Origin of the sequence: Bacillus sp. REN3 (assembly GCF_017912555.1) — a bacterium.
Classification (GTDB): domain Bacteria; phylum Bacillota; class Bacilli; order Bacillales; family Cytobacillaceae; genus Mesobacillus.
Genome location: NZ_JAERSD010000002.1, coordinates 249077 through 306747, shown reverse-complemented (window position 1 = coordinate 306747; position 57671 = coordinate 249077). Strand labels below are relative to the sequence as shown.

50 protein-coding genes and 1 pseudogene (2 of these 51 running past the window's edge) are annotated in these 57671 nt (G+C 46.7%); 39 read left to right on the top strand and 12 right to left on the bottom strand.

What is annotated here, in order from left to right; translation table 11 throughout:
- From JJQ88_RS21645 to JJQ88_RS02915, 3 genes are all read left to right on the top strand, one after another.
- Positions 1-391 carry the 3' portion of an AraC family transcriptional regulator gene (locus JJQ88_RS21645; protein ID WP_210364224.1) on the top strand. 857 nt of this gene lie to the left of the window's left edge, so 391 of the gene's 1248 nt are visible here — the last part of the coding sequence; its start codon lies beyond the left edge, outside the window; it ends in the stop codon at positions 389-391.
- Positions 392-695: 304 nt separating this feature from the next.
- Positions 696-1559: a tyrosine-type recombinase/integrase gene (locus JJQ88_RS02920; protein ID WP_210364223.1), complete on the top strand. Its 864-nt coding sequence runs from the start codon at positions 696-698 to the stop codon at positions 1557-1559.
- Positions 1560-1570: 11 nt separating this feature from the next.
- Positions 1571-2710 (top strand): IS91 family transposase, encoded by a 1140-nt coding sequence (locus tag JJQ88_RS02915; protein WP_210364222.1) that lies wholly within the window; start codon positions 1571-1573, stop codon positions 2708-2710.
- A 367-nt stretch (positions 2711-3077) separates the two neighbouring features.
- Here the strand turns inward: JJQ88_RS02915 and JJQ88_RS02910 are convergent, their stop codons facing one another.
- Complete coding sequence (locus JJQ88_RS02910) at positions 3078-3245, bottom strand: anti-repressor SinI family protein (protein ID WP_210364221.1); 168 nt, start codon at positions 3243-3245, stop codon at positions 3078-3080.
- A gap of 445 nt (positions 3246-3690) precedes the next feature.
- On the opposite strand from JJQ88_RS02910, the gene pxpB reads away from it, so the two are divergent.
- From pxpB to JJQ88_RS02890, 4 genes and pseudogenes are all read left to right on the top strand, one after another.
- Positions 3691-4401: a 5-oxoprolinase subunit PxpB gene (pxpB, locus tag JJQ88_RS02905; protein WP_210364220.1), complete on the top strand. Its 711-nt coding sequence runs from the start codon at positions 3691-3693 to the stop codon at positions 4399-4401.
- On the top strand, positions 4398-5414 hold the full coding sequence (locus JJQ88_RS02900) for a 5-oxoprolinase subunit C family protein (protein ID WP_246860890.1): 1017 nt from the start codon (positions 4398-4400) through the stop codon (positions 5412-5414). Before pxpB ends, JJQ88_RS02900 begins: the two co-directional genes overlap by 4 nt.
- A gap of 2 nt (positions 5415-5416) precedes the next feature.
- Positions 5417-6187 (top strand): LamB/YcsF family protein, encoded by a 771-nt coding sequence (locus tag JJQ88_RS02895; protein ID WP_210364219.1) that lies wholly within the window; start codon positions 5417-5419, stop codon positions 6185-6187.
- 27 nt (positions 6188-6214) lie between these two features.
- Positions 6215-6469 (top strand): annotated as a pseudogene (locus JJQ88_RS02890) (hypothetical protein); the annotation flags it as partial.
- Positions 6470-6728: 259 nt separating this feature from the next.
- On the opposite strand, the gene JJQ88_RS02885 reads toward JJQ88_RS02890, so the two are convergent.
- Genes JJQ88_RS02885 through JJQ88_RS02875 form a run of 3 tightly spaced genes read right to left on the bottom strand, consistent with a single transcriptional unit; the run spans position 6729 to position 10417 of the window.
- Positions 6729-8072, bottom strand: a complete 1344-nt coding sequence (locus tag JJQ88_RS02885; RefSeq protein WP_210364218.1) for a UDP-glucose dehydrogenase family protein — start codon at positions 8070-8072, stop codon at positions 6729-6731.
- A 46-nt stretch (positions 8073-8118) separates the two neighbouring features.
- Positions 8119-9015, bottom strand: a complete 897-nt coding sequence (gene galU / locus JJQ88_RS02880; RefSeq protein WP_210364217.1) for a UTP--glucose-1-phosphate uridylyltransferase GalU — start codon at positions 9013-9015, stop codon at positions 8119-8121.
- A gap of 40 nt (positions 9016-9055) precedes the next feature.
- Positions 9056-10417 carry a glycosyltransferase gene (locus JJQ88_RS02875; RefSeq protein ID WP_282597649.1) on the bottom strand — a complete coding sequence of 454 codons (1362 nt, stop codon included), beginning with the start codon at positions 10415-10417 and terminating at the stop codon, positions 9056-9058.
- A gap of 676 nt (positions 10418-11093) precedes the next feature.
- Between JJQ88_RS02875 and JJQ88_RS02870 the strand changes: the two genes are divergently transcribed.
- From JJQ88_RS02870 to JJQ88_RS02835, 8 genes are all read left to right on the top strand, one after another.
- Entirely contained in the window at positions 11094-11759 is a 666-nt protein-coding gene (locus tag JJQ88_RS02870; protein WP_210364216.1) for an ABC transporter ATP-binding protein, read from the top strand.
- A gap of 15 nt (positions 11760-11774) precedes the next feature.
- Complete coding sequence (locus JJQ88_RS21640; RefSeq protein WP_210364215.1) at positions 11775-14105, top strand: ABC transporter permease; 2331 nt, start codon at positions 11775-11777, stop codon at positions 14103-14105.
- A 23-nt stretch (positions 14106-14128) separates the two neighbouring features.
- Positions 14129-15295, top strand: coding sequence for an MGDG synthase family glycosyltransferase (locus tag JJQ88_RS02860; RefSeq protein ID WP_349237089.1), 1167 nt, complete (start codon positions 14129-14131; stop codon positions 15293-15295).
- A gap of 471 nt (positions 15296-15766) precedes the next feature.
- Positions 15767-16867, top strand: a complete 1101-nt coding sequence (locus tag JJQ88_RS02855; RefSeq protein ID WP_210364213.1) for an acyltransferase — start codon at positions 15767-15769, stop codon at positions 16865-16867.
- Positions 16868-17059: 192 nt separating this feature from the next.
- Positions 17060-19156, top strand: a complete 2097-nt coding sequence (locus JJQ88_RS02850; protein WP_210364212.1) for a polysaccharide lyase family 8 super-sandwich domain-containing protein — start codon at positions 17060-17062, stop codon at positions 19154-19156.
- Between the two features lie 554 nt (positions 19157-19710).
- Positions 19711-20151 carry a hypothetical protein gene (locus tag JJQ88_RS02845; protein WP_210364211.1) on the top strand — a complete coding sequence of 147 codons (441 nt, stop codon included), beginning with the start codon at positions 19711-19713 and terminating at the stop codon, positions 20149-20151.
- A gap of 306 nt (positions 20152-20457) precedes the next feature.
- The gene (locus tag JJQ88_RS02840; protein WP_210364210.1) at positions 20458-20916 is read left to right on the top strand and encodes a DUF305 domain-containing protein; all 459 of its coding nucleotides are present in this window, start codon (positions 20458-20460) and stop codon (positions 20914-20916) included.
- 105 nt (positions 20917-21021) lie between these two features.
- Entirely contained in the window at positions 21022-21819 is a 798-nt protein-coding gene (locus JJQ88_RS02835; protein WP_210364249.1) for an EcsC family protein, read from the top strand.
- Between the two features lie 40 nt (positions 21820-21859).
- On the opposite strand, the gene JJQ88_RS02830 is transcribed toward JJQ88_RS02835, so the two are convergent.
- Both JJQ88_RS02830 and JJQ88_RS02825 read right to left on the bottom strand, forming a co-directional pair.
- The gene (locus tag JJQ88_RS02830; RefSeq protein ID WP_210364209.1) at positions 21860-22042 is read right to left on the bottom strand and encodes a DUF3896 family protein; all 183 of its coding nucleotides are present in this window, start codon (positions 22040-22042) and stop codon (positions 21860-21862) included.
- A gap of 167 nt (positions 22043-22209) precedes the next feature.
- Positions 22210-22944: a tryptophan-rich sensory protein gene (locus JJQ88_RS02825; protein ID WP_210364208.1), complete on the bottom strand. Its 735-nt coding sequence runs from the start codon at positions 22942-22944 to the stop codon at positions 22210-22212.
- Between the two features lie 596 nt (positions 22945-23540).
- On the opposite strand from JJQ88_RS02825, the gene JJQ88_RS02820 reads away from it, so the two are divergent.
- The 4 genes from JJQ88_RS02820 (at position 23541) to JJQ88_RS02805 (ending at position 28804) form a co-directional block, all read left to right on the top strand.
- Entirely contained in the window at positions 23541-24527 is a 987-nt protein-coding gene (locus JJQ88_RS02820) for a LacI family DNA-binding transcriptional regulator (protein ID WP_210364207.1), read from the top strand.
- A gap of 302 nt (positions 24528-24829) precedes the next feature.
- Positions 24830-26248 carry a sucrose-specific PTS transporter subunit IIBC gene (locus tag JJQ88_RS02815; RefSeq protein ID WP_210364206.1) on the top strand — a complete coding sequence of 473 codons (1419 nt, stop codon included), beginning with the start codon at positions 24830-24832 and terminating at the stop codon, positions 26246-26248.
- Positions 26249-26331: 83 nt separating this feature from the next.
- The gene (locus JJQ88_RS02810; RefSeq protein WP_210364205.1) at positions 26332-27825 is read left to right on the top strand and encodes a glycoside hydrolase family 32 protein; all 1494 of its coding nucleotides are present in this window, start codon (positions 26332-26334) and stop codon (positions 27823-27825) included.
- A 4-nt stretch (positions 27826-27829) separates the two neighbouring features.
- Positions 27830-28804, top strand: a complete 975-nt coding sequence (locus JJQ88_RS02805; protein WP_210364204.1) for a carbohydrate kinase family protein — start codon at positions 27830-27832, stop codon at positions 28802-28804.
- A 1055-nt stretch (positions 28805-29859) separates the two neighbouring features.
- On the opposite strand, the gene JJQ88_RS02800 is transcribed toward JJQ88_RS02805, so the two are convergent.
- Positions 29860-30816, bottom strand: a complete 957-nt coding sequence (locus tag JJQ88_RS02800) for a calcium/sodium antiporter (protein ID WP_210364203.1) — start codon at positions 30814-30816, stop codon at positions 29860-29862.
- Between the two features lie 164 nt (positions 30817-30980).
- Here JJQ88_RS02800 and JJQ88_RS02795 point away from each other — a divergent pair, with 164 nt between their 5' ends.
- Positions 30981-32000, top strand: coding sequence for a GNAT family N-acetyltransferase (locus tag JJQ88_RS02795; RefSeq protein ID WP_210364202.1), 1020 nt, complete (start codon positions 30981-30983; stop codon positions 31998-32000).
- A gap of 86 nt (positions 32001-32086) precedes the next feature.
- Entirely contained in the window at positions 32087-32677 is a 591-nt protein-coding gene (locus tag JJQ88_RS02790; protein WP_210364201.1) for a carboxymuconolactone decarboxylase family protein, read from the top strand.
- A gap of 51 nt (positions 32678-32728) precedes the next feature.
- Here JJQ88_RS02790 and JJQ88_RS02785 read toward each other — a convergent pair whose 3' ends face one another.
- Both JJQ88_RS02785 and JJQ88_RS02780 read right to left on the bottom strand, forming a co-directional pair.
- Complete coding sequence (locus JJQ88_RS02785) at positions 32729-33151, bottom strand: anti-sigma regulatory factor (protein WP_210364200.1); 423 nt, start codon at positions 33149-33151, stop codon at positions 32729-32731.
- 593 nt (positions 33152-33744) lie between these two features.
- Positions 33745-35601 (bottom strand): LTA synthase family protein, encoded by a 1857-nt coding sequence (locus JJQ88_RS02780; protein ID WP_210364199.1) that lies wholly within the window; start codon positions 35599-35601, stop codon positions 33745-33747.
- A 287-nt stretch (positions 35602-35888) separates the two neighbouring features.
- On the opposite strand from JJQ88_RS02780, the gene JJQ88_RS02775 reads away from it, so the two are divergent.
- A complete protein-coding gene (locus JJQ88_RS02775; protein ID WP_210364198.1) occupies positions 35889-36761 on the top strand; it encodes a cation diffusion facilitator family transporter in 873 nt (290 codons plus the stop codon).
- Between the two features lie 775 nt (positions 36762-37536).
- Here JJQ88_RS02775 and JJQ88_RS02770 read toward each other — a convergent pair.
- Complete coding sequence (locus JJQ88_RS02770) at positions 37537-38028, bottom strand: hypothetical protein (protein WP_210364197.1); 492 nt, start codon at positions 38026-38028, stop codon at positions 37537-37539.
- Positions 38029-38122: 94 nt separating this feature from the next.
- Here JJQ88_RS02770 and JJQ88_RS02765 point away from each other — a divergent pair, with 94 nt between their 5' ends.
- The 11 genes from JJQ88_RS02765 (at position 38123) to JJQ88_RS02715 (ending at position 48010) form a co-directional block, all read left to right on the top strand.
- Positions 38123-38710: a vWA domain-containing protein gene (locus tag JJQ88_RS02765; RefSeq protein ID WP_210364196.1), complete on the top strand. Its 588-nt coding sequence runs from the start codon at positions 38123-38125 to the stop codon at positions 38708-38710.
- Between the two features lie 13 nt (positions 38711-38723).
- Entirely contained in the window at positions 38724-39290 is a 567-nt protein-coding gene (locus JJQ88_RS02760; protein ID WP_246860889.1) for a DUF4352 domain-containing protein, read from the top strand.
- Positions 39291-39826: 536 nt separating this feature from the next.
- The gene (proC, locus tag JJQ88_RS02755; protein ID WP_210364195.1) at positions 39827-40666 is read left to right on the top strand and encodes a pyrroline-5-carboxylate reductase; all 840 of its coding nucleotides are present in this window, start codon (positions 39827-39829) and stop codon (positions 40664-40666) included.
- 79 nt (positions 40667-40745) lie between these two features.
- A complete protein-coding gene (locus JJQ88_RS02750; protein ID WP_246860888.1) occupies positions 40746-40964 on the top strand; it encodes a hypothetical protein in 219 nt (72 codons plus the stop codon).
- Between the two features lie 254 nt (positions 40965-41218).
- On the top strand, positions 41219-41605 hold the full coding sequence (locus JJQ88_RS02745; protein WP_210364194.1) for a GntR family transcriptional regulator: 387 nt from the start codon (positions 41219-41221) through the stop codon (positions 41603-41605).
- Positions 41602-42498, top strand: coding sequence for an ATP-binding cassette domain-containing protein (locus JJQ88_RS02740; RefSeq protein ID WP_210364193.1), 897 nt, complete (start codon positions 41602-41604; stop codon positions 42496-42498). The genes JJQ88_RS02745 and JJQ88_RS02740 overlap by 4 nt, the downstream gene beginning before the upstream one ends.
- Positions 42482-43231 (top strand): hypothetical protein, encoded by a 750-nt coding sequence (locus tag JJQ88_RS02735; RefSeq protein ID WP_210364192.1) that lies wholly within the window; start codon positions 42482-42484, stop codon positions 43229-43231. Before JJQ88_RS02740 ends, JJQ88_RS02735 begins: the two co-directional genes overlap by 17 nt.
- Entirely contained in the window at positions 43231-43926 is a 696-nt protein-coding gene (locus tag JJQ88_RS02730; protein ID WP_210364191.1) for a hypothetical protein, read from the top strand. The genes JJQ88_RS02735 and JJQ88_RS02730 overlap by 1 nt, the downstream gene beginning before the upstream one ends.
- Before the next feature lie 306 nt (positions 43927-44232).
- The gene (locus JJQ88_RS02725; protein ID WP_210364190.1) at positions 44233-45294 is read left to right on the top strand and encodes an aromatic acid exporter family protein; all 1062 of its coding nucleotides are present in this window, start codon (positions 44233-44235) and stop codon (positions 45292-45294) included.
- 369 nt (positions 45295-45663) lie between these two features.
- Positions 45664-47262: an aspartate:alanine exchanger family transporter gene (locus tag JJQ88_RS02720; RefSeq protein WP_349237088.1), complete on the top strand. Its 1599-nt coding sequence runs from the start codon at positions 45664-45666 to the stop codon at positions 47260-47262.
- Positions 47263-47611: 349 nt separating this feature from the next.
- A complete protein-coding gene (locus JJQ88_RS02715; RefSeq protein ID WP_210364188.1) occupies positions 47612-48010 on the top strand; it encodes a DoxX family protein in 399 nt (132 codons plus the stop codon).
- A gap of 49 nt (positions 48011-48059) precedes the next feature.
- On the opposite strand, the gene JJQ88_RS02710 is transcribed toward JJQ88_RS02715, so the two are convergent.
- Both JJQ88_RS02710 and JJQ88_RS02705 read right to left on the bottom strand, forming a co-directional pair.
- Entirely contained in the window at positions 48060-48911 is an 852-nt protein-coding gene (locus JJQ88_RS02710) for an amidohydrolase family protein (protein WP_210364187.1), read from the bottom strand.
- Positions 48908-51994, bottom strand: coding sequence for a GNAT family N-acetyltransferase (locus JJQ88_RS02705; protein ID WP_210364186.1), 3087 nt, complete (start codon positions 51992-51994; stop codon positions 48908-48910). The genes JJQ88_RS02710 and JJQ88_RS02705 overlap by 4 nt, the downstream gene beginning before the upstream one ends.
- A gap of 570 nt (positions 51995-52564) precedes the next feature.
- Between JJQ88_RS02705 and JJQ88_RS02700 the strand changes: the two genes are divergently transcribed.
- From JJQ88_RS02700 to JJQ88_RS02675, 6 genes are all read left to right on the top strand, one after another.
- Positions 52565-52912, top strand: a complete 348-nt coding sequence (locus JJQ88_RS02700; RefSeq protein ID WP_210364185.1) for a hypothetical protein — start codon at positions 52565-52567, stop codon at positions 52910-52912.
- The gene (locus JJQ88_RS02695; protein WP_210364184.1) at positions 52843-53376 is read left to right on the top strand and encodes a methylated-DNA--[protein]-cysteine S-methyltransferase; all 534 of its coding nucleotides are present in this window, start codon (positions 52843-52845) and stop codon (positions 53374-53376) included. Before JJQ88_RS02700 ends, JJQ88_RS02695 begins: the two co-directional genes overlap by 70 nt.
- Before the next feature lie 126 nt (positions 53377-53502).
- The gene (locus JJQ88_RS02690) at positions 53503-54003 is read left to right on the top strand and encodes a flavodoxin domain-containing protein (protein ID WP_210364183.1); all 501 of its coding nucleotides are present in this window, start codon (positions 53503-53505) and stop codon (positions 54001-54003) included.
- Between the two features lie 268 nt (positions 54004-54271).
- Positions 54272-55537 (top strand): hemolysin family protein, encoded by a 1266-nt coding sequence (locus JJQ88_RS02685; RefSeq protein WP_246860887.1) that lies wholly within the window; start codon positions 54272-54274, stop codon positions 55535-55537.
- 1004 nt (positions 55538-56541) lie between these two features.
- A complete protein-coding gene (locus tag JJQ88_RS02680) occupies positions 56542-56889 on the top strand; it encodes an ArsR/SmtB family transcription factor (protein ID WP_210364182.1) in 348 nt (115 codons plus the stop codon).
- 15 nt (positions 56890-56904) lie between these two features.
- Positions 56905-57671 carry the 5' portion of an arsenic transporter gene (locus JJQ88_RS02675; protein WP_210364181.1) on the top strand. The gene runs 529 nt beyond the window's last position, so the window shows 767 of its 1296 coding nt (coding positions 1-767); it begins with the start codon at positions 56905-56907; the stop codon falls past the right edge of the window.

The window sequence follows — 57671 nt, the reverse complement described above, 5'->3', positions numbered from 1 at the left end:
AGCCCGGCGGACTTCTCCATACGAACGGCTATGCCTCCGTTATTTCGAGGAAATCACAACAGATGAAGGGATCCAGAAGTGTACGGACTATATTGCCCAGTATTGTACAGAGGATCTATCGGTCAAACAGGCCGCGGACCAAATCAATCTTAGCGTCCCCTATTTCAGCAGGATCTTCAAACAGGAAACAGGGCGCAGCTTCGTCGAGTACGTTACCTTTGTGAGGATGCAAAGGGCAGTCTGGCTGTTGCGGCACACAAACCATACAATCGAATGGATCGCCGAAGAACTAGGCTACAACACCCCCAACTACTTCAGCGGCACCTTCAAAAAATACGTCGGCCTCTCACCAAGAGACTACAGAGCCACAGAAGAAATCCTATTTGTCTGAAGCACGGGGACGGTTCTCGTGCTTCAATTTCGTGAAGCATGAGAAGAACGAAATCGCTACGCGATGGCCCAAAAACAGCCCACCCGAACAAAAAATAGTGCATAAACGAAGAAAAAGTATGTTTCATATGGTATTGTTTAATCGCCAAAGAAAACAAATCCCATAGAAACATACTTTTATTTTATGATTATAACACATCCAATCTTAAGCAGATATCCATTAATATCCCCTTTTCCATGCAGGCCACCTCCTGACTCCTGATTCAGCCGCCATCAAATTGATTACTGAATCAGGAGGTTTCATCATGGAACTATATGAAGACTTTGAAGACACAATCAATCTCTACTTCGAACTCAAAGGAATCCCGGAATCCTCAAGGGAATCGTACGGAAGAAGAATCCTTGCTTTCCTTTCCTATATGAAAGAGCGGAACCACTCCATCACTGAGATGAGTGAAAGGGAGATCCAGCAATATATCCTATACCTAAAAAATGAACGAGGCCTTTCGGCTGGTACGATCAATAACTACATTTCAGGGATCCGTGTGTTCTACACGTTCGCCATGGACAAGGAATGGAACCCCAGGAAGGTCCCAAGGATGAAACGGACTCCCCATTTTCCGGTCATCCTTCCAAAGGAAGAGGTTGTCGCTTTTATAGACGGCATCGAAAATGTAAAGCATAAGGCCATTTTCGCCCTGATTTATGGCGGAGGCTTAAGGGTGAGCGAAGTGGCACGCCTGAAGATCCGTGACATCTGCAGTAAGACCATGACCATCCGGGTAGACAAGGCCAAGCATCATACAGTCAGATACACCATCCTGTCCGAGAAAGCCCTGCTTATCCTCCGTGAGTATTTCAAGGCTTATTTCCGGAATGAACCCTATTCGCCTGATGACTGGCTCTTCCAGGGACAAAAAGAGGGACAGCCTTACACGATTAAGTCCGTCAAGAATGCTTTCCTCAAGCTTCGTGAGAAGCACAACCTGGATCCAAGGGTTTCTGCGCATACGCTCAGGCACTGTTTTGCGACCCATTCCCTCGAAAGAGGAGTGAAAATCATCCATATCCAAGAGATGCTTGGACATAGGAACCTGAAGACGACACAGAGATACCTTCACTTGACATCCAAAAGCCTCATGGGGATCAAGAGTCCCCTGGACTCTTAGGGGACCGGGCCATGACGACTGTCCAAAAGATCTTTCGGGATTCCTATCACGATTATGTGGAAACGCACGTGCCGTCCCGTATCCAGGCCAAAGCTGCCGACTCCCTGATGAACTGCAAGACCCCAGGGATGGGGGCGCGTTCCTTCGAATGCGGGAACTGTGGCCATTGCCGTGTCTGTTACAACTCATGCCGGAATCGCCACTGTCCCCAATGCCAGGGGGTGAACAAGGATATCTGGGTCGACAGGAGGAAGAAGGATATCCTGGATGCCCCGTACTTCCATGTCGTCTTCACGATGCCGAAACAGCTCCACATGGTCATCTATCAAAATCAGAAGCTTCTCTATGACTTGATGTACAGGGCTGTGGCGGAGACCCTGATGGAACTTTCCGGGGACCGGAAGTACCTTGGTGCACGGATTGGCTTCTTCTCCGTGCTGCACACCTGGGGGCAGAACCTTCATTACCATCCCCATATCCATACCGTCGTGCTGGCCGGAGGCCTGACGGAACACAATCAGTGGAAAATGGTTGATGGAAAGTTCTTTCTCCCTATCAAGGTGCTTTCCAAGAAGTTTCGCGGGAAGTACCTCTACTACCTGAAGAAATTTTATGAAAAGGGCGAGCTTCAGTTCTATGGGCACATGAAACGGCTTAGGCAGCCTCGGCATTTCCATCGGCTAGTCGATTCGTGCTATTCCATCGACTGGTACAGTTACACGAAAAGGACATTCTCAGGTCCCCAGGCCGTAATGGAATACCTCGGTCGCTATACCCATCGCATTGCGATTTCGAATAACCGGATCGTTTCCGATGATGCCAGCACGGTCACCTTCCGTGTCAGGGATTATAAGGAAAATAACCGGATCAGGACCGTCACGTTGACGAAAGTGGAATTCATCCGCCGATTCCTTATGCATGTCCTCCCGAAGGGATTCGTCAAGATCCGGTATTATGGGATCCTTGCCAATAGGGTGAAGAAGGAAAAGCTGACCCGATGCAGGAAACTGACCAAAAGCAAGACCTATCAGCCATTATTCGAAGGATTGCCCATCCATGAGGTGGTCTCCATCCTCTTGAATAAGGATATCACCCTCTGCCCCGGCTGTAAGAAGGACCGCCTGAAGCCAGCTTCCGAGGAGGTCCCTTGAATGCGGCAAATTGAATGCTTCTAAAAAAGCCCCTTCAGTGGGGAGGGGGAAATTGTATCTTGAAACATCGAATTCCTTTGCATTTGACAGGATTTCTTCCATTCTGGCCGCACAAAAACCACAAACAGATGGCACTGGGAAGTTTGAAATCCCATAAGCCGAGACCGCGACTTCATTCTTCTCGGGCAATCAAAAATTTTGCGCTGTCTGACCTAAATATGAGAAAGCAGAAGGCACAACCGGAGATAAAAACCGCTGGTTGTGCCTTCTTTTCGCGCAAAACTTCCGATTGAACCCTTTTAAGAACCGTCCCCGTGCTTCCCCGTGTTTCCCGCCTCCAAAAAAAGAAGCGTCCTCGTCATCAAGGCTAGCTTCTTTTGTCTTCGTCATTATTTATTTTCCGAACCGTTGCAGCGGTCTCTTGTATGAATGTGCCAACCTCAGTTTTGGAGATTCCCATTTTTCGCGCGGTATCGATCAGCTGATACCATTCTTGGTCGAGGTGTTCAATTGAGCTTCCGTGTACGGGATTCATTTGCATACCTCTTTTCTTTATTCATTTTAATTCCGATAATGGAAGAACTTCATTCAGACATCCTTACCTCAATGGGATAAACTGCGACAGGTGGCATTGAAAATAGGGAAAGAAAAAACGGAGAGGTATATAGGTCTATTTTCCTACATTTGAAATTCTGTGTCAATTTCAAGGGTGTAAATTTAAATGGAATTTTTTTGAAAACATCAGGGTGTTATAGTGGATTTGCCTTATGAAGGGTTCGATTGCTTCGGGGGAACATGAGCAGCAAGCCTTACAATTCAAATTGCGTACTGATGTAAGAGTATTTGGCAGGATTTTCAGCTCCAGGGAACTGCACGTTAAAGACAGAAAGGGTAATTTTTCATTATTCAAAATATATCGTGAATTATGTTATCCTATAAGCAATTGTTTTTGGCAAGTAAATTTTTTTGGGGGTGTAGGAATGGAGTATCGTCTGCTCCCGCTTGGAGATCAAGCGATTGTCGTTGAGTTTGGGACGGAGATTGCTACTTCGGTCCAGCAGAGGGTACAGGCAGTGGCTGCCTTATTGGATGGGGACCAGCCGGAGTGGATGGTGGAATATGTTCCGGCTTTCACGACCATCACCATTTTCTATGATCCAGCGGCGATTCCAAATGTATACAGCTCGCAAACTCTTCCCTACCATTACGTAAGCCGTGAGATGGAGCAATTATTGACTTCACTTCCGGATAGAAACCCAGAGGAGGCACGTGCTGTCGAGATTCCCGTTTGCTATGGAGGAGAATTCGGGCCCGACCTGGAGGAGGTCGCCAAACGGAATGGATTGTCTGCCGAAGAGGTCATCGACATCCATTCAAGCGGTGATTACCTTGTGTATATGATTGGATTCGCTCCGGGGTTTCCCTTTATTGGCGGCATGTCGGATAAAATCGCGGCGCCGCGGAAAGAAACCCCCCGCCTGAAGATTCCGGCAGGCTCCGTTGGAATAGCCGGCAAGCAAACCGGGGTTTACCCGATCGAAACGCCTGGCGGCTGGCAGCTGATCGGGCGGACGCCGCTCAAGCTCTTCCGGCCGGAAGCGGAACGCCCAAGCCTTTTGAAAGCCGGGGACAAAATAAAATTCACGCCGATCAGCCTCGAAGAATACAGAGAGTGGGAGAAATGCCGATGATCACGATCATCAAGCCCGGACTCCTTACTAGCGTTCAGGATTTAGGGCGGTATGGGTATCAGAAATATGGTGTCATAGCGAGTGGCGCGATGGATACAATTGCCCATCGGGTTGCCAATTTGCTCGTAGGGAATGAGGAAAACACCCCGACATTGGAAATCACCTTGCTGGGCCCGACTATACATTTTGATGAGGATGCATTGATAGCGATTTGCGGAGCGGATCTATCCCCAGCGATTAATGGGAAAAGGGTCAGGACCTGGCGGACAATCCTTGTGAAAAAAGGAAGTGAACTGCAGTTTGGGCAGTGCCTTTCCGGTGCCCGTGCCTATCTCGCAATAGCCGGCGGTTTATGTGTTCCTCCGGTCATGGGGAGTAAATCCACCTACTTAAGAGCCGGAATCGGGGGATTCGCAGGTCGTGCGTTAACGGAGGGCGACCAGCTTCCGATTGGTATGGCAAATGGTCTCTCCCGAAAAATGAAAAGGTATTTCACCAGGTTTTTAGAGGGGGATTTTACAGATGCCGGCTGGTCTGTCGCTGCCCGTCTCATCCCTTGTTACCAAAAGGGCTATACCATCCGGATCATCAAGGGAAGACAGTACGGATCATTCACGGACGATAGCGTCGAAAAGCTTGTTACCGAGACTTTTACCGTTACTTCCCAATCAGACCGGATGGGCTATCGGCTGGAGGGACCGGCATTGGCGCTAAAGGATCGAAGGGAAATGATTTCAGAGGCAGTGAGTTTTGGGACGATCCAGGTGCCTCCGGATGGACAAGCAATCATCCTGCTAGCGGATCGGCAAACAACTGGCGGATACCCGAAAATCGGGCAAACCGCGGCAGCAGACCTCCCGCTCGTGGCACAGGCAAAACCGGGAGACACGCTTAGGTTCAAACAGATATCCCTCGAAGAAGCCCAGAAGTCGTATTTGGAAAGGGAGCTGGACATCCAGCAGCTAAAACATGGAATCTGCCTGAAAATCACCCAGAAGGACAGGAGGGAATGAAGATGCATATAGTTGATTTGAATTGTGATATGGGAGAAAGCTTTGGGGCTTATAAAATGGGGAGGGATGAAGAAATCCTCGATTATGTGACGAGTGCCAACATCGCTTGCGGCTTCCATGCGGGCGACCCATCCACGATGCGAAAAACGATCCGGATGTGCCTTGATAAGGATGTGGCGATTGGAGCGCACCCGGGCTTCCAGGACCTCGCTGGCTTTGGCAGGAGGGAAATGAGCATCACGCCAGAGGAGGCATACGACCTTGTCGTTTACCAGATTGGAGCGATTTCTGCATTCGCTATGGCCGAAGGGGGCAGGGTCCAGCATGTCAAGCCGCACGGTGCCCTTTATAACATGGCGATCAAAGATCTGGCTCTTGCTGAAGCGATCGCTGAGGCTGTTTACAATGTCGACCCTGAAATGATCCTGTTTGGCCTTGCCGGAGGAGAACTGGTAGCCGCAGGTGAAAAAATTGGCCTTCGCACTGCCAGTGAAGTTTTTTCCGACAGGACTTACCAGCAGGACGGTTCACTGACTTCCAGGCGGGAAAAGGATGCGCTGATTAAGAATCATGAGGTGGCAATCAGCCAGGTCATCCGCATGGTCAAGGAGGGGAAGGTCCTCTCCCGGCAGGGTGTCGATGTCCCGATCAAAGCAGATACGGTCTGTATCCATGGAGATGGGGAGAGGGCTCTCGATTTCGCCAGGTACATTTCTGCTGCGCTTAGGGAATCGGGGGTACTGGTTGGAAGGATAGGTGACTATTTAAAATAACGGAACATAGGGACAAGGGAGGAACAAATGGGAACTAAATCGAATAGAAGCTTATTGCTGGGTGCTGCCTTCCTAATGGCGACATCCGCTATCGGACCAGGCTTCCTGACACAGACAACGGTTTTTACTGACAAGCTTTTGGCGAGCTTCGGATTCGTCATCTTCGTGTCGATCATCATTGACATCGGCGCGCAGATGAACATCTGGCGAATCATCGCTGTCTCTGAAAAGAGGGCACAGGATATCGCGAACGATGTCCTTCCGGGATTGGGGTATTTTGTATTTTTTTGCGCAAAAAATGAATTTAGAAACCTGAGTTGATTGGAGTGGAAGGCGCGAAGACTCCTGCGGAATCAGCTGGTCAGATGAGACCCCGCAAGAGCGAAGCGATGATGTGGCTCAGCGCCAGCCTCGCGGAAAGCGAAGCGCCTGGAACGGAAATCAACGGACATTTTTACAAGCAGCCTCAAAAATAAAGAGGATGCCCAAAAGTTTATCCTTTTGGGACACCCTCTTTTGAATGCTTGTTTCTGTTTCCACATTAGCCAATGGCTGCAATTTGATGTTCATCTTGCTTACTTGCTTTATTTGGCTCTCTTCCAACAGAGACATATTCCCCATTGAAATTTTTGATGTCTTCATCATAATAGCAATTCCGGCCATCGAAAATGACGGGTTTTTCCATGAACAGGTTAGATAGGAACAAGGTTTTTTCCACTATCTCCTCCCATTCCGTAACAATAAATACAAGGTCGGCCTGCTTGATTGCTTCTTCAATCTGGTCGGCATAAATGACTTCCTCGGGCAGGACCTTCTTTGCATTCCCTGCAGCAATTGGGTCATAGCCGATGACTTCGGCCCCCAACTCGACAAGTTCCGCTGCGATTGGAATAGACGCGGCTTCTCTCATATCATCCGTTTCCGGCTTGAAGGCAAGTCCCAGCAATGCGACTTTTTTTCCGGAGAGTGAGCCAAAACGCTCCAGGGCTTTTTTGACGAGCAATGTTTTTTGTTTTTCATTGATTGAAATGACCGATTTCAAAAGGTGGAAATCATGGTTGAATTCTTCGGATATTTTTACAAGTGCATGCGTGTCCTTAGGGAAGCAGGAACCCCCGTAGCCAATCCCGGCATTCAGGAATCGGTCCCCGATTCTTCTGTCCATCCCCATGCCTTTTGCGACTTCTTCAATATCTGCGTTTGTTTTTTCGGATAAATTGGCAATTTCATTTATAAAAGAAATCTTGGTCGCAAGGAATGCGTTCGAGGCGTACTTGATCATTTCGGCACTATGGATACTTGTTCTTAAAATTGGCAGCCCAAATGGTTTGTTGATTTTTTCCACGATATTCCCCGCTTCCGCGTTGTCTGCCCCTATGACGATCCTGTCGCCTTTGAATGAATCATGGATGGCTGAACCTTCACGCAGGAATTCAGGGTTGGATACGACCTCCGCGCAATGGTTTCCCTGGAGGTTGGCAAGGATCAACTGGCGGATTTTCACGTTAGTGCCGATTGGGACAGTACTTTTAGTGACGACGACAACATCCTGAGTAATATTTTGCCCGATCGAACGCGCGGCATTGAAGACATAGGAAAGGTCTGCTGTTCCATCCGCGCTTTCCGGGGTGCCGACAGCGATATAGATGACTTCTTTTTCTTTTAGGCCGGTTATATCATTTGTTGTGAAATCGAGCCTTCCCTCTGCGCGATTTTTTTCCATCAATTCTTCAAGTCCTGGTTCATATATAGGAGAAATCCCCCGTTTTAACTGGTCAATTTTATGAGGGTTGATATCAATGCATGTCACTTCGTGGCCGATCTCCGCAAGGCATACACCTGTTACAAGCCCGACATAACCTGTTCCGATAATGGCGATTTTCATTGCTTTTCCTCCTTCAGATGATGAATCTTTTATGAATGGAAACACATCAAGAGTTTATGGAAAGCTGATTGTCCACCAGCAATTCCTGTAAATAGGTCTTAACATTTTCCTGCAGATCAGGACGCTGGAGTGAAAAATCAATCGTGGCTTTGATGAATCCGAACTTGTCCCCGACATCGTACCTTTGCCCGGAGAAGTTATAGGCAAGGACATTTTGTTTTTCATTCAGGAGCTTGATGGCGTCCGTTAATTGGATTTCGTTTCCTGAGCCTGGCGGAAGATTCTCCAGGATCGGGAAGATATCAGCAGTAAGAATATAACGTCCCATAATCGCGAAATTCGAGGGCGCGTCTTGCGGGCTTGGCTTTTCCACTACGGAGGATAGAGCTAAAAGATGCTCATCCAGCGTGTTGTTTTCAAGAGGGGAGATGATCCCGTATTTCGATACATCTTCAGGCGGAACTTCCTGGACACCCAGGACGGATGAATTGTACTTATCAAAAACGTCGATAAGCTGCTTCAGGCAAGGGGTTTTCGATTTGACGATGTCATCCCCGAGCAGGACGGCAAAGGGTTCATTCCCGATGAAGCGGCTGGCGCAATGGATGGCGTGGCCCAGGCCGAGAGGTTCCTTCTGGCGGACATAATGGATGTTGGCGAGATTGGAGATGTCCTGGATTTCTTCCAATCTGTTGATTTTTTCTTTCTTAATGAGTGTTTCTTCCAATTCATAGGACTTGTCGAAATGGTCTTCGATCGCCCTCTTGCCTCTGCCGCTGACAATTAGGATATCTTCAATGCCAGATTTAACTGCTTCTTCAACAATGTATTGGATTGTAGGCTTGTCGACGATTGGCAGCATTTCTTTTGGCTGTGCTTTTGTAGCGGGCAAAAATCTTGTTCCTAAACCGGCTGCTGGAATGATCGCTTTTCGGACTCTCATTTAAAACACTCCTTTGATGCTGAATTTTGATTTTGGCTGCTTATCCCCGCGTTCCCCATGAAGTGGAACGGAGTGTGATCAACGCCCAGAAGCGCATAGGGCAAAGAAGGACAAGGAACAGGATCCCGTAAATCGGGGCAAGCAGGAAAGTGAACGGGCGCTTGTAAGCGTAGAAAACATTCCTGGCGTAAGCAGAAATCACTACATATGCCAGGTAATAGACCAGCATGATCAATCCCATCGTCGTCGAGGTGTAGTAAATAGCGAAAATGAGTGAAACCCCAAATGCAAGCCATAAAAACATCTCAAGCATGACCCAAACGAAAACATTCGGCTTTTTCATCCCAATCTTCAATGCAATCAGGCTCTCGCGGAAAAAGGATTTATTCCATCTGTTTTGCTGCTTGATTAGTGTCCTGAGGGAGGTTGGCGCATCCGTGATACAGCGAGCGGTTGACTGATACAAGGTTTTCCCTTCACGGATCGCATAATTCGTCAAACAGCGGTCATCCCCAAGCTGCACCTGCTGGCCAAGAAATGTCTGGGTCCCATAATGATCGAGGTTCTTCATGACTATTTCCCGCCGATAGGCGCTTAGCGGCCCGCTGCAAACCAGAACATTGTTCGTCACAGAATGGGCAGCCCGCTCTACTCTGAAAGCATTGTCATAGCGCATATCAATCAATCGGGTAAGGACATTATCGGCGCGGTTCCTGATATTGACGTGGCCCGTAGTAGCGGTCACTTCTTCATCATTGAAGGGCTTCAATAATTCCCTGACAGCGTTAGGGAATACTGTGCAATCTGAATCGACTGTTATGAAGATATCGCCGGTTGCCCGCTCGAAAGCCCAGATTTGCGCATGGCGCTTTCCCATGTTTTTTGGGAGACGGTGTACGATCAGGTTTGGCATTTTAAAAGAAGGATTTGCCTTTTTCAGGTCAAATAATGCTGCTCCCTTCCCGGCTTTTAAATTTTGATTCAGCCTCTGGACAGCCTTGAATGCGGAAATATCTTTGCTGCCATCGTCGATGACAAAGATTTCGTGGACAGGATAATCCTGTTTCAAAATACTTTCGACTGTGCCCAATACTGCTTCAGGCGCTTCATTATAGGATGGGATGACCACGGAAACCTTCAAATCGGGCGGGTCTGCCATCACCTCTTGATACTTAAAGGATAAAAGCATTTTTCCAAGTAAATAACTGATCATGACCGCCCCATAAATCCCTATGGTCAAATTCAACTTGTCTGACGCAGTCAAATTCACATAGAAAAGAGCGGAAACGGTAAGAAGGAATAAGGTGACGACAAAGACCTTCTCTTTCATAGAAAATTTCTTCTGGGTCTGAAGGTTTGTCGCGGCTACTCCTCCTGGAAGCTCTGTTTCCATTTTGGCCATTTACATTCTCCTTTCAAAATAATCTTGATTTTGATGTCGGGCTGGATCGGCTAAGGTTTTCGTCCATTGCTGACCCGACCAGCTTCACACAGAGTTTATGAAAGACCTGGAAGACTTGCAATCAATCATTTTTCATAGAGACTTTCCTACCCCTTTTTTTAACAATCCTTCCCAGGCATTGATATGACAGGATTGGGAGCGGTTGCAAACTTTGGTTTATATTTCCTTGAAATTGTCATGACCTTGAAACATTGCAGTAAAAAGATCGGTTTACAGAAGGAATTATTTTTGGATAATAACTCTGCCTATTGGAGTGCAAGAGGGCTTGTAATCATTTCGAAATAATTGTTAAAAACATTTATGGAATTTTTTTAGTTTTTTGCTATTTTTATATATTTTTACAAATCAACCAGTTTCATTTCCGAATTTGTTGAAAAATGAGACAACCTGTCTAATGAAAAATCGGGATATCATCTGAATTTACAATTATTTTCAAGAAATGTAAGCTGGAAATCCCCTTTTCATTGTGAAGAAGATGAAAACAGGACCGGATTGGGACCTTACTTTGTGAGAATAGTTACATTTGTTGGAAGATTTGAGCTTGTTGCTTCTGTTGCGGCTCGGAAATGGTCGTGCTATATATGGGATGAGTTATTCCCCGAAAGGAGTTCTTTCCGTGATCAAGGTAGATCATCTTTCAAAAATGTTCCTGAATGGGGAACAGTATGAGCATGTATTAAGGGAAGTCAGCTTTGAAGTGAAGAAAGGAGACCTGGTTGGCATCTTCGGGAAATCCGGCAGCGGCAAATCGACTCTGCTGAATATCCTGTCAGGGATTGAGACTCCTTCATCCGGGACAGTCACGATTGAGGGAAGGAAGGTTTCTGCGTTGTCCCCAAAAGCACTTACAAAATGGAGAGGTTCCAATGTCGGGATTGTGTTCCAATCGTTCCATCTGATCCCGACCTTGACGTTAGCAGAGAATGTCATGCTTCCAATGGCATTTTCAAGGAACCGGAAAGGGAAAAGGCAGCGGGCGCTTCAGCTGCTGGAGAAAACAGGATTATTGATGAAAGCGGATTTGTATCCCGATTCGGTTTCCGGCGGGCAGCGGCAGCGTACTGCCATTGCCAGGGCTCTAGCGAATGACCCTCCGCTGATCGTTGCGGATGAGCCGACGGGAAACCTTGACTCCCAGACCTCTACAGAGATTTTCCGTCTTTTCAAAATCCTGTCTGAAGCTGGGAAGACAGTGGTGATCGTGACGCATGATCTCGATTTTTACGATAAGGTTTCGAGAAGATTCCATGTCGAGGATGGGACCGTGTATGAAGCGCCTTAAGGTGGGGTGATCCGGGTGCCCGTGTATTTAAGACTAGCTTTAAGAAGCTTTTTAAAGCAAAAAACGAAAGCGTTGCTAATCCTGTTTTCTCTATTGTTCTGCCTGGTTACGATTGGGACGCTCCTGAATTCGAAATTCCTGTTCAATGAGCTTTTGCAAAAAAATAAGGAAGAGTCCTCTGCTGCAGATATTACCTTTTACACCGGGAATTTCAATAAGAGTGTTGAATTTCTGTCTTCCATAGATGGAATCCGGCATTTTGAAGCAAAAAGGCAAATAAGGAGCCGGGCCAAGATCGATGGGAAATACAGCAACTTGCTGTTGACCGTGAATCCGGTACATTCTTCTAAAATAAATACGGTCCAGCTTATGGAAGGGAAAGATTCCTTAAGCAGCAGGGGAATATGGATTGAAAGAACGACTGGCGAGTCAATGGGGATCAACAAGGGAGATGAAGTGCAAATATCCCTGCCTAATAAAAAGGGCAAGACGAACTTTTCCATGGAGGGGATGGTCAGCGACCCTTCAAGGATTCCAGCGAAATACAGCGGGTTGGCTTATGGCTTTATAAATGAAGCTGCTGCGGAACGATTGGGAATCCCTCCATTTCATAACCTTGTCCAAATTAAACTGGATGGATCGGTTCCAGAGGGGAAGAAAGCAAGAATGGCCGGGGAAATCCGCCGCATGCTAGAGGATAATGGCATCACAGTATATAGGAACGAGACATCTTCTGAAACATTTTTCATCAGGGATTCCGTTATCAACTCATTATTGAATGTATTTATTCTTTTAGGAGCCTTTTCTATTGTGCTTGGTTTTGTGCTGATCGTTCATTTATTCCACAGGATCATTGTGGAGGACCGCTTTTCCTTAAGTGTCCAGAAAGCGGTCGGAGCATCCAGCCTCCAGCTTTGGCAGCAATATATCGTTCTGATCGGGGTACTCGGCTTATTGCTGAGCGCTCTATCCATTCCGGCCAGTATGATGGCCTCTCGCTATTTAGTCTTTTTCCTTGGCAGAGAATTGAACCTTGGTTTGGACCATCCAGAAGGAATTTCTTCATGGGTTGCGGGCATATTGCTGTTTTTATCCTTCAGCCTTCCTTTGGCTGGGGCATCAGGCCCGATCCGGAAGCTGGTTGAATCGCCAATCATTGAAGGATTCAAAAGCACCCTATCAGCACCGGGAAGAAAAGGGAAATACCATTCCCGCTTTTTCCATTTAAGCCTGCTGTCATGGCGGAATGCATTCTTGAAAAAAGTACAGGTCCTGATGAATATCATTATGCTTTCCTTTGGCGGGGGAATCATCATTGCTTGTCTTACGCTGAATCAATCTCTCCAATTTTTGCTGGAGGATCTGAACCACTTTTGGAAGCATGACGTTGAATGGTCAATCAACAGTCCCCAGCCAAAAGGAGAACTCATCTCCTTGGCAATGGGGATGGATGGCGTCAAAGGTGTGGAAGGATGGACGAAAAGGAACGCAGAGGTCATCCGCTCTGCCTCGGGAAAAATGAATGCATTGTTTTACTCAATGCCGGCAGACTCACGCTTCATCAATCCGTACCTGATCGAGGGAAGCTGGCTCGATGGCGGCCATCCAAATGATATCGTCATCAATTCCGAATTAAGTGAAAGCCTTGGTTCTGTCAATCCAGGAGACAAGCTTGAACTGCAAATTGGAAAAAGCAACAAGGAGTGGAGGGTAGCAGGCATCATCGCTAGCACTCTCTCAGGCCCTTCCGTCTATATGGTCCAGGGCGCTTACGGCGAATGGCTCGATCAGTATACAGTCAATCGGCTTATGGTGGATGGACGGCGTGGCCATCAGGATTCTTCTCTTCTCCAAGAAGGCGAGGAATACCTTGGGGAAAAAGGAGTACAGGTAGTTGGATCTGATACTGTATCCGACATGAATGCCCGTCAAAAGGAGATTCTCTCCCTGGTCATCGTCACCATCCTGCTGGTCGGCATCCTGTTCGCGCTGGCTGGGATGGTCAACCTGATGATTGCTGTCAGTATCAATGTTTTTGAGAGAATGGGAGAGATCGGCATCCTCAGGAGCCTGGGCTGCTCGAATTGGAAGATCTATCAATTATTCATTTGGGAAAGCACCCTCATCGCCCTGCTGAGCTGGGGGCTGGCTACAGCGATGTCCTATCCTTTGAATTGGCTTCTAGGCTGGAAAATCGGGGAATCCCTCCTGCATTCTTCAATGGAACCGGGCATATCGGCTGAAGGAAGCGTGTATTGGCTCTGTGCAAGTATTTTCATAGGTTTGATCGCAACCATTCTTCCGGTAAAAAAAGCCCTGGGAGTGAACGTCAAAGAGCTGCTCTAACTAAAATGCCAGCGGAGGAATGAATGATGAAAAAAGTGCTATTTTTACCTTTATTCCAAATGGAATCGGGTCACCATCGGACGTCTGATGCGTTAATGGAAGCCTTTCGGCAGGGCTGCCCCGATGTGCGGTGCGAGAAAATGGATTTTCTCAGTTACGCGCATCCCTTCCTGGAAAAAAGCATCTCCACCCTTTATTTAAAGTGGATCTCTGTATGGCCCGCCTCGTATAGCTGGCTTTATTCTTCCTGTTTTCAGAAAGATCGCTCATTCCTTCATTCATTGTATGAAACGCTTTTCCTGGAAAAAATGGAGCAATTGCTGCTGGAGGAGAAACCGGATTTGATTATTTGCACGCACAGCTTTTCCTCTTTCCTGATCGATAAGCTAAAAAGCTTCGGTATAAGTACTGCTCCGGTTGTAAATGTATATACGGATTTTTTCATGAATGGTGTTTGGGGGAAGATGGAGATTGACTTGCATCTTGTACCCACTATCGAGATGAAGGAGAAACTGGAACGGGATGGTGTCGACGGGAAGCGGATCAAAATATCGGGCATCCTGACAAGCGATCGATATCAAAAGCTGAAGACTGCCAAGAAGAATGATGGGCTTCATGTCCTGGTGACGGGAGGAAGCCTCGGCCTGGGCAGGAATCTGGATAAATTGTTTCATGCCTCCGGCCACAAAGATGTGAAATACAAAGTATTGTGCGGATTCAATAAAGAATTGTTCGAGAGGGTTGCTGCTTTGAATGCCCCAAATGTGGTACCGCTGTCTTATATTCCTGAGGCTGAGCAGATGAACCATCTTTATCACTGGGCAGATGCCATCATTACGAAGCCAGGAGGGATCACGGTCGGGGAAGCAATCAGGAAAATGCTGCCGGTCTTCATCCATTCCGTCCTTCCCGGACAGGAAGAAAGGAACATGGAATATCTGGTGGAAAAAGGGTTGGCCAGCAGCTTGGATGCCAGCGGCCCGATTGAGGAACAGCTGATTGCTGTTCTTAAGGATGATAGCGCGATGTTCACCATGAAAAAAGCCAGATTCCAATACACGAAGAACATAGAGATCCCCTCCTGCAGCCAGATAGCTGCATTCTTAAGCGAAAGGTATTTGCCCGATAGCGGAAATGAACAAATGAAGTTCATTGATGATGTATTTTCAAAATTGTTCAGAAGTCTTTAGGATTCTTGCGATTTTTTATCAAGTGATAAGAGAAGAAGCAACAGCCTGTCGCAAGGACGCCGATGTGCACCCATGTGAAAATATCATGGAAGAGTCCGAAGAGATGGGACATGTCAATCACTCGCCTTCTTTGCTTGTATTTAACCTGCCGCGGGCAGGGTTAAACAATTAGATGATCGATTTATCTTCTATTATTGACCCGGATACATCATACCGGGACGAAAGACATTCCGATCCGTACTGCTGATCATATCGGTGTAAAAGGAACGATGTTTATAGCCTTGGAGGCCGTAAATGGAAAATTTCCATACTGTCACGGTTTTATTTTTCCGGAAGCGTTCGATCTGGAAATTCGGGAAACAATTCCCTGCTTAAAATGTATTATGTCATAAGAAAGTTTCCATACATACTGGAAAAATATCCATTCGCAGATTCATGAATGGCAGCAGCAAAGCTAAGGAGGAAAACATCATGGATGAAACTGCTAAACCATCAAAAAAATATATCTTCGAGATCCACTTTTTGCGTGCTTTTGCGTGCCTGGCAGTCGTTGGCGTACACGTATCGGCCACACATTATGGGATGAACGGGGAAACCTGGAACGGATTCACTTATTTCATCAATCAAATCGGGAGATTCGGGACACCCATCTTTGCTGTCATAAGCGGCTTCCTTCTCTTCTATCAAGTGAAAAGAAGAGGGTTCCAGCTTGGCTCCTTCATCCGATCACGGTTTTCAAAAATTCTCCTTCCTTTTTTAATCTGGAGCCTGGCATACCGATTCCTGCTCTATCATTATGATCATCAAGAGCTTGGCGCCCCTTCTACGGAATTGGCAAAAATCCTGACAGGTGAATCCTTCTATCATTTGTATTTTGTAGCGATTGTCGTCCAGTTCTATCTTGTGTTTCCCATCTTGCAGAAAATATTCAACACCCAGACCCTTCTTCTAATCTTCACGGTCGTTTCCCTTGTCATCAGTTATAACTTGTATGGATTCGACCCTGGATTGGAAGGGAAATGGGGAGAATGGCTTGCGGGAAAATCCTTCATGCCAATCTGGTTGTTTTATTTTGCATTTGGCGGCTTCATGGCCTATTTTTGGGATGGAATCGTGTCGTTCGCCAGCAAGAGGCCGTGGAAAATGCTTGTCCTATCCCTTCTCGTAACAGCTGGGGCGGTAGTGGAATACAAGGTCAATGGATATGTTTCCAACAGGCGTCTGACTAATTTAATCAACATCCCGCTCCTTTGTATCGCTGTGGTGGGGATATATCCGCTGCTTTCCAGGCTTGGCCTGGTGAAAAAGACGTTGACAATCATCGGCCAATATTCAATGGGAATCTACTTGATCCATCCGATGATTCTCTATTTAATGGCTCGGCATCTGCCCCAGGAATCCTGGGAGACAGGATACGTCCCAGTCCTTTTCATCGCTGTGCTGATTTCTGCGGCGCTGTTTATCAGAATCCTGCAGTTCGTTCCGCTTAGCGGATTCATTATTCCTGTACCTCGAATCAAAAAGGAAAAAGCGCGGCCTGAAGAAGCTTCCGCAAAAAAATTGTCCGCTTAGCGGCACTGCCAGGACCCTAGTATTCTTTACACCTACGGAATCCCAAAATATTTTTTTAAGAACAGTGGACGCCAACAGCCTTACACAGAGAATAGCTATGCGGGACATTGCACAGCTATTCTTTATTTATTTTCTAAACTTATATTTGAATGGTGAACTGTTGGAACAAGAAAAGAATCGCAGGAGGGAAGCATGTCCATAACACGAAAGCGTATCGTCATAGCCCTGCTCGCGGCTGCTGCAATCACGCTGCCTGTTTGGCTGGCAAGCCACCTACAACCCGAGGATGGAAAGGAGCGGTCTGAAGATCCGATGCACATTCTTCAAGAACGGTATGAGAGATCTTTGATCGGTTCAGCGGGAGGAGCGAAAGTAACAGTTTTTCAAGAAAGGATGGATGGCAGCGGGAAATTCACGGATCTTCCCTATCGAAAAAAAGAAGAAAACCCAAGAGCAACAGTGGGCCATTTACAGCGCCTGGAAACGATGGCCCGGGCGTACCAATCGAGAGACCACGCGGAGTTCAAAGATGAAAATTTGAAGGCTGATATCCTGCGAGGTTTGGAATTCTGGAATTCGAACACGGTCAAGGCGGAAAATTGGTGGTGGAACAGGCTCAGGATCCCGATGATCATGGGCAATATTCTTTTTCTGATGAGGGGTGAATTGCCTGACGAGCTAAAAAATGAGTCATGGCGGGTACTGGATGAATATGTTCAATCCAAGGCGCCTCCATTGGAAGGGCTGAACCTTGTTGAAGCTGAAAAAATAAATTTTATCAGAGGGTTGGCAACGGAAAACAAGGGGATGATCAAACAAGCAGTGCTTTCAATCCAGCAGTCTTTGAAGGTCAGCGACATTGGCATTCAGCCGGATATGACTTTCCATCAGCATGAGCAGTCTGTACAAACCGGGACTTATGGAATCAGGTATGCTCTCGAGACCGCTTCCATGTTCAATCTGACCCATGGAACACCTTACTCTTTTGCGGAGCATGATTACAAACTGCTATCACACTACATATTGGATGGCATTCAATGGTTCATATCGGGAAATACAATCGATTACACTACGCTTGGCAGGGGGATTGCAAGAAAAAACAACGAGGCCGAAGAGGTGGCTGCACTTGCTGAATTGATGGAAAAATTGCCTACGGGCCGACAGGACGATTATAAGAGATTTATTGAAAGGCTGGAGGGGAGAAGGCCGGCTTTCACCGGGAACAGAGCCTATGGAAGATCGGGATTAATGGTCCATCACCAAAAGGACTTTTACAGTTCTGTCCGTATCCTTCCGGCGGATATGAAATCCAGCGAGCCTTATTATAATGGAGAGGGCATAAATAACCGGCATATGGCCAATGGAGCGAATCTTTTCTATTTAAAGGGGAACGGGTATGCGGGTATTTTTCCTGTATGGGACTGGAGGAAAATCCCCGGAACGACGGCCGTCCACAATGATCGGAAAAAGGAACCCCTGTCAGGAAAGAACAATTCGACCTTCACCATCAGTGACGGGAAAAACGGGCTGGCCTCCATGCATATGAACTATAAGGATTTGGCTGGCCTGAAGTCATGGTTCTTTTTTGAAGACAAGATTGTTGCGCTCGGGGCCGGCATCCGGTCGAACAGCCTTGATCCCATTGTCACGGCAATAGATCAGCGGATCTGGAGCGGGCAGGTCGAAACTTCTGAAAAACCCGTCCTGAATCACGACGCGCATGAGAGAATCAAGAAACCGAGCTGGATCTTCCATAATGGAATCGGCTATATTTTTCCGGGGAAAAATGATAGAATCCATCTTTTGCTGAATAAAAGAGAAGCGAGCTGGAGCAAGATCAATAAACGCTACAGGGAGAATTCGCCGGTCAGGAAAAAAGTATTTGAACTATGGATCAATCATGGCAAGAAGCCGAAACACGCAAGCTATCAATACATCGTTGTTCCAGGAAAGACCAAAGAGGAGTTCAGGAAAATGAGAGAGTCTTTCCCGATTGATATTTTGGAAAACAGCAGCAAAATCCAGGCAGTCCAAAACAAGGAGCTTGATAATGTCCAGGCTGTATTCTGGGAAAAAGGCAAGCTGACGATTCCAGGCGGACTGGAAGTCACTATGAACCAGCCAGGCGTACTATTAATTGAAGAAAAAGGAAGCAACCTAAGGATCAAAGCAAGCGCAGGGAAAACCTCGGCAAAACCGCTGAAACTGAAAGTCTCACAAAAAGACGCAAACAAAAGCATTACCCTGGAAGGAACAAAAGGGAAGATCGAAGGCAAATATGGAATGTAGGCGCCTTTTCTAATCGGGAGGAGAAAGAGCAAGCATTCGATCCGCTTTGATTTGTGAAAATTCCTGGTTCATGGAATTCTGTCAATAGTGGTGTGGTAAGTTAGACAGGAAGATACCATTATTGACTCCGTATGGGATTCAGTTTCTTTGTCCCCGGATGGACGTCCGGCATGAGAATCAGCTTCGATGATCTTGTGGTGAACAATTAAAGCAATTATTAAGCCTGTTCCCGGCAGCTAATCCAAAAAGCTGCTGGCAGCAGGCTTTTTTGTACTTCAAAAAAACATGGAGAGAAGACGGCGCAATGATGCTTCCAGAATGGGGGCAGGGCCAGCGATTGGAAAGCCAATCGGAATCAGCATAGCCGTGTTGCTGCCTTTGTGAAAACAGCCATACAGCTTGCCAATTTGGCGTTTTTTTAAATGATAGAACAAACATAAAGATAACATCACTGATAAAAAGACACATTCTTTCTTTGTTTGGACAGGTATCTTATACACTTTCGTGTCTGTTTGCATTGTATATAGCAGAAATGGACAGGGGGGTGAGAAAAGATGGATTTAAAAAGTTTTTTCAAGTCAAAAGAAGGAGGAGAAAAGATGAGTAAAAATGAAAAAATGAAAAAAAATGAGAAAAGCGAAAAGATGAAACAAAATGACAAAAGCGAAAAGATGAAACAGTTGGAAGACAAGTTAAAGGGAGTCATGAAACGGGAAGCAGCCCAGCAAGCCGAAAATGGCTCATGTGAAGATTACTGGTGGACGCCTGTTTGCCTTAGGCTTTGTGCCCCGCTGTCAGGTTTGCCTTTCGACCTTAACTTCACCCTGGATTCTGTAACCTGCAACTATGATGGTCACTGTAATACGCCGATCGTCGAATTTGAGGGTGGCAACATTTGCATCACTGTTCCAGGTTATGTTGAATATACCGTCACCATCAATGATGATCTTTCGATTGACTGTCAATACCAAGCTTTCTATCCTCTAAACTACTAATGAGAGGGTGGGTTTGTTTGAGGCAGCCGGAAGTTTTCCGGCTGCTTCTTTACTATTAGGAACAAGTGGACAGCAATAAGATGATTTGCTCCCAATCGGTGGATTTTCTTTACATACATTTGTCCTTGGGTTCCGTTTCCTCTTTTTGATTACGTCTATCCGGTATCAAGCCTGACGGGATAGTTGCCTGGGTTCCATGGCCGAATCGAGCAAACCCCCTAAGCCTTTCATGAATAATCAATAGATAGCAGGGTATGGTGTTATGTGGAAGGTTACGGATCGGGATTATAGAAAGGAGATGGAAGCATGAAAAACAATTATGGAAGGTTTGCACTGATGGTCGGAACGGCAACCGTGATCATGTTTGGTCTTATGTACTTGAATACGTACAGCATCGATCACGTGTTTTTCAGCGGGACGAGACTGTATATGACCATGATCATGGGAGGGGTAATGGCAATTGTCATGCTCGCTTTCATGCGCAGGATGTACACGAACAAGAAACTGAACCTCGGCATATACGCCGGCAGCGCGATTATCATCGCCCTGTCGTTGTTTTTGGTCAGGAGCCAAACGACGGTTGATGACACGTCGTGGATGAAAGCGATGATTCCCCATCATTCCATAGCCATCCTGACGAGCGAACGTGCTGAAATCAAGGATTCTCGTGTAAAGGAGCTTGCGGACAATATTATCAATGCCCAGCGCAAGGAGATTGCCGAGATGAAAGCATTGATCAAAGAGCTGGAAGAAAGGGAAGATTGATTGTTTTCACCTGAATAAGCGTTTTCTTTTTGAAGGTGGTTGAAACCTTCCTATGGAGATAAACGTTAATATAGGTATGAATCTGGACAGGTGGATGTGATCATGATGGAAACAAGGGAAACTTTATTGAATGAATTAGGATTAATCGAAAAATGGGAGAAGGAACAGAAGGGATTATGGTTTTGGGAGCGGCTTACCCGTCTTCCTTTCAAGATGCTTGACCGTTTCACGCCAAATTTCATCCAGGAAAAGATAGGGAGCTTGCTCGATGAACTTGGGAGCTTTATTCAAACTGGCGGGCAATACCTGGCAAGTGAGAAGACAGCCTTCCAATTGGTTGGGAAAAAGGCGGGGAGGACCATCGGCCAGTTTTCAGACCTTGAAGCAGTACATGTTGCCTCCATGAAACAGGCATCGTTCGAGCTTGGAGAGCAGCGGAAAAAAGCTGCGGCAATCCAGGGGGCAAGCACAGGCATTGGCGGCATCTTCACGCTGGCAATCGATATTCCTGCAATTTTGGCTATTTCATTGAAAACTATCCAGGAAATCGCGATCATCCACGGGTATGACCCGAATGACAAGCGTGAAAGAGTGTTTATATTGAAATGCCTGCAATTCACATCTGCTGATGTCGTTGGCAAACAGGCGATATTAAGTGAACTGGCTGAATACAATAGTGAAGAAAAATCCCGCGAGGTCATCTCGCAAATCCAGGGATGGCGTGAAGTAACGGCCACCTACACAGAACAATTCGGCTGGAAAAAACTCCTGCAGATGGTCCCGGTTGCCGGGATCCTCTTCGGCGCATACACTAACCGGTCGATGGTCAGCGATCTTGTCGAGACAGCGACGATGCTTTACCAGAAACGAAGGATTTCGGAACGGCTGGAAGCACAGAGTTAGCATGTATATGAAAAAGGAGCGAATTTTTGATTCGCTCCTTTTAATGGACGATCTTTCCACGCCCAAAATGGTTCATATCAGTCAATTCAATAATATATTCGTAGTTTGCGATGATTCTCATGAGGCGGTCTCTTTCTTCTTCGGACAAATCATGATTTTCGATGCGACTGGCCAATTCCAGCTTCAGCGCCTCCAGTTTTCCTTTTACTTCTTCGTATTGCATAGTCGGACACCCTTTCGTTTTTGATATTGAATACATATTCTGCGGAAAAATGAAAAGGCTTTCTTTCTTATATTCATTATACCTCACGAACCCATTGGGGTATCTGTAAGAATGTTGTGAATTTGTGACATATTAAAAAAGAACACTCGCCGTGCTGGCGCAAGTGTTCAATGCACTTCACTGCGGGTGTTGTTCAAGTAATGGAGGATGGCAAGCACCAAAATGAAGGCTGCCAAAATGATGGCTGTATAGCTTATTGATGGGTAGGAATCGGCATTCCGAGCTCCAATCCCGATGAAAGCCCAGATGAATACGAAGGAGAAAATTGGATCCCGATTTTTATAAGCAAAGACTGCAGCCAGCAGGGTTGCGGCAATGAGCATGATGAAGGTCCATGACACATCGGATAAGCCGAATCCTTTCCAATTTACAAAAGTAAGATAATAACTGATATTGGCGATGGTTGCGACGCAAATCCAGCCAAGGTAAATGGAAAAAGGCATGGTATCCCAAAGGGAATGTTCATCCTTGATTCTCTGATAAAGAGCGATGAGCGTAAGCAGCAGCGCAGCCATTACGATCACACTTAGCAGGAAATATTCATAGTGCCACGAAAAAATCCAGCCGATGTTTAGGAGCGAACTGAGTAAATGCAAAGGAGTTGCCTTTCGATAAACTGGTGCATTTCTTCTCGCAGCGGGAAATTGCCTAATGCTCCAGAGGAAGAGAAGAAAATAAATCAGTCCCCAAATGCTGAATACATACCCTGCCGGAGTAAAGAGAACATCAAGTTTATTTGAGATTTCGCCGGTTGTCTGCCCGTTGATCGGCAGTGCATTTGCCAGGGCATTGACGGCCACCACTGCAATGACCGCAATCACATTAAGCCAGGCATATTCCATAAAGCCACCTCGTCCGTTATATTCTCTAATTCTTCTTTTATCCTTGTACAGACTAAGTAAACTTATTCCAGCACATCGGATATACTGGAATTGAAATAAGGGAAGGCTGTTTTATAAATCAATTTGAAAAAGATTAATCGGAACGGCAGATGCAAGACTCATTAAAAATGCGGACACATTTTCCTTGTGCATGGGTGAATTCGCAGGAACTCATTCAGAATCCAGCGGAATCAGAGGGAAGAGAGAACACACAAGGGCGGGGTTCAGCTCACACGCCGCGGAAAGCCAGCAGCCTGGATTGGAAATCAGCTATTTATTAAAAAACACCAAAGTTTACGAAAACAGCCTAAGGGAATTAACAGTCCAGGACCTCGAAAGAATCCTAAAGAAGTGCGAGGATACTGGGATCGATGGGAAATTTTTTGGTGTTTTTAAAAGGAGATATTGGAAGTGGGTCAGCGGAATCATGATTTCCTTCAAGGATTTTTGCCTATGGTTCCGGTCCTTTCCAAGTCAAATCTCCTCCTTTCACCAGCCAGAACGATATTATATAATGAAGGCATTCGAGAAAGAGCCAGAAATCAGGTGATCAATGCATGAAAACGACGATAAATGATATTGCCGAGCTTGCCGGTGTTGCCAAAAGCACAGTTTCAAGATATTTAAACGGCGGCAATGTCAGTGAAAAAACGAAAGAGAGAATCCGCAAGGTCATCGAAGAGACGAATTACGAGCCGAATTCGTTCGCCCAAAGCCTGAAGGCCAAGAAGACGAATTTCATCGGCGTGATTGCCCCGACGCTTGATTCCTTCGTCACGTCAACGATCCTGATGGCAATTGATGAGGAGCTTCGGAAGCGTGAGTATACAACACTCATTGTCAGTACGAGCAAGAGTGTCGACAGGGAAATCGAAAGCCTGATCAGTTTTTCCCGCCAGAAGGTGGACGGGATCATTTTGATTGCGACAGGGGTAACGAAGAAACATATTGAAACCATCAATGCCATCGAAATTCCTGTTCTGGTCGTTGCCCAGGAATCAGAGGAATTCACATGCATCATCAATGATGATTACCGGGCTGGGTTTGAGATGGGCCAATACATTGCCGGAAAGGGACATCAAACGGTAGCCTATCTTGGGGTAACTGAAAGTGATATTGCGGTTGGGCAGAGGCGGAAACAGGGAATAATCGATGGACTTGCCAAAGCGGGTGTCACGGATGTAAAAACCTTTCAAACCGAGTTTGATTTCCAGGACGCAGCCAGGGTAACAAGGGATATGCTGGAGAACTACCAGCCAACAGCCATCATCGGGGCAACGGACAATATAGCTTTTGGCGCCCTTAAAACGATTTCCAGGCTGGGGAAAAAAGTACCGGAGGATTATTCCCTGGCGGGGTTTGGCGGATACAACATTTCCGAAGTGATCCACCCGGCATTGACGACCATCCGGTTCAACAGTGAAGCGACTGGGGTGACAGCAGCACATACGATCATAAAAATGACCAATGGGGAAGAGGTGCCGCCATTGCAGGTATCCGGATTCACCTTTATTGAAGGCGAAAGCGTGAAAAACTTGAATTAACGGGTTCCAATGGGGGCGAGTCAGCCCCCTGTACACGGTGTTTGGAATGGTGGAACATTTCCCAGGATGATGAAAATAAATGAAAAGGTTTACAAAATGGGTTGAAAAGTTGAGTGTGTTGTAATAAAATGAACATGTGGAACCGGTTCCTGTCAGTTGTATAGAAAATGACAGGATAACCCGAATTTTTTTATTCTTGGTTGGAACCGGTTCCGGAAAGAGAGAAAGCACAACGGTAATGCATATATGTCTTTATTCATCTAATTTTTACAACTATCATTTATCAAAAAGGAGTGTTGAAGATGGCTGACCATCGTGAGATTGCGAAAGAGATTATCGAAGCGGTCGGCGGACAGGAAAATATCCTGTCAGCTGCCCACTGTGCTACTAGGCTGAGAATCATGGTAAAGGACAAGGAAAAAATAGATCAGCAGAAAGTGGAAGAGATTGATAAGGTTAAGGGAGCCTTTTTCAATTCCGGCCAATATCAGGTGATTCTGGGAACGGGCACCGTCAATAAGGTATATGAAGAAGTCATTGCGCTTGGAGTTGGCGGCTCAACAAAGGCTGAGCAGTCAAAAGAGGCTGCTAAAAGCGGAACAGCCTTCCAGAGAGCGATCCGTTCTTTTGGCGATGTATTCGTGCCAATCATTCCAGCGCTGGTCGCCACCGGTTTGTTCATGGGTCTGCGCGGGCTGGTCATGCAGGAGCAGATCCTCGCATTATTTGGCATGACACCGGATGATGTATCACAAAACTTCATCCTGTTCACCCAAGTGTTGACAGATACAGCTTTCATCTTCTTGCCGGCGCTTGTGGCCTGGTCTACTTTCAGGGTATTTGGCGGTTCGCCTATTATCGGTCTAGTCCTTGGTCTCATGCTGGTTAGTCCATCCTTGCCGAACGCCTGGAATGTAGCCGGAGGCGGAGCAGAGCCGATCATGTTCCTTGGCTTCATCCCGGTTGTTGGCTATCAAGGGTCCGTTCTCCCTGCATTCATTGCCGGGATCGTAGGGGCAAAGCTTGAACAGCAAATACGCAAACGGGTTGCCGATACTTTCGATTTGATCGTCACACCATTTTTAACATTACTGATCATGATCAGCCTTGCCTTGTTTGTGATCGGCCCGGTGTTCCATACAGTTGAGAATGTCATCCTGGATGCAACAGTTGCTGTATTGGAATGGCCTTTTGGAATCAGCGGCTTCCTGATCGGTTCCTTGAACCAAATCATTGTTGTTACTGGTGTCCACCACGTTTTCAATATGCTTGAAATTTCCTTGCTTGAGAAATTGGGCTTTAACCCTTATAACGCAATTGTCACATGTGCCGTTGCTGCCCAGGGAGGTGCCGCACTTGCGGTTGGACTGAAATCAAAGTCTAAAAAGTTAAAAGCGCTCGCGCTGCCATCCTCTTTATCTGCTTTCCTAGGGATTACTGAACCTGCTATCTTCGGTGTGAACCTGAGATACGGAAAGCCGTTTGTGATGGGGCTTGTTGGCGGCGGTGTGGGCGGATTTTTCGCCTCCATCTTTGGTTTGAAAGCGACAGGAATGGCAATTACGGTTATTCCAGGTACATTGCTTTACTTAAACGGACAAATCGTCCTCTATTTATTGGTTAATATCATTGCAATTGCTACAGCCTTTGTTTTGACATGGATGTTTGGTTTCTCTGACAAAATGTTAAAAGAGCATCAGCAGACAGATACAATCAAATAAGAGCATGCGCAAGCTACGTGCATTTACTTAGGATGGGAGGAAGAAATTCCTCTCATCGCTATTTCAGCAGGAGGGAAGACAACATGGCAAGAGATCCTGGACCAAAATACAGAACGATCCATGAAGCAAAGGAGAACGAGCTTGAGGAATTGAGGCAGAAGTCGGCCGATTCCAGATGGAAGCCGGCTTTCCATATCCACCCCCAATACGGTTTGATTAATGATCCTAACGGGCTGGCGTATTTCAATGGTGAATTCCATGTATTCTATCAGTGGTATCCTTTCGACGCCTGCCATGGCATGAAGCACTGGGGTCATGTGAAATCAGCTGATCTCGCCAACTGGGAAAGGCTGCCGGCCGCACTTGTTCCAGTTGAAGAGTATGAATCCCACGGTGCTTATTCCGGCGCTTCGCTCGAGGTCGACGGCAGGCTGTATCTCTATTACACTGGAAATGTGAAATATGGAGCTGAGGAACGATCGGCGAACCAGTGCCTGGCGATTATGGACAGGGATGGGACAATCACGAAATATAATGGCAACCCGTTGATTGAAGGGGTGCCCGAGGGCTATACCGGCCATGTCCGTGACCCGAAGGTTTTTACGGAAAATGGACGCTATTACATGCTGCTCGGCGCGCAAAAGACGGATTTGACCGGCGCGCTCATCGTATATGAATCGGACAATGCCATCGACTGGTCATTCAAGGGAGAATTGCAGCTTGGTCTTGATTTCCCACCATCCGTTTATATGCTCGAATGTCCTGACTATTTCAAGTTGGATGGACATGATGTCCTCGTCTTTTCGCCGCAGGGCCTGAAGGCGGAAGGGCATGATTACCATAATCTATACAACGTCATTTATGCACTTGGCCGGCTTGATCTTCATCATCTCACGTTTGATGTGAACCATTATCAGGAATTGGATAAGGGCTTTGATTTTTATGCGCCACAGACTTTTTCCGGCAAAAACAATGAGCGGCTGCTCATTTCATGGGCAGGCATGGGGGAAATCGATTATCCTTCGGATGAGGAGAAGTGGGCGCATTGCCTGTCGATTCCGCGTGAACTTGGTATCGCGGACGGCAAGCTTGTCCAGAAGCCTGCGAAGGAATTGGAGCAGTTGAGAGAAGGGGAGGAAACGGCTGAATTCGAGTTTGAGGGTAAAAAGCAAATCGAGAACAAGTCCAGCCAGTTTGAGCTTGAAATCCATTTTAACGGACAGGGTGCGTGTAAGTTCGGATTAGAGTTGTTTGCGTCCGAAACAGAAGGGTTGGTGCTGGAATTCGACCGCAGCAGTCAGACAGTCAGTCTGGATCGGGGGAAATTCGAAGCATCCTTCGGAGGGAAATACGGATACATCAGAAGCTCAGAACTGGAAATCGGCAGCAGCATGAAGGTACAGGTATTCGTTGATCGAAGCATTGCCGAGATTTTTGTGAATGATGGCGAAGTGGTGTTCACCACACGTGTATTTCCTAAAGAAGAGTCGAAAGGAATCATCCTTTCCAGCGATGGAAACATGCATGTCAGCTGCAAAAAGCATGAGCTGGCACAAGGAATTTCGATTAAGGGGTGAGAAGATGGCGAAACTATATTCAATCGGAGAAGTATTGATTGACTTTATCCCGCAGCAAAAAGGTGTCGCTTTGAAGGATGTCGTTTCTTTTGAACGTGCTCCTGGCGGGGCTCCGGCCAATGTTGCTGCCGCTGTGGCCAAGTACGGGCAGGATGCTTCGATGATCACGAAGCTTGGCGAGGATGCCTTTGGCGATTTCCTTGTTGAGCAGCTCGCCAATGCAGGCGTGGAAATCGATAAAATCCTTCGTACGGATGAAGCAAATACAGCACTGGCTTTTGTGTCTTTGAAAGATAACGGCGAACGCGATTTCTCTTTTTACCGCAAGCCGTCCGCCGACTTGCTTTTTACCGAGGATGAACTTGATCCCGACTGGTTCAAGGCTGGAGATGCACTGCATTTCTGTTCTGTCGATCTTGTCGAGAGTCCAATGAAGCAAGCACATAGACGGGCAATCAGCCTGGTAAAGGAAAAAGGGGGACTGATCAGCTTCGATCCAAATGTGAGGTTGCCGCTTTGGGACAATCCTGATGATTGCCGGGCAGCGATTTTGGAATTTCTTCCGCTTGCCCATCTCGTGAAAATTTCGGATGAAGAGCTGGAATTCATTACAGGCATAAACGATGTCGAAGCCGCGGTCCAGTCGCTTTTCAAAGGAGATGTCCAGGCAGTCGTCTACACGAAAGGTGCAGCAGGAGCGGACCTTTATAGCAAGGACGCAAAATGGACTTCCTCCGGATACAAGGTTGACGTCCAGGATACAACCGGTGCAGGCGATGCCTTCATCGGCGGCTTCCTGTTCCAGCTGCTTGAACAGAAAGCAACACCAGGAAACCTGGGCGAAGTCCTTTCCGCCAAGCATGCCGATATCCTGAAGTTCGCCAATGCGAGCGGAGCGCTGACCACAACGGGAAAAGGCGCGATTTCCGCACTTCCCAAAAAAGAACAAGTCATGAACTTGATTATTGAGCAAAAATAGGCCCTCGTTTGCTTGAGGGCCTATTTAATTTTGCCTGGATGCATCGGGGTGCAAATTGCGATTCATTCCTGGAGTTGAAGTGGTAACGCACAACCTCACTTGCGTCCCACTTCCCTTCTATCCGAAGCTTCAAATGGTTCGCAATCGTCACTTGCGTCCCACTTCGCCACTGTCCGGAGCATGAAACGTCTCGCAAAGCGCGCTTGCGTCCCACTTGGCCGCTTACCGAAGCATGAAACGTCACGCAAGGGTCCCTTGCGTCCCAATTGTCCGCTCACCGAAGCATGAAACGTCACGCATCCGGTCCCTTGCGTCCCAATTGTCCGCTCACCGAAGCATGAAACGTCACGCAAAGCGCCCATGCGTCCCAATTGTCCGCTCACCGGAGTACGAAACGTCTTGCAAAGCGCGCTTGCGTCCCACTTGTCCGCTCACCGAAGCATGAAACGTCACGCAAAGCGCGCTTGCGTCCCAATTGTCCGCTCACCGGAGTACGAAACGTCTTGCAAAGCGCTCTTGCGTCCCACTTGGCCGCTCACCGAAGCATGAAACGTCACGCAAGGGTCCCTTGCGTCCCAATTGTCCGCTCACCGAAGCCCGAAACGTCACGCAAAGTGCGCTTGCGTCCCAATTGTCCGCTCACCGGAGTACGAAACGTCTTGCAAAGCGCGCTTGCGTCCCAATTGTCCGCTCACCGAAGCATGAAACGTCACGCAAAGCGCGCTTGCGTCCCAATTGTCCGCTCACCGAAGCCCGAAACGTCACGCAAAGCGCCCATGCGTCCCAATTGTCCGCTCACTGAAGGCCGAAACGTCACGCAAAGCGCGCTTGCATCCCAATTGTCCGCTCACCGAAGCATGAAACGTCACGCATCCGGTCCTTGCGTCCCAATTCACCGCTCTCCAAAGCTCGGAATGGGCCGCATCACTCTTTTGCCACAATATCACCACTTCTTGTGGGCCAAAAGGCAAGGTGAGACACTCATGTGTTCACTTTAGATACTCCCGATCCAATCCCGTCTGATTAAAGTAAGGCGGGATTGTTTTTGGGGATGATTAATTACGGATAATGATATAAATCATATAGGCAATGTATCCTGCTGAGAGGATTGTTCCCTCTATTTTTGAGATCCTGAATTTTGTCCTTGAAAAGGCAAGGAGGATAACTGTCAAGGTGACCATTACCGCAATATCGAAGAAGATTTTCCCGTCGACCTGCAATGGGGAAATCGTTGCTGAAGCCCCGAGGACGAACAGGATATTGAAAATATTGCTCCCGACGATGTTTCCAAGTGCAATTTCGCTTTGCTTTTTCAAGGCGGCTGTAATCGACGTGATCAGCTCAGGCAATGATGTACCGACAGCGACGATTGTCAGACCGACAAGCGTTTCGCTCATGCCTACGGAAAGGGCGATTTTCGTGGCACTATCTACAACCATATCTCCCCCAAATATGATTGCTGCCAATCCAGCCAGCGTCCGGAAAATGTTCTTCCCCCATGTTCCCGCGGCGGATGCAGGTATCTCCTCGATTCCGTCTGCACGGTTGTTCATTGCCAATTCGAAAATATAGTACAAGAAAATCCCCAAGAATAGCAGCAGGATGATCCCTTCGCTCCTTGTGATCAAATTGCTGCCTGAACCCTGGAGGGCTACATCGCTAATCATTACCCATAGGGCGATGCTCGCGAGCAGGGTGAAGGGAATTTCTTTGCGGAGTGTCGTTCTTTCTACCATCAGCGGGTTAAGGATGGCGGTGATCCCTACGACAAGCGTAATATTGAAAATATTGCTTCCGATTACGTTTCCTAACGAAACAGCACTGCTGCCTTCAAGGGCAGCGATGATACTGACGGTAGCTTCCGGCGAGCTTGTCCCGAACGCGACGATCGTCAAACCGACAAGCAAAGGGGAAATCCTCAACAGATAAGCAATATTCGAGGCACCTTCAACAAAATAATCCGCTCCTTTGATGAGCAGGACAAAACCAATCAGCAAAAGTATATATTCCAAACTACATCTCTCCCTTATTTCCTATAAAATAAACGATAACAAAAAAAGCCGTTAAATCAAAATTTTACTGAATAAAAAATATGACGATAAATTTTTCCAAATTCTTCCCTAATCATGTTAAAATAACAAAAATATACGTGCAAGACGACGGGGAGTATGCAGCGATGACCGAAAATAGGGAGTATAGGGGAGAAAATCCTCTCGAACGATGGGATGTATTCAATCAATACAGGCAGAAAACAGGGCGTACGCATGAGCGGGGCAAAAAAATGAAAGAGGGGGATTACCATCTTGTCGTCCATGTCTGGGTGATGAACGACAAGGGGCAATTCCTGATCCAGAAAAGACAGCCTTGGAAGAAAGGCTGGGCCAATAAGTGGGACAGTTCAGCAGCAGGTTCAGCGCTGCAGGGGGACAACAGTGAACAGGCTGCCATCCGCGAAGCGGAAGAAGAGTTGGGCCTTGCGCTGGATATGAAAAATGGCGAAAGGCTGTTCACGATTAAATTTGAGTCCGGTTTTGATGATGTCTGGCTTGTCAGACAGAATACCGAAATCAGCAGCCTAAGGCTGCAGGAAGATGAAGTAGCCGATGCCAAATGGGCAAGTGAAGAGGAAATCCGGGGATTGGCCAAAACAAGGGAATTCATTCCATATCAATACCTCGATCTCCTATTTGGCATGGCCGGGAGCGGCGTCTCTCTTAAAAAAGCGGCAGCCGAAGATGCAGAGGAATTGCTGGCGCTCCAAAAGGAAGTTTTTTTGCCGCTCTATCAAAAATACAGGGATCACGAAACAAGCCCAGTGACCCAAACGCTGGAACGTTTTTTAAAAAGATTCCAAATCGGCGATTATTATAAGATTTTCTTTGAGAGCCAGCTGGCAGGGAGTGTATTCGTCTATCAGAAAAAACCTGGGCTGATGCGCCTCCATATCATCAATATCCTTGAAAAGTACCAAAACAAGGGCCTTGCCCAGAAAATAATGGCACGGCTCGAGCTCATGTACCCAGAGGCAGATGAGTGGGAGCTCGATACCATCCTGACCGAGGAACGAAATCGTTACCTGTATGAAAAGATGGGCTATAAGCAATATGGAGAACGAAAAAAAATCAATGACTCAATGACGCTTATCAGCTATCGGAAACAGGCCGTGAGAAGGATTGAAAGCTTGAAAAAAGGGTGAGCATTTTGATGTCTGGATTGGAGCCGTTGTGCTAGAATTGCTTATTAGCGACTGGCAAAAAAGCGGATTTGCAAAAGGAGAACAGAATGGCACAGCAGTTTTATAAAAAGGTCTATAGTATTGGAGAAGGGTATGACGCCCTTTATAAAGGCTTGAGAACGGTAAAGTACCTTGTAAGGAACAAGAAGAATGGGCAGATCTCCTCGAAGTTCATTGAAAGGATCATGCTTGCTGTCACCGAAGTGAATGGCTGTGAAGTCTGCACTTATGGCCATACTAAGATTGCTTTGGAACAGGGGATGAGCAATGAGGAGATCCAGGATATCCTGTCCGGCACGACGGAAGGGATACCTGGGGAGGAAATGAAGGCTATTTTGTTCGCGCAGCATTATGCGGATACAAAGGGCATGCCTTCGAAGGAAACATGGGAAACAATCCAGGAATATTATGGAAGGGAACAAGCGGTGGGAATCCTTGGAGCCATCCGGATGATAATGATTGGCAACAGTTATGGAATCGCCTACAGTGCGCTGAGAAGCCGCCTGAAGGGAAAACCTGTTGAAAAAACAAGTTTTATCTATGAAATCGGCATGATCCTCAGCCTGTTCGCATTCCTTCCTGTAGCAGCCATACACGGCTTCGTACTGGATATCTTCAAAGCACCTTTGGTCAAATAACAAAAGCCTGATTCAGCAAGTGAATCAGGCTTGATTTATATAAACGTTCTTTTATGTAGTCACTCTTCCTGCGGAATTCTTCAGCCACAGGGTCGCTGATATCGATGTTCCACTGCCAGGGGAGGAACTGGCAATAAAACTATCCATCAAGCGTTTGATACCCGGAAGCCCTGCTCCCAGCCCTCTTGATGTCGAATATCCGTCCTTCAGTACCTGCCTGATATCCATGCCTGGCCCTTCATCGGCTGCATGGATATGCATTCCTTTACTGCTGCCATTGCAGAGGCAGGAAATCCGGATTTCACCGCTGCCGGCATATTTGACAATATTCCTTGCAAGTTCACTGACAACGACGACAATTCGTGCCTGGTCGACAGCATTGAAGCCCAGTTCCCTAGCTGCTTTCCTCCCTAAAGACCGTGCCTTGATAATGTCCCACTCGTTAACAACCCTTACAATATGTTCGATTTCCATAATGACGTGGCCCCCTATTCTTTAAAACTACTTTACTCACTCTTGATGAATTGGGATATGTACATCTGGTCATCCTTACAGGCAACTATTAATGTGTAATATGAAAAAATGTAAGAGCTTAAGTGGCAGGAAATCTATTGAAATTATTAATAATTTTGCAATGCTGTTTATATATATAAAATATATCATACATGGTGTCATAAAGCTCTGCCAATTCTGCATTGCGCGCGAAAAAGTTTGGGAAAAAATATAAAAAAAGAATACTGTATATGGAATACATTTACGTTTGGAGGACATGCCTAAAGAAACCGGGGATAGAATCCGTCCAGGTTGCCGGAATCCCGGGCGGATAAATTGAAAATGCGATTTGTCTGCAGCGGGCAGACGGTCTCAAAACCCGGTTGTTTGGCGGTAAGAGGAGCAAGTGGAAATCTCGAGTGCCGCTTGGGAATTGCCCATTATGATTCCTGGATTCCTCTCCAGACAATGAAAATAGGATGATTCAATGTTCGAGGAAAAAAGGGGTTCAATGAATGGCCGATGGTACTGTAACCGAACCATAAAGAAAAAAACCACCCAAGGGGTGGTTTTTGCTATTTGTTATTTTTTTCATAAAAGCGAAGCAGGTCGCCATAGATGATTTTGTCTGAGTATTCAAGCTCGCTCTTGGCCTGGTCCATGTATGGTTCACAGCTTGCCTGGCTGGTTTGCTCGCCAGTTGCCTTGTCGTAGCATGTGCCTTTCGTGTAGACGACATCTTCGGTAATGAAGCTTCCGTCCCTCAGGACAACGAAGTTATCTTGCTGTTTGGAGAACAAGTCTGTACCGAATTGGATGTCTTCCTTCGTTTCTATGCCTGCCAGGTTCAACAGGGTCGGACGAAGGTCGATTTGGCCTGCTGCGGTTGAAATCTGCTTGCCTTCATGTCCCGGAATATGGATGATCAATGGGACCCGCTGGAGCTGGGTCGAAACGAAAGGAGTGATTTCTTTTCCAAGATACTGCTCCATCGCCTTGTTATGGTTTTCGGAAATTCCGTAATGATCACCATAAATCACAATGATCGAATTCTCATAAAGCCCGGATTTCTTCAAATCTTCGATGAATAGCTTCAAAGCTTCATCAGTATACCGTACTGTCGGGAAGTAGCGGTTGAGCGTCCTGCTGTTGGAATCAAACTCCTCGATGAATTTGTCCTCTTCATCCAACTCGAACGGGAAGTGGTTCGTAAGCGTAATGAACTTCGCGTAGAATGGCTGCGGCATTTCTTTCAGGTGGTCCATCGATTGTTTGAAGAAGTCGATATCCTTCATGCCCCATCCAACGGAATTCAGGTCGTTCACTTCATAATCATCCAGCGAATAGAACCTGTCATACCCAAAGTTGTTATAGATGACATCCCGGTTCCAGAAACTCTTGTTGTTCGCATGAAGCTTGGCTGTGTAATACGAATTGGCCTTCAGTTTCTCAGCCAGTGAAATGTATTCATTCCCAGAATGCGTGAAGAAAACGGCTCCGCGCCCCAATGGGTATAATGAGTTTTCCAGCAGGAACTCTGAGTCGGATGTCTTACCCTGGGCAGTTTGATGATAAAAGTTATCAAAGTAGTAGCTTTCTTTAATGAAATCGTTCAGGAAAGGAGTAATTTCCTGGCCGTTCACTTTCTGACCGATCACAAAGTTCTGGGTCGACTCCATTGAGATGACAATGACGTTTTTCCCTTTGGCTGCGCCGAACATTTCCTTGTTTGGTGCTTTATAATGTGCTCTCACATAGTTTTCGATCTCTGCCAGTTCGTTACCATCAGCCATCGCTCTTTGAGCTGTGGATTTCGTCTGCAGGAATGCATCGTAAATGTGGTGATTATAGGTTCCGATGTTCTTCACAAGGATTTCCCTGTCAAAGGTACGGGTCAATAATTCAGGGCGTTCCGACTCGGATAGCCCAAGGTTAAACAGTGCGATGCCAGCAGTACTTAAATAAAATGCCGACACAATCAATGTGCGCTGCTTCTTGAAGGAAATTTTGCCAGTTTTCGAGAATGCAAGGATTGCCAGCAAAATGACATCCGCAAACAATAAAAGATCTGTCCAGTTGAGCAATTCGCCGACACTGCTTTTCAAATCGCCCATATTGCTTGTCTGTGTCAAAAGGGGAATCGTGATGAAATCACTGAACTCCCGGTAATAAACAGCATTGGCGAACAAGATGAATGATAAGATAAAACTAGTGGCTACGACATAGATTTTTTGCTTTTTGCCCGAGAGGAACAGCCCAAAACCGAGGGCTATCATCAGGAAGCTTAATGGATTAATGAACAAGATGAATTCTTGCATTTTATTTTCAATGTCAATATCAAAATTTAATTTATATACAGCATAGGTTTTCAACCATAAAAGCACAATCGCAATAAAAACGAAATTCAGGGACAAATTTTTCCTTGTCCTCATGAAACCCCTCCTAACAACTTTCTGGAAGCTTATATTTTAACATAATTTTATATAAAACTAAAGGGATAAGAGCCTGGAGTTTCATCCCTTAACAGAAGGCATGATTATTTAACACGTTTTTTGCTAAGGTTAGAAGGCAGAAGCGAGCCTGGGAATGAGCATTTCTTTCCTTAGGGAAACATTGTTGGACAACGGTCATTTACATGGATAGGTATAAAAAGGTTGCTATAGACCCAAACGATGAATGATTGCTAAAATGATAATGGCAGTGGATTGGAGGCATGGCAATGGATGAACAAAGATATTCGAACCTTAAGCTAGGCGAGCGGGGAGCCATCATCAGCATCGCAGCCTACATATTTTTATCCGCTTTAAAATTGGTAGTTGGTTATGTCAGTAATTCCGAAGCATTGAAAGCTGATGGTCTTAACAATAGTACCGACATCCTGGCATCGGTGTCCGTATTAATTGGATTGAGGCTGTCCCAGAAGCCCGCAGATGAAGATCATCTATACGGGCATTGGAAATCGGAAATGGTTGCATCGATGGTTGCCTCTTTTATCATGATCATTGTTGGCATTCAGGTATTCACTGGTGCGGTCACTTCGATTTTCAATGGAGTCACACATGCCCCGGACATGATTGCTGCATGGACAGGTTTATTTTCCGCATTAATTATGTATATTGTTTATCTCTACAATAAGAACCTTGCCCTGAAAATTAAGAGCCACTCCGTCATGGCTGCCGCGAAGGACAACCTTTCCGATTCATGGGTGAGCATCGGGACGGCCATCGGGATCATTGGTTCCCAGTTTGGCCTGCCATGGCTCGATCCTGTAACAGCCTTGCTTGTCGGATCGCTGATCATCAAAACAGGATGGGACATCTTCCGCGATGCCTCCCACCAGCTGACAGACGGATTCGACCAGGATCTCATCACAGAATACAAGGAAACAATCTGCCATGTGGAAGGAGTAGAATCGATCAAGGATCTGAAAGCCAGGAGCTATGGAAACAACATCGTTGTCGACATCATCATCACTGTATCCCCCAACCTCGATATAATGGATGCCCATGACATCTCCACCAGAGTCGAGAAAAAACTCATGGAAGAATACGAAATCTACGACGTCCACGTCCACGTCGAACCCGAAGCGTGAAGCACGGGGACGGTTCTCCTGCTTCATCTTTAGGGGAATAGTGGACACTCGAACCAGAAGCATGATGAACGTCGCCGCATTGTTTTTCCGTGCCATAATTTGGGCGCGATCCGACCCAGCTCGCTCCCGATTTGTGTTTGCGCGTCCCCATTTGGACTCGCAAATCGCGTTTGCGCTCCCGATTTGTGTTTGCGCGCCCCCATTTGGACTCGCAAAGCTTGTTTGCACTCCCAATTTGTGTTTGCGGGCATCCGTTTGGTCTCGCAAATCGTGTTCGCACTCCCGATGTGTGTTTGCGCCCCCCATTTAGACTCGCAAAGCGCGTTTGCACTCCCGATGTGTGTTTGCGGGCATCCGTTTGGTCTCGCAAATAGTGTTCGCACTCCCGATGTGTGTTTGCGCGCCCCCATTTGGTCTCGCAAATCGCGTTTGCACTCCCGATGTGTGTTTGCGCGCCCCCATTTGGTCTCGCAAAGCTTGTTTGCACTCCCGATTTGTGTTTGCGGGCATCCGTTTGGTCTCGCAAATCGCGTTTGCGTTCCCGTTTTGTGTTTCCAAGCCCCCAATTGGTCACGAACCGCTCCGAGTAATTCCCGTCCGCTCCGAATAATTCCCGTTCTGCAATTCCGAGCACCCATATGGGCACGATCTGCCCCGCATTGTTCCCCGAAAATACGCTCGGGAAAGGCCGTTCTCGATTTTGAGTCGTGGGCTAAGGGATGTGGGGAGGGTGTCGATGTATGAAAAAAAGCTGAGTGCACCACTCAGCTTTTTCCTATGATACTCCTCCAATCGGTTTCAGGCTGAAGTAATCGAGAGCCTGGTTGACCTGTATGATTTCATAGATTTTCTTCTCGATGCAAAATTGAATGACAAGGTCGAACAGTTCACTGTCCGATAACGAATAGCCGGCAGAGCTTAACAGCTTGTCGGTTTCTTTTTTATTCAGCTCAAGCGCAAGGGCGAGAGCAATCATCGTGTTTTTGCCGGGGCGATACTCCGGATTCGAACGGATTTTTGAGAAATGGCGTCGGTCAATTCCTGCCTTCTTATAAATCTCTGCGTCCGTTGCCCCTTTTCTATCAATGAAATCAAACAGCACTTTCTGCAGTGTCGGTTTCCGTTTTTGCTTAATGAAGCTTTCGATTTCAAATTGCGAAATGCTTTCTAGAACGTAATCTGGTTCAGCTGATTTCTCACATAGCTGAATGATCAAATGCTGATCGACGAACTCCTGCAATTCTAGCAGTATCTTTTTACCAAGCATGCAGCTATCCCCCGAAATGTCGCTTAGCAAGCGACCAATTAATGGATTCTTCCAGCTATTATTATATCAGATAAAGCTAAGGAGGAAGATGGTAGTGAACAAGAATCTGACAGAGATAATTTTCCTGCTTGACCGTAGCGGTTCAATGGCCGGACTGGAAAGCGACACGGTTGGAGGCTTCAATTCATTTGTGAAAAAACAATGTGAACTGGACGGTCAGACCGTGCTGACAACTGTTCTCTTCGACGATCGATATGAAGTTCTCTGGAATGGGATTGACGCTAAGGATGCACTGCTGACACAGGATGAGTACTTTGTGAGGGGAACCACTGCCCTTTTGGATGCAATCGGCAAGTCAATCCTTGATGTTGGCTGGCGGCTGTCCAAAACGGTGGAGGAACAAAGGCCAGGAAAGGTAATCTTTGTCATAACAACAGATGGAATGGAAAATGCCAGCCGTGAATTCACTTATAGGAAGGTAAAGGAGCTGATTACGCATCAGCAGGAAAAGTACAGCTGGGAATTCATTTTCATGGGAGCCAACATTGATGCAGCTAAGGAAGCGGATAGCATCGGCATTGATGCCAAGCATGCCTACACCTTTGAAGCGTCTCATGAAGGTGTAGAGAAAATGTATGAAATGGTGACAGAGACCATTTCGGAAAAAAGAATGAAACAATAAGGAGGAAACAGGAATGAAAAAGCCTTTCTATAAAAAATGGTGGTTCTGGTTGGCCGCAATCATGATTATTGCAGCTGTCTCAAGCGGCAGCGGGGAAGAGGAAACAGCCAAAAAGGCGGTCGGTGAATCAAGAGAAACATCGTCATCGGCTCAAGAGAAAACAGAACAGGAGCAAAAAGATCAGCCGGCAAAGGAAGAGTTCGCTGTTGGCGAAAAAGTGCAGCTTGGCGATAACATCCTGACTGTCACGAAGGTGGAAAAGTCAGCAGGCAGTGATTTTGACCAGCCGAAAGCTAGCCATGAATTCGTGATTGTCACGGTTGAGATCAACAATGCAGGCACTGAAAACATCTCGTATAATCCATACGACTTCAAGATGGCGAACAGCCAGGGACAAATCGTCGACCAGGCGTTCACGACAATCGACACCGATACAGCCCTTCAGTCAGGAGAATTGGCTGCAGGCGGAAAGGTTTCCGGAACAATCGCTTTCGAGCAGCCGGCTGGAGACAAAGCGCTGCAGCTCCAATACTTCCCAAGCTTCTGGTCAGATAAAACAATTAAAGTCAATTTGCAATAAGGAGCATAACCCGGGATGAAAGTGAGGATTCCCGGGATTTCCTTCATTCCTTATCAACAGTCATAACCAGGGGAGCGCAAACATCCCATAAAGAGGAATGGTGGTAACCCCCTGTCATGGCTGCCTTCTAGCCAAACCGGCTACCATCCGTCCTCGGACTGTCGGGGAATAAAGGCCGCTATTCCATCTCCAGGATGGAACACGGGATGCTTTCGAGCCGGGAGTTTGATCCTGTCCAGAGATCTCTGACGGTGACCCTTTATAAGCAGGAGCTGCAGGGCTTACCCTTTTTTCAGCCTTTCGGTCGACTCGTGTATTATGGCATATTTCGCCTTTATCGAAGATTAGGTATCGTCTAGGGAATTTAAAGTACACTTTGGTCAGGATGTTTCCGCTTTCATTCATTATCTCGCCCGTTTGCTCGCGAATCACTGCGTTTCCCTTGAATCTTAACCTGAGCGTGTTACCATTAGAACCGTTGAAAAAATACGAACGGTGTACGAACACAACTTTCAATAGAGAGGTGAACGTTCTTGTTGGATAATAAAAGAATTGCTTTTTTAGGCGCGGGTTCAATGGCGGAATCGATGATTTCCGGTGTTGTAAAGTCTGGAAAAGTAAAGAAGGAAAATGTATTTGTAACCAATAAAAGCAACGGGGCGAGACTTGGATTGATGGAGGAAAAATACGGCGTGAACGTATCGTCCCTATCCGAACTGCCGTATCAGGAGATTGATATGTTCATTCTTGCTATGAAGCCGAAGGGTGCTGCGGCAGCCCTTGCAGACTTGAAGGAAAGAATCTCTCCAGGCCAGCTTGTTGTTTCGGTTCTGGCCGGCATTTCCACTGGGTTTATGGAAGAAAACCTGAAAGATGGCCAGCAGGTCATCCGCGTCATGCCCAATACATCAAGCATGATCCAGGAATCCGCTACTGCGATTTCTCCCGGGAAGAACTCGGGAATGGCTCAAGTGGAGGATGTAAAAGAGCTTCTTGGTACAATGGGGAAAGTATTTGTGATTGCCGAAGACCAGATGGACATTTTTACAGGGCTGGCAGGAAGCGGTCCCGCTTACTTCTACTATTTGATGGAACACATGGAGCTTACAGGCATCGAAAATGGCATGGATGAAAACATGGTCCGGGAAATTATCGCCCAGACGATCTTGGGAGCAGCGAAAATGATCCTGGAGAAAGGCGATACACCAACAACGCTGCGAAAGAATGTCACTTCGCCAAACGGAACGACAGCAGCAGGATTGACTGCGTTAAAAAGGAATAACGGAGGACACGCAATCTCCCAGGCAGTCCATCACGCTGCCGATCGATCAAGGGAGATCAGCAAGGAGCTTGAAGGAGTGCTCATTTCCAGTTGATCGTCCCTACTGACTGGTTTTATTTTCCTCAATTTGTTATCATTTGAATAATGAGGAAATTAATCTGAGGTGATTGATTTTGATTGATAGCTGGGCTATTGCCTTTTTGATTCCGATTGTTGCGATTGTGGCCACGCATTTCCAAAAGATGGCCCGTATTAAGCGTGATATGCTTGAAGATCAGCTTGAATTAGAACGGCTCAAACATGAGAATTTCCTGCTGGAAACAGAGAAAATGCGCCTCGAATTGAACAAAATGCAGCTGGAAAGTCCTGATGAGAAACAAAAAGTATTATGAATGCGACCCCCCTTCACGATGGTGAAGGGGTTTTTGTATGCCCAAAAATATAGCTGGTCTTTTTGAAGGCGAGGGAACAGCCAGAAGAATCATTCAGTTTATGCCGAAATCTGCGGGTTCCCTTGCAATATTAATGGAAATCCCAAGGCCCAATTACGAAAAACCGATAAAAATCCGTAAACGCTCTTGTTAAATCCTGTTAAATTAGGTATAGTACATTACAGGAGTAATGCACTATGCCAGGAGGTGGGGATTTGATTCTGAATTCCGACAGTATGAAGCCGATTTATGTTCAGATTGCAGAATGGCTTGAGACGGAAATACTCAGCGAAAGCATTAAAGTAGATCAGAAAGTATACTCGCAATACCAGCTTGCCGAGATGTTGAATATCAATCCCGCAACTGCAGCGAAGGGATTGAATATGTTAGCTGATGATCAAATCCTGTACAAGAAGCGGGGGCTGGGGATGTTCGTGTCAGGCGAAGCGAGGAAAATCATCCTGGAAAAGCGGAGGAACCAGACGTTGAAAACCTTGGTGTCTGAACTGGTCCAGGAAGCAGCGTATCTTCAAATCAGTGATGAAGAATTAATCAATATGATCCTGGAAGCAAAGCAGGATTTAAAGGGGGAAGGGAAATGAATATTCTGGAGTTCAAGGAGGTCACGAAGCTTTATGGGAAAAAGAAAGCCCTCGACGGCCTTACTTTTTCATTGGCAGAGAAGAAGATTACCGGATTGATCGGCAGGAACGGCGCTGGGAAAACAACGATACTGAAAATCGCAGCTGGATTTATCCGCCCAACTTCAGGAGAAGTCCGGGTTTTCCATGAAAATCCCTTCAATAATTTAAAGGTGTCAGCCAATCTGATTTTTATCGACGAAAATATGAATCTGCCATCCTCAATGACTCTTGATGAAATTTTTGAAACGGCTGGAGATTTTTACCCTAACTGGGACCAGGAACTTGCCAGTAAATTGCTTGATTATTTTTCCCTTCATCCAAAATCAACCCATGATCAGCTTTCCAAGGGGATGAAAAGCACCCTGCACGCTATATTAGGCTTGGCGGCGCGATGTCCGTTGACCATTTATGATGAACCCACCAACGGGATGGATGCTGGCGTCCGAAAAGATTTCTACAGGGCTCTCCTCAAGGATTACCTTGCATATCCACGGACCATCCTTGTTTCCAGCCACCATTTAACCGAGCTGGAGGACCTTCTAGAGGATTTGCTTCTTATAAAAGAAGGTACGAAACTGTTGCATCTTCCAGTAGAGGAGTTAAGGGATTATGCCATCGGAATCAGTGGGGAAGAAGGATTGGTTGGCAGCTGGCTTGGAGAGCAGGAAGTCTTCCATAAAATCAGGACAGGATACGGCGGCATGTATGCCGTAGTCAGAAATACAATTTCCGAGGAACAAAAGGAATCGGCAATCAGGAGCGGCCTCAGTTTTTCGAAAGTCGCCCTTGAGGATCTCTGCTCGTTTTTAACAGATAAAAGGAAAGGCGGGATTGATGATGTATTTAGCTGACGTTAAGATGTGGGAGGTCGTCCGGAAACAAGTCCGCTTGAAGCTCAAATCTTACCGCGGCATGTTCACTTCCTTAATGATCGTGCAGATTCTGGCTATCCTGATTTCGTTGAGCGGGGAAGCGAATCAGGGAGGCAGCATAGACAACTTTGAGTACGATTTGAGATATTACAGTGGCAATATGATTCTTGCTTTCACGATGATCTGGGCGTTTATTTCAGCGATTATCATGACGACCAAGGCATACCGTTTCGATGATTATGCCTTCATTGCCAATAGGCTTACAAGCCATATAGCAAATGTCCTTTTCTTGATCGTGGCCAGTATAACAGGCGGCATGACTACGCTGTTTTCGACCCAAGTCCTGAAGGTCATCGGTTTGCTTAAGCTAGACAGGGACTATCTCTCCAGCATGGTACTGAGCGTCCCGGAATTCATGGCTGGCCTGGCTGCTACCATTCTATACCTCTTCTTATTCACTGCATTCGGCTACTTGGCTGGAATGCTTGTCCAGAAGAACAAGCTGTTTCTTCTCCTCTTGCCGGCAGTTTTCTTCGGGAGCATTTTCATCGAGGCCTTTATTCCTGAACAACCTGCTTTGATCCCGGATATTTCAAAATTTTTCGGCGGGGAAACATCCTTTTGGCTGTTCACACTGAAAGTGCTGCTCGTATCTTCGATCACTTTTGGAATTGCCATATTCACAACGAATAGAACGGAGGTCAGACAGTAATGGTCGCAGTCTTTCCAATAGTTGTTTTTTTGATTATTTTGCTGACGTTTGGTGTCATTCTCAGCAAAGTTTTGCTGCCAAGGATGCTCAAGGGAAACCGGGCTTCAATGGTGTTTCTCGCATATGTGATTGTGCTCGCCGCCGTCTCGCTTCTGTCTTTTATACTGCCTCCTAAGGAACACTTTGCGGGCAGGGCGGTCAGCAGTGGGGATATCGAGCGGCAGCGGGAATTCCAGAATGACTATGTTCGGCTGATCGAAAGCGGCAGGATTGATGAAATAAAAGGTGCTGAAGTAAAGGAGAAATGGAAAATTCCGCTTGAGGGAAACAGCATGTCTATCAAATCGGCTATCAGTGATTTCTATATGCTGACTTTTGTTGAAAGTGTACCAGGTCTGGAAGGGGAGGCCGCAGCATATTATTACGGATCGAAATCATACATTGAGAATGTTGATATTTCGGATCGAATTCCACCTCCCCAGCTCGAAGCTGAAGGCGCGAATATTGTCATTTATCCGCCTGCGCCACTGAAACTGGAGTTTGCTAAGTTTTCCTTGCCATTCCCATTCAGCCAGTTTTCCGATGATGGCAATATATATTTCAATCATGAAACAGTTTTCTTCAACCATGGCTTCCTTTATATCCAAGTTCCGGAAGGGGTCAAAGTGGACGGCAATGTGATGATCATCAATTAGTATGAATGCCCCTCTGTAAAGGAGGGGCATTTTCATTACTTAACATGTAATTATTAAATTCTTTACATGTGGTCCAAAATCAGGCTAAGCTCCTCGAGACGGTTCAGTGCTGCCAATTTCCTCACTGTCAAGCCTTCGAAGGACACGGATGGCTTAGAGCCGACGTTGCCACAGGATGAGGCAATCTTGATCGGACGGCGGGGCTGGGCGGGGCTGAATGGGCGCTCTCGTTTTTTGTTCCTGCTTCATTGCTGCCTCCGTTTTGTTATAATGAATCAATATATGGCTTTAAAAGAGGAATGTCCGATGAATGTGTTTAAAAGGTTTAATTTTGTTGGCGGACGGGTGCTGAAGACGGGGATTGCTGTATTCCTGACGGCGCTTATTTGTGACTGGCTTGACTGGCCGCCAATGTTCGCGGTCATTACCGCGATTGTCACCGTTGAACCAACTGCTGCTGATTCGATAAAAAAAGCCTTTGTCCGTTTTCCGGCATCGGCGATTGGCGCTGCTTTTTCCGTTGTATTCAACTTTGCATTTGGACCGAGCCCGCTTACGTATATGCTTGTTGCCGTAGCGACCATCATCGCCTGTCACCGGCTCCGTCTGCATGATGGGGCGCTGGTGGCAGTCCTCACTGGGGTGGCAATGATTTCCACGGTACAGGATAATTATTTCGCTTCCTTTTTAGTCCGTCTGGGGACCACTGGAATTGGGTTGACCGTTTCGACATTGGTGAACCTGCTGGTCATCCGGCCTGACTATTCCCGGCCAATCCAGGAAAAAATTGGGCAGGCTGTCAGGGATACGGGGAACATGTTGGAAAAAAGGATCCTTGAAATCATTCAAAACCAGCCTTTGCACCAGACTACAAAAATGGATTTCCGGCAACTGCTCAAAAAGCTGGAATCGATTGAAACGCTCTGTACCTATCAAAAGGATGAGTGGAAGCTGCACCGCTCCGACCGAAAAGATATGAGAAGCCTTCATTACGAATATAAAAAGCTGGCAATCTTAAGGCAAATCCATTACCATCTGGGGAATCTTCTGTCGCTTCCCTCGCTTGAACTCGATCGGGAAAAACAGCATGTCATCAGCGAGATGGGCAAATCGATGAAGACAACCCTTTTTGACGCTGATTTTACGATCGATGATGGCCATGCTGCACTCGTCAGCGAGTTGGTTGCGCTTTTGAAAAAAGAAGTCGAGGACAGAGAACCACAGTCCCAGCGGTTTTCAGAGGAAGCAGTCATTTTTTATGAACTGTTGTCCATCCATGACCTGCTGGAAGAATTGGAACATATACACAAGCTGGAAGCTAAGCATCAAAGGCTGCTTGATCAGCCATTCTCAGAAGGCTCTTATTAGAGAGCTGATGGCATGCAAGTTTCTTTGCGCCCCCGACTTTTGGTTTCGCGGACGGGCAAGATGCACCATGGGTACTTGAAGGATCCACAGGGCTTCCCCTATTGATTTTTCTGGAGAGAATCCTGCCGCCCAACCCATTGTCTGGGCTCGAAGACAGCGGCCTTTTGAGGAAAGCAACACATCCCAGTGAAAATGTGGTTTTGAAGAAAAAGAAGCAAGGAAAGCGGACCAATTAAAAATCCAGAGTTGGGTAAAAGGAATAGGAAAGTTCCTTCTCCAATTAGTCACGAATGGGGAACAGGAAAGTGTTTCTGCGTGATATTCTAGTCAATGGGAAGGCCGAGTACGGTATCAATGGAGGAATCATCAGTGGACGGTATACTTGAGTTGCTTGAAGAACCATTAATTTTACTTTTTGTCATATTATTTCTTGGCTCTATGGTCGGAGAAATCAAAATACGCGGCCTGAGCCTTGGCACGTCCGGCGTATTGCTGGCGGCAATGGTGTTCGGGCATTTTGGCTACGAGGTTTCGCCGGTCATCCAGCAGCTTGGACTTGGCCTGTTCATTGTAGCGGTAGGCCTCCAGGCTGGCCCGCGCTTTTTCAGGATGATGAAATCGAGCGGGGCCGTGTTTGGCATCATCGGTTTGTTGATTGTGTTTGTTGCCGCGGTCACAACCATCCTCGTATCCAAGTTGTTCGATTTGTCGCCAGCTTTAAGCATCGGCATCATGACGGGGGCTTTGACAAGCACCCCAGGACTTGCAGCCGCTCTTCAGGCAACCGGCGACCCTCTGGCGTCAGTCGGCTACGGGATTGCCTATCCCTTTGGAGTGCTTGCTGTTGTATTGTTCGTCCAGATCCTGCCGCGTGTATTGAAAATCGATTTAGCAGCAGATTTGAATAAGAAAGCCGGGCCGATCCGCAATGCCGAATCTCCTGAAGCCATGACCATCGAGGTCACCAACCCTTCTGTCAATAAAAGGACGCTGGAGGAACTGAGGTTCAACCAGTACGATTCTGTAGTCATCAGCAGGGTCATCCGCGGTGACCGCAATATCATTGCCTTGAATGACACGGTCATACTTATTGGCGACCGGCTTGTCGCGGTCGGTCTTCTCAGCGACCTGAAGCGGCTGTGCGGCGATGTCGGAAAAGAAGTGAAGACAAACTTTGAAAATCATGACCATATAAAGCTGCGGAAAGTAACCGTCGATTCGCTTGATTTAATAGGGAAGACGATCAAAGAGCTGGAATTAAGGCAGAAATATGGGGTTACGGTAACCCGGATCGAGCGCGGCGGCTTTGAATTCAATCAAAAACCGAAATGGCGGCTTGAGCGCGGAGATGTACTGACGCTTGTCAGCAGCGAAGACCGGCTCGATGATATTGAAAAGCTGTTCAGTAAAAAGAAGTTGTCCGTGACCAATGTCCACATCCTTTCGCTCAGCCTTGTGCTCTTGCTTGGGATCATGGCAGGGATGCTGCCAATCCATATGCCTGGGCTGGGAACGATTACATTTGGGGTGGCGGGAGGACCGCTATTCATCGCACTGATTATCGGACACTTCGGCAAACTCGGTCCGATCCACGCGCGTTACTATCAGCCATCGAACCAGGTCATCCGTGATATCGGGCTCGTTCTGTTCCTTGCAGGTGCAGGAACAACCGCTGGAAGAGGCATTGTCGACGTCATCCAGCAGGAGGGCTTCAATCTGGTAATCGGCGGAGCAATCATCACAACCCTTCCTGTCATTGCCGGCTTTTTCATCGCAAGGAGGCTGTTTGGCTTAAGTGTCATCCATTCTCTAGGGGCGTTATGCGGCGGGATGACAAGCACACCCGGTTTGGGGGCGACAAACCAGCTGATTGATTCGGAGGATCCCTCGATTGCATATGCAGCTGCTTATCCATTCGCGCTGATTTTTGTCGCGATTGCCGCACAGATACTTGTTTTCTTTTTATAGTCCAAAGCCCATCCTTTTGAAAAGGGTGGGCATTTCTTACCTGAAAAAAGGTGCCTAAGTGCCTTGTTTTGCGGGTTGGGGCTTCAGTCTCTCCCTCGCAGGCGGTTTTGGCTGCAATCTTAGGGGCGTTGGCGAAAACAGAACAGTTGCCACGTTCAGGAAAGATGGCTCACCCTGCAGCAAAATCAATCGGTCCAGAAACCGCTTCACCTTTGGCATCGACTTCCCACACGTCTATTTAGGATTTTTTCATTGACGGATGTGGAGAGAAGCTGTATCATATATCTTGAATTAAAAAATCTCAAATTCGAGATAAACAATCTCGTAGAAATATTAGGAGGAATGAATCATGATGGATTTAGGATTACTGATCATACGATTGGTCATTGGCTTGCTGTTTGTTGGCCATGGAGCGCAAAAGCTGTTTGGCTGGTTTGGCGGCTACGGAGTGAAAGGCACAGGAGGCTGGATGGAATCGATCGGGATCAAACCAGGTGTGACAATGGCAATTTTGGCCGGTCTTGCCGAGCTGGGCGGCGGTCTTCTTTTCGCAGCTGGCTTGCTTACCCCGCTGGCAGGGCTCATGATTGCGGTGACAATGGGCGGCGCGATTGCCAAGGTCCACGGTGCAAACGGTCTCTGGGCTACCCAGAATGGTTATGAATACAACCTCGTCCTGATCGCGATTGCTGTCGGCATCGCGCTGACTGGAGCGGGTAAATACTCATTAGACGCAATCATGTTTTAAGGAAAGAAGAGAAGCCCCATTATCGGTATGATAATGGGGCTTTCAACTTTCAATCAACAAACTGCCTGATTTTTGGGAACAGTTTTAAAGCATTGTTGAAAAACACGGCTTTGTGGTCCTCCTCGGGAATCAGTGCCTTGATGAATTTGATATAAGGAGCGACTGGAATCAGGGGCCAATCAGTGCCAAACAGCAATTTATCGTAGGAGTCGGCAAATTCAAGTGCATGGCGCAAATGGTCAAGGAAACGGCCCTGGCTTCGTTTCATCAGATCTTTTTCCGTGCCGACAATCAATCCGGAGAGATCGGCGAACACATTCGGGTTCTTGTAGATAAGCTCGGCGCCTGTCAGTGTCCATGGGTCGCCAAAATGGGCGATCATGAAATTGACATCCCGATGATTCACGGCTACTTCGTCAATCGCGAGCGGGTGTGAATACTTCAGGTAACCACGTTCCGAATATGTATCCCCTGTGTGGAAGACAACCGGCATCTCGTATTCAGCAGCCAGCTTGTAAACCGGTCCGTATATTTCATCATAAGCGTAAAAAGGATAGTAACCGAGATAAATCTTGATTCCAACAGTTTTATCTTTTTGCAGCTCAGCCTCAAGCCGGCGAAGGGCGTTCGCGTCCAAATCATACGGATTCACGCCCGCACAGCAAAAAATGCAGTCGGGAACGTTATCCATGTCGAGGCCCATCGGTGTGGCCGCGGCATCATCAGGAAAACCCATTCGGTCGGTTTCCGTCAGCCCCATGGCGATGCCGAGAACAACGTTGGCATCATGGTATTCCTTAATGATTCCCGCTGGGGAGTAGTCGACAAATGACAGCTTATCGGCTGTTTGCCGGAAAGATCTGATCGTTGAAAGGTGCATGTGTGCATCGATTACTTTCATGGGCTCTCCTTCGGAAATTGGATTCTTTTCAGCTTTTTCACAAGCTCTGCGGATAGTACGCGATCATCGAACAGCAAGAACAGTGGATCGGTCATTGCGCGGCTATATTCCGGCATCCCTGGCTGCTTTACGGTAAGCTGGAAGGCATCTTTGTTCATATATCCCTCTATCTGTCCACTATCCTTGCCGGGAATGAAATACAGTTTTTCCGGCCTATTTGTAAAAGAAATAGAACTATCCTCATTCAAAAAGAATGGGATTTCCTGAAGGCCTGCACGATAAGATTGCGTGTGACTGTTTCCGGTAACTGACACCCCAAGCTCCGTGAGGTCTGGACAGCCGATGAACAGATCTGTCACCCAGAGATCACTTTCCACTATTTTACCGCCGTCTTTTTTCAATTCAACGAAAGAGGCCAGTACCGGCACACCGGGCAGCATCAAATAGTATTGAACATAGACGGCTCCTTTCCAATGTCCGTTCTCAGTGATTTCGGTTGTGATGGCGATACCGCTCCATTTATTCCCCGCACTGTCCAGCCGTTCAGATGCAGCTGCCGAAGTTTTTTCTTTTAAAAGCGAAAAAGTATTGATTCCTGACGGGGCCGTTTTCATGCCGCCAGCCCATGGATTCCACCAGGCTTTTGCAGTCCGTTCCGGATAGGAATGGTCGAGCCATTCCTGGCCATCGACCATGATGGAGTATAGGCCAGGATAATAACTGGGATTGGTTTTAAGTTCAAGCCTCCCGTTAGATGCGGATAACGAACCATCTTCAGCAATGCTTGTGCCTACCTTCCCGTTAGGAAGCAGAAGCAGCTCGGAAAAAACGGATGTCCTGTATTTTTCGCTGAAAATAGCGGATAGGATGGATACCGGCTCATTGCCTGGAGAGGGAAACGTTCCCGAATGGATCACCTTTTCTTCCTGGGGCACGATCGACCCGGCATCCCATTCCTGTCCTGCCGCGTTTATTGTCAAGTTCCCGTCAAGATAGCTGTTCCGATATGTTTTCAGGGTGAACGGGATTTCTGCGGCAGGGGAGGCAATCATCCGCTCAAGCCGAAAATCCAGCTCATCCGCTGGTTCTTCTGTTTTCTTCACCGGCATTTGCTCGGCATAGGCCTTGAATTCGTCCACATGCTGGAAGGTCCCTATTGCTAAAGTGATTTTGCCAGAGGCATGCTTCGCTCCAGGTTCCATCCTGCCGAACCTGTCCTCGATGATGAATTGCCACCCTTCAGGCGCAGCCTTGCTTTCAGGTGACCAGGAAACGCCTATTGGCTCTCCGTTGTCTTCACTGAAATACCAGTTTCCTGTGATACTGGAAGGGTTCAAGTCGCCAACTTCAAGTGGTTTGCTTTCGGAAAAACGGACAACCTTTCCATCAAGGGGGAAGTAGGTTTTCCCTAGTTCGTGGTAAATGGGCTGGCTAAGTGCGACTTCAGGATGGGTAATCGATCCGCTGTTCTCGACTTCGCCCCAGCTATGGACAATTCCTTCACTGAACAGCTGGTACGCCTGTGTAAGATGAATCCCTTCCATTTCTGACGATTCAAGCCTGATTTCGAGCAAGATTGATGAATCATTTGCCTCCCAAATCACAGAAGCAGGCTTCTTTTTCGTGAATTCGAGTGAATAGGGTTTTCCGAGTTTAGGAGCCATAAGGGCGCAGGGCTGCTCCGCTTTTTGATTCCTTCCAGCAGTCATCAGCAAATCCCGTTTCCGGACATTCACCTGGGCAAGCCCGTTGAAGATATGCCAGTGATCCTTCGTTTCACCGCCGAACTTCTCGCCGATCCCTTTAAAGGCAACAGCGATTTCTTGTTCGAAGGACAATTTCGTGCCGTCCTTCTTCCTTGCTTTAATGGAGAGCAATGGATTGCAGAATCCGTACTGTTTTACCCTTAAGGGAATGGAGAGCTTCTTTCTTCCGCCTGAAGGAATCCAGGATGTAAACTGTTCCCGCTCCAATTCCGCCTGCTGGATAGGAGGAAAGCAGATTTCGAAATCAGCATCCTCATTAAGGTGGTTTTTGATTTCTAATTCCACGTATGTTCCTTTATTTAAAAAGCATAAGTTCCCGAAATAGACTGCTTTGATTTTAGCCGGCTGGACAGGGAAAAGGCCAAGCTTCAGCTCACATTCGAGACCATTGATTGTGATGGTAGCAGCGAGTGTTGGGTGGGTCCGCCAAATGCTTGGTTCTTCCCCTTTTTTTACGGTGAAAATGCCGGGGAGGACTGCCTCGTCTTCCACAGTCAATTCTTCCTCCAAATCATAGACAACACGCTCATTGCCGGTTCCAAAGGCTCTAACGTCAAGAGGCGCCGTTCCTTTATTCACGATCCTGATCCGGAAGCTGAGCTCATCCTGCTCGATCACTTCATGGCTTTCCGTTGAAATCTCAAGCAGGAAGTCGTCTGTCTCAATCAGGCTGATCCCCCGTCCGGTCCGTTCAAACTGGACACGCAGCTGCCTCGTTTCGTTCTGCCAGCTGTATTCGTAAAAAGAAAATCCATTCTTCTTGACGCCGTCCGGATTCACTTCGATTTGCCGTATGCTGGATTCATACCAATCAAGCTCCACAAAGTGTTGCCTCAACAATGGAGTGTTCAGGACCTGGGGAATGAAGTTCATCAAATGGGTTGTGTCATCGCGGTCTTCCCAAAAAAACCCGCACTTTTTGTATAGCGGGACTGCTTTCGTGTTCCCTGGCCAAGTGTAAAGGTCAAGGCGCGGCCAGCCTAGTTCGATTGTTTTTTCCAGCGCCATCCGGACAAGCTTTTTCCCAATTTTATGTCCATGGTAATCGGGCCGGACATTCAGCAGGGGAATATACAAGGATCCGGTATCCTCTTTATATTTGGACAAACCGCAATAGCCGACAACTTCTTCGCCATCCATTGCGAGATAAAGCTCGATATTATCTGAATTGGCTTCTTTTGCCTTTACCTGCTCTTCGGTCATGACACGGGTATCGCCGCCCCAGCTGTCACGGCTCATGTTCCACATTTTCGCGATCCCTGCGGCAAGACCTTCATGATAACGAACAATTTCAATTGCCTTATTCAGTTGTGCCATTCACATTCTCCTTCCTTACTATGGGCCATCGTCCTCTTTTGAAAAAATAAGCTGTTTCTTTGCATTGTTCATCGTTTACTCCCCCTTTCCAATTAATAGGGGATGTTTGCCATCCCATTCTTATCGTAAAGTGTAATCTGTTAAGAGTAAAGAAAATTCTGAATACTTTATTCATATTTTTCCTTGTTTTGTAACTTCAAAATTATCATTTCTTGCGTTTTCATTAAACAAACCTTTTCTTCATGATGGTTCAGTTTATACTTATATTAGAGCGATATCTATGGCGCCGATTCTGGGTAAGTACTGGAGGACAAGTGTGGACTGTGGTGATGCGTATGATGAAGTTTCGATTTATGCGGTAAAAAACCGGGTTCTATCCGCTGCCGACAAACGAAATCATCATGGATAGAGGTTTCCGTTTAATGCGAAAAAAAACCGGGATTTATTGCCGGCAAAAATACTGGAAGCCGAGGGTGCTGAATAAAGAGAATGTGTATTCTCAAGAAGTGCTGTTTAACGCTCGAACAAAACGGAAATGAAGCTGGATGACCCGGTCCCGACGGGGGAGGAATGGGTCGGGCTTTGATTGGGACTGCTGCTCGAATATGGCCATGGAAACTGGGGCCGATCTATTCCATCGAAGTCCCTTCCATCTCCAGTGGCTGTTCAAGCTTGCCGCGTGCCGAATATACCCGGATGGTGGGACTTGAGAAAGCACTTGAATGGGTGAAGGAAGCCGGGATGCCGCGATCATCCATCAACCGGGTTTTCGAGACCCTTTCTTTGATAATGGTCAAGAAAAAATGGCAGCACGCCAGCAATCTGCCGGAAAAAGGAGCGAATGAAGAATGCAGGGAACCAGACGACAAGAGATTGCATGGACGAAGCTTGATTTTTATAAGACGGAGCTATATGTAGCCGCGACAGAATATGGCCTCTGTTATGTCGGCACACCCGATCAAGCTTTCGAGGAGTTTGAAATGAAAATCAAGAAGCAGTTTCCCGAAGCGTTTTTGATAAAAGACCGGGAAGCTCTGCAGCGATATACAATGGAATTGGCGGAATTCCTTGAGGGAGGCAGAAGGTCCTTTTCTGTGCCTGTCGATGTAAAGGGGACACCATTCCAGGAGGAGGTTTGGGAAGCCCTTATGGCCATCCCGTATGGGGAAACCTGTTCGTATGGGGAGATTGCCGAAAGAATCAATAAGAAATCAGCTGTCAGGGCAGTCGGAACCGCAATCGGAGCGAATCCAGTATTGATGGTGATCCCATGTCACCGTGTGATCGGGAAAAATGGTTCAATGACAGGCTACCGGGGCGGGATTGAGATGAAGCAGCTATTGCTCGAACTGGAAAGGGAAAATCGCCGTTTTTTATCATAGAGTATTTGGGAAATGTTAGAAAACCGTCAAAATTATTTTGTGATCTCCTGCGAACATAACGATATAATGGACCCAAATGGATATTTGTACGGAAAATTGACCAGAGACCATGATGGAGGCGATCCAATGAAATGCTTGATTGTTTTTTGCTCAACACATGGTACTACTGCAAAAGCGGCACACCTTCTAAGGAAGCAAATCGAAGGAGACGTGGTGGTCCTGAATTTGCAGCGGACAAAGCTTTATTCGGACCTCGAATTTTTCGATGCCGTCATCATTGGGGGATCCATCCACGCTGGGAGCATTCAGGGGAAGGTAAAAAGGTTCATGAAGGAAAATATGGACATTCTTGAAAGGAAGAACGTCGGCCTTTTCCTATGCTGCATGCGGGAAGGCCAGGAAGCGCATGCTCAATTCGATCATGCCTTTCCAGAAAGACTGAGGGAAACAGCCATTGCCAAAGGGCTTTTCGGCGGTGAATTCATTTTTTCCAAGATGAACTTCTTTGAGAAAATGGTCGTGAAAAACGTCAGCGGAGTCAACCAGGACCAGTCAACCTTGGATCTGGAATCAATCAGCGAGTTTGCCAGAACCTTCAATAAAAATAATAAGCTTACGCTCGTATGAACCTTGCGCCGGACCATGGCGTTTTTTTTATGCCGTGAAAAAATGGATGCTATTAAGGAATTTACCCTGTTTAAGAGGAATAAAAAAGGTGGAAGCGATTTGGAAGTGTGCAAATAGGGAAAAGAAAGATTCATGGAACCTATACAGTCTTTCTGCCATATAAAGAATAGGCGTAAAGTAGTTTGTCCCGGGAAGTGCCAGTATTTGATTTCTCTGTGGCTGGACAGTAAAATGAAACTAATAAATTTTTTTCGGAGAGTGAATATTTTTGGAAGTGCCCATAGGTTTAATCATTTTTCTAGGTGTTTTAATTCTTTTATCTGCCTTCTTTTCTTCGGCGGAAACGGCTTTTTCCAGCGTGAATAAAATCAGGCTGAGAAATTATGTGACAGAGGGACGGGCTGGAAGCAAGAATGCTTTGAACATTTCCGAGAACTTTGATGATGCGCTGTCTACGATACTAGTAGGCAATAACATTGTCAATATCGCAGCTGCCAGCATCTCTTCCAAAGTAGCAGTTGACATTTTCGGGGCGAGTACCGGCCTGATTGTCAGTACCTTTGGGATGACCATCCTGATCCTGATTTTCGGCGAAATCCTGCCGAAATCGATTGCCAAGGAAAATGCCGAGATCTATTCTTTGAAGATTTCCGGAATCCTGCTTTTGCTGATCAAAGTCCTGACCCCGGTCAACTTCCTGTTCAGCAAGCTGAAAGCCTTCGTTTCAAAGGTTTTTTCAAAAGACGGAGAAGCTGCCCCATCCGTCACCGAGGAAGAAATCAAGGTGATGGTTGACATCAGTGAAGAAGAAGGCGTCATCAACAAGGACGAGAGGGAACTGGTCCATCGTTCTCTTGAATTCAATGAAATCCTCGTTGGTGAGGTTTTAACACATCGAATGGATATGATTACAATCGAAGTGAACCAGTCCGTGGAGGAAATTAAGCAAATTTTTCTTAAAGAGAGATTTTCACGTATACCGGTTTATGAAGATAACATTGATAACATCATCGGCTTTTTGTCCGAACGCGAATTCTTAGCTCAGCTTGTCCAGGGCAAGGAAGTGAATGTCCGTGAGCTCCTGCGCCAGCCGATGTTTGTTGTGAAATCAATGAGGGTGGCCACGCTGCTGCCTGAGCTGCAGAGGACGAAGAGCCATATGGCCATCGTTGTCGATGAATTTGGCGGCACATCCGGCCTGATCACCCTCGAGGACATCCTAGAAGAGCTGGTCGGGGAAATCTGGGATGAGCACGATGAAAAAATCAACATTATGACGAAGCTCGATGAAAAAACATATGAGTTCGATGCACAATTTGATTTGGATGACTTCGCAGAATTGCTGCATGTTCCAATGCCAGAAACGAACTACCACAATCTTGGAGGCTGGATTTTCGAGACGCTTGAAACCATTCCGGAAAACGGTGATTCATTTGAGTATGAAAACCTGAAAATCATTGTCCAGAAGGTCGAAAACCACCGGATCCGAAAAATCAAAGTAGAAATCATGCCTAAAATCGAACCTGAAGAATAGAAGAAGGTGGAGCCAGGAAATATCCCGGCTCCATCTTTTCTTTTGGAAGAAGAAATTCCCGACTGGATGCTTGAATCTCCGTGAAAGGAATGCAATAGCCTTTTTTTTTGACGCGGAAAATTGCCGGATATATTCCTGATTCTCGTGGCTGATGCCAGGAATCTCGGAAATTAGTCAGTCAGGTCATGGAATCACGCGATTCAGTCGAACACTCTGGGAATCGGGCGTTTAGGGCCGCTAATTGGGCAGTCAATTCTGGGAATCAGGCGCTAGGATAGCTAATTGGGCGGGAAAACGCGCCTTGTGTCCGCTGATTTGCACTCAATTCTGGGATTTACGATCTTGGTGTCCGCTGATTTGCGCTCAATTCTGGGATTTACACACCTTGTGTCCGCTAATTCTGTTGCCAAATCGGGGAATCTCCCAATAGGATCCGATATTCTCTCAATCTGGTTCCATATTCTCCCGATCCAGTTCGATAATCTCCCAAATCTTTGTCGTAATCTCCCAATCAAGCCACGGAATCTCCCGTTTGTCCAATTAATGGAAAGCGCCAGCGGTTTGGAAAGCCTTCTTCACGGCAAGTTGCTCTTTTCTTGTCTGATTCGGAGCCGCTTCCTTGATCCTGATGCTGCAACATTCCAATTTGTTTTGCCGACCATTGATTACATAGCCGCCTCCTTCATTCTTAATCAACTTCTTTTAAACGAGATAAAAGATAAAACCGGAAATCGTCGACTTGGTGATAACAGACAGGATGAAGGCGAATAAATCGATTTCAGAAAGTTACTGTCGGGCAAGCCGGCCTCAGCTGAACTGGTCTCTGGACCAATTTCCATGCCTTTGATAATCAGCATTTTCGAAACTGGAATCATGCTGGATAACCGGATATACAAGGGCGTCCCGGATTGTTGCAATAGTTTATGTTATTAAAAAAATGCGTTCAGCAGGTTGAGTATATAAGCAAATCGTTATATGCTAATAAAGCAATGGAGGCGAAATCGATGAATATTGTTCAAAGAATTGAAATTGATCAGGCTGCAGCCATCCTCAAGTTGCTGGGCGATAAAACCCGATTGACGATGATGAGGATTCTGGCAGATCAGGACTGCTGTGTATGTGAGTTCGTCGCGATGTTTGATGCGAGCCAGCCCGCAATTAGCCAGCATATCAGGAAATTGAAGGATGCCGGTCTGGTAAATGAAAGCAGGAAGGGGCAGTGGATTTTCTACTCATTGAACAGGGAATACGAATATTTCGATTTTCTCGAGATGCTACTGGAAGCGGTGCCTGGACAAGAGGAAAAATTAATAGAGCTGGAGAAGCAGGGAAAACGGATTTCCTGCAATTGATGGAGGTGCTTCAATTTGTCATTTTCGATTATTGCTTCAATCATCTTTCTTGTCACGCTGACGCTGGTCATCTGGCAACCTAAGGGCTTAAGCATCGGCTGGTCGGCGATGGGAGGAGCGTTAATAGCTTTACTGTTCGGTGTTGTTTCTTTTCAGGATGTCATTGATGTAACCGGCATCGTCTGGAATGCAACCCTGACATTTATTGCCTTGATCATCATTTCGCTTATCCTGGATGAAATCGGATTTTTCGAATGGTCAGCGCTGCATATGGCCAGGACCGCACGAGGGAATGGCACTAGGATGTTTGTCTATGTTACCCTGCTTGGGGCTGGGGTAGCTGCATTATTCGCTAACGATGGCGCTGCGCTGATCCTGACTCCGATTGTCCTTGCGATGGTGCGGAACCTGAAATTCGAAGAAAAAATGGTGTTCCCGTTCATCATGGCGAGCGGATTCATCGCTGATACGACTTCGCTGCCGCTGGTTGTCAGCAACCTTGTCAACATTGTTTCTGCTGACTATTTTGATATCGGATTTGTTGAATATGCATCAAGGATGATTGTGCCGAACTTTTTCTCATTGGCAGCAAGTATTTTGGTTTTATACTTATTTTTCCGTAAAAGCATCCCGCGCAATTATGATTTGTCCGATTTAAAGAAACCATCTGATGCAATCAAGGATATCAAGATGTTCCGCCTTTCGTGGCTTGTACTCGGCATCCTGCTTACCGGTTATTTTACCAGCGAATTCCTTGGAATTCCGGTTTCATTCATCGCCGG

Bases quoted from the DNA above. Each gene is read 5' to 3' on its own strand.
- JJQ88_RS02920 (WP_210364223.1), top strand. From the start codon at position 696: ATGGAACTATATGAAGACTTTGAAGACACAATCAATCTCTACTTCGAA.
- JJQ88_RS02915 (WP_210364222.1), top strand. From the start codon at position 1,571: ATGACGACTGTCCAAAAGATCTTTCGGGATTCCTATCACGATTATGTG.
- JJQ88_RS02910 (WP_210364221.1), bottom strand. From the start codon at position 3,245: ATGAATCCCGTACACGGAAGCTCAATTGAACACCTCGACCAAGAATGG.
- pxpB (WP_210364220.1), top strand. From the start codon at position 3,691: ATGGAGTATCGTCTGCTCCCGCTTGGAGATCAAGCGATTGTCGTTGAG.
- JJQ88_RS02900 (WP_246860890.1), top strand. From the start codon at position 4,398: ATGATCACGATCATCAAGCCCGGACTCCTTACTAGCGTTCAGGATTTA.
- JJQ88_RS02895 (WP_210364219.1), top strand. From the start codon at position 5,417: ATGCATATAGTTGATTTGAATTGTGATATGGGAGAAAGCTTTGGGGCT.
- JJQ88_RS02885 (WP_210364218.1), bottom strand. From the start codon at position 8,072: ATGAAAATCGCCATTATCGGAACAGGTTATGTCGGGCTTGTAACAGGT.
- galU (WP_210364217.1), bottom strand. From the start codon at position 9,015: ATGAGAGTCCGAAAAGCGATCATTCCAGCAGCCGGTTTAGGAACAAGA.
- JJQ88_RS02875 (WP_282597649.1), bottom strand. From the start codon at position 10,417: ATGGCCAAAATGGAAACAGAGCTTCCAGGAGGAGTAGCCGCGACAAAC.
- JJQ88_RS02860 (WP_349237089.1), top strand. From the start codon at position 14,129: ATGATGAAAAAAGTGCTATTTTTACCTTTATTCCAAATGGAATCGGGT.
- JJQ88_RS02855 (WP_210364213.1), top strand. From the start codon at position 15,767: ATGGATGAAACTGCTAAACCATCAAAAAAATATATCTTCGAGATCCAC.
- JJQ88_RS02850 (WP_210364212.1), top strand. From the start codon at position 17,060: ATGTCCATAACACGAAAGCGTATCGTCATAGCCCTGCTCGCGGCTGCT.
- JJQ88_RS02845 (WP_210364211.1), top strand. From the start codon at position 19,711: ATGGATTTAAAAAGTTTTTTCAAGTCAAAAGAAGGAGGAGAAAAGATG.
- JJQ88_RS02840 (WP_210364210.1), top strand. From the start codon at position 20,458: ATGAAAAACAATTATGGAAGGTTTGCACTGATGGTCGGAACGGCAACC.
- JJQ88_RS02835 (WP_210364249.1), top strand. From the start codon at position 21,022: ATGGAAACAAGGGAAACTTTATTGAATGAATTAGGATTAATCGAAAAA.
- JJQ88_RS02830 (WP_210364209.1), bottom strand. From the start codon at position 22,042: ATGCAATACGAAGAAGTAAAAGGAAAACTGGAGGCGCTGAAGCTGGAA.
- JJQ88_RS02825 (WP_210364208.1), bottom strand. From the start codon at position 22,944: ATGGAATATGCCTGGCTTAATGTGATTGCGGTCATTGCAGTGGTGGCC.
- JJQ88_RS02820 (WP_210364207.1), top strand. From the start codon at position 23,541: ATGAAAACGACGATAAATGATATTGCCGAGCTTGCCGGTGTTGCCAAA.
- JJQ88_RS02815 (WP_210364206.1), top strand. From the start codon at position 24,830: ATGGCTGACCATCGTGAGATTGCGAAAGAGATTATCGAAGCGGTCGGC.
- JJQ88_RS02810 (WP_210364205.1), top strand. From the start codon at position 26,332: ATGGCAAGAGATCCTGGACCAAAATACAGAACGATCCATGAAGCAAAG.
- JJQ88_RS02805 (WP_210364204.1), top strand. From the start codon at position 27,830: ATGGCGAAACTATATTCAATCGGAGAAGTATTGATTGACTTTATCCCG.
- JJQ88_RS02795 (WP_210364202.1), top strand. From the start codon at position 30,981: ATGACCGAAAATAGGGAGTATAGGGGAGAAAATCCTCTCGAACGATGG.
- JJQ88_RS02790 (WP_210364201.1), top strand. From the start codon at position 32,087: ATGGCACAGCAGTTTTATAAAAAGGTCTATAGTATTGGAGAAGGGTAT.
- JJQ88_RS02785 (WP_210364200.1), bottom strand. From the start codon at position 33,151: ATGGAAATCGAACATATTGTAAGGGTTGTTAACGAGTGGGACATTATC.
- JJQ88_RS02780 (WP_210364199.1), bottom strand. From the start codon at position 35,601: ATGAGGACAAGGAAAAATTTGTCCCTGAATTTCGTTTTTATTGCGATT.
- JJQ88_RS02775 (WP_210364198.1), top strand. From the start codon at position 35,889: ATGGATGAACAAAGATATTCGAACCTTAAGCTAGGCGAGCGGGGAGCC.
- JJQ88_RS02770 (WP_210364197.1), bottom strand. From the start codon at position 38,028: ATGCTTGGTAAAAAGATACTGCTAGAATTGCAGGAGTTCGTCGATCAG.
- JJQ88_RS02760 (WP_246860889.1), top strand. From the start codon at position 38,724: ATGAAAAAGCCTTTCTATAAAAAATGGTGGTTCTGGTTGGCCGCAATC.
- JJQ88_RS02740 (WP_210364193.1), top strand. From the start codon at position 41,602: ATGAATATTCTGGAGTTCAAGGAGGTCACGAAGCTTTATGGGAAAAAG.
- JJQ88_RS02735 (WP_210364192.1), top strand. From the start codon at position 42,482: ATGATGTATTTAGCTGACGTTAAGATGTGGGAGGTCGTCCGGAAACAA.
- JJQ88_RS02730 (WP_210364191.1), top strand. From the start codon at position 43,231: ATGGTCGCAGTCTTTCCAATAGTTGTTTTTTTGATTATTTTGCTGACG.
- JJQ88_RS02725 (WP_210364190.1), top strand. From the start codon at position 44,233: ATGAATGTGTTTAAAAGGTTTAATTTTGTTGGCGGACGGGTGCTGAAG.
- JJQ88_RS02715 (WP_210364188.1), top strand. From the start codon at position 47,612: ATGATGGATTTAGGATTACTGATCATACGATTGGTCATTGGCTTGCTG.
- JJQ88_RS02710 (WP_210364187.1), bottom strand. From the start codon at position 48,911: ATGAAAGTAATCGATGCACACATGCACCTTTCAACGATCAGATCTTTC.
- JJQ88_RS02705 (WP_210364186.1), bottom strand. From the start codon at position 51,994: ATGGCACAACTGAATAAGGCAATTGAAATTGTTCGTTATCATGAAGGT.
- JJQ88_RS02700 (WP_210364185.1), top strand. From the start codon at position 52,565: ATGGGTCGGGCTTTGATTGGGACTGCTGCTCGAATATGGCCATGGAAA.
- JJQ88_RS02695 (WP_210364184.1), top strand. From the start codon at position 52,843: ATGCAGGGAACCAGACGACAAGAGATTGCATGGACGAAGCTTGATTTT.
- JJQ88_RS02690 (WP_210364183.1), top strand. From the start codon at position 53,503: ATGAAATGCTTGATTGTTTTTTGCTCAACACATGGTACTACTGCAAAA.
- JJQ88_RS02680 (WP_210364182.1), top strand. From the start codon at position 56,542: ATGAATATTGTTCAAAGAATTGAAATTGATCAGGCTGCAGCCATCCTC.